This window comes from Arthrobacter sp. IK3, assembly GCF_051337705.1.
Taxonomy (GTDB): Bacteria; Actinomycetota; Actinomycetes; order Actinomycetales; family Micrococcaceae; genus Arthrobacter_B; species Arthrobacter_B koreensis.
Map to the genome: position 1 here is coordinate 1 of NZ_JBPPSW010000010.1, position 57,078 is coordinate 57,078.

At 66.7% G+C, this 57,078-nt stretch carries 49 protein-coding genes (1 of these 49 only partly in view); 29 read left to right on the forward strand and 20 right to left on the reverse strand.

The features are described from left to right. Positions 1-166 precede the first annotated feature (166 nt). From ACSLGO_RS13580 to ACSLGO_RS13600, 5 genes are all read right to left on the reverse strand, one after another. Positions 167-370 carry a cold-shock protein gene (locus ACSLGO_RS13580; protein ID WP_325787975.1) on the reverse strand — a complete coding sequence of 68 codons (204 nt, stop codon included), beginning with the start codon at positions 368-370 and terminating at the stop codon, positions 167-169. 216 nt (positions 371-586) lie between these two features. Further along, on the reverse strand, positions 587-1,153 hold the full coding sequence (locus tag ACSLGO_RS13585) for a DUF421 domain-containing protein (protein ID WP_091607067.1): 567 nt from the start codon (positions 1,151-1,153) through the stop codon (positions 587-589). Between the two features lie 94 nt (positions 1,154-1,247). Continuing rightward, positions 1,248-1,718 (reverse strand): acyl-CoA thioesterase, encoded by a 471-nt coding sequence (locus tag ACSLGO_RS13590; RefSeq protein ID WP_226802507.1) that lies wholly within the window; start codon positions 1,716-1,718, stop codon positions 1,248-1,250. Positions 1,719-1,858: 140 nt separating this feature from the next. Continuing rightward, positions 1,859-2,848, reverse strand: coding sequence for an LLM class flavin-dependent oxidoreductase (locus tag ACSLGO_RS13595; protein ID WP_091607073.1), 990 nt, complete (start codon positions 2,846-2,848; stop codon positions 1,859-1,861). A gap of 67 nt (positions 2,849-2,915) precedes the next feature. Further along, complete coding sequence (locus ACSLGO_RS13600; protein WP_386916956.1) at positions 2,916-3,422, reverse strand: SRPBCC family protein; 507 nt, start codon at positions 3,420-3,422, stop codon at positions 2,916-2,918. Between the two features lie 141 nt (positions 3,423-3,563). Here ACSLGO_RS13600 and ACSLGO_RS13605 point away from each other — a divergent pair, with 141 nt between their 5' ends. Beyond that, the gene (locus ACSLGO_RS13605) at positions 3,564-4,292 is read left to right on the forward strand and encodes a DUF72 domain-containing protein (RefSeq protein WP_386916955.1); all 729 of its coding nucleotides are present in this window, start codon (positions 3,564-3,566) and stop codon (positions 4,290-4,292) included. Between the two features lie 76 nt (positions 4,293-4,368). Here the strand turns inward: ACSLGO_RS13605 and ACSLGO_RS13610 are convergent, their stop codons facing one another. The 4 genes from ACSLGO_RS13610 to ACSLGO_RS13625 are packed head-to-tail and all read right to left on the reverse strand — an operon-like array spanning position 4,369 to position 8,472. After that, a complete protein-coding gene (locus ACSLGO_RS13610; protein WP_091607081.1) occupies positions 4,369-5,166 on the reverse strand; it encodes an ABC transporter permease in 798 nt (265 codons plus the stop codon). A 10-nt stretch (positions 5,167-5,176) separates the two neighbouring features. After that, on the reverse strand, positions 5,177-6,103 hold the full coding sequence (locus ACSLGO_RS13615) for an ABC transporter permease (RefSeq protein WP_091607084.1): 927 nt from the start codon (positions 6,101-6,103) through the stop codon (positions 5,177-5,179). Then, positions 6,103-7,254, reverse strand: coding sequence for an ABC transporter ATP-binding protein (locus ACSLGO_RS13620; RefSeq protein ID WP_263128489.1), 1,152 nt, complete (start codon positions 7,252-7,254; stop codon positions 6,103-6,105). The genes ACSLGO_RS13615 and ACSLGO_RS13620 overlap by 1 nt, the downstream gene beginning before the upstream one ends. Before the next feature lie 3 nt (positions 7,255-7,257). Beyond that, a complete protein-coding gene (locus ACSLGO_RS13625; protein ID WP_152274814.1) occupies positions 7,258-8,472 on the reverse strand; it encodes an ABC transporter substrate-binding protein in 1,215 nt (404 codons plus the stop codon). Positions 8,473-8,719: 247 nt separating this feature from the next. On the opposite strand from ACSLGO_RS13625, the gene ACSLGO_RS13630 reads away from it, so the two are divergent. From ACSLGO_RS13630 to ACSLGO_RS13640, 3 genes are read left to right on the forward strand one after another with little or no spacing between them, the layout of a single operon-like run. Further along, a complete protein-coding gene (locus tag ACSLGO_RS13630) occupies positions 8,720-9,184 on the forward strand; it encodes an Lrp/AsnC family transcriptional regulator (protein ID WP_091607092.1) in 465 nt (154 codons plus the stop codon). After that, complete coding sequence (locus ACSLGO_RS13635) at positions 9,181-10,584, forward strand: aspartate aminotransferase family protein (RefSeq protein WP_091607095.1); 1,404 nt, start codon at positions 9,181-9,183, stop codon at positions 10,582-10,584. The genes ACSLGO_RS13630 and ACSLGO_RS13635 overlap by 4 nt, the downstream gene beginning before the upstream one ends. Then, the gene (locus ACSLGO_RS13640; RefSeq protein ID WP_436401291.1) at positions 10,584-11,969 is read left to right on the forward strand and encodes an NAD(P)/FAD-dependent oxidoreductase; all 1,386 of its coding nucleotides are present in this window, start codon (positions 10,584-10,586) and stop codon (positions 11,967-11,969) included. Before ACSLGO_RS13635 ends, ACSLGO_RS13640 begins: the two co-directional genes overlap by 1 nt. An 827-nt stretch (positions 11,970-12,796) precedes the next feature. Here ACSLGO_RS13640 and ACSLGO_RS13645 read toward each other — a convergent pair. Beyond that, positions 12,797-13,114: a cupin domain-containing protein gene (locus ACSLGO_RS13645; RefSeq protein ID WP_091607101.1), complete on the reverse strand. Its 318-nt coding sequence runs from the start codon at positions 13,112-13,114 to the stop codon at positions 12,797-12,799. A 61-nt stretch (positions 13,115-13,175) separates the two neighbouring features. Then, positions 13,176-14,810: a PucR family transcriptional regulator gene (locus tag ACSLGO_RS13650; protein ID WP_436401292.1), complete on the reverse strand. Its 1,635-nt coding sequence runs from the start codon at positions 14,808-14,810 to the stop codon at positions 13,176-13,178. A gap of 147 nt (positions 14,811-14,957) precedes the next feature. On the opposite strand from ACSLGO_RS13650, the gene ACSLGO_RS13655 reads away from it, so the two are divergent. The 7 genes from ACSLGO_RS13655 to ACSLGO_RS13685 all read left to right on the forward strand — a co-directional run bounded on the left by ACSLGO_RS13655 (position 14,958) and on the right by ACSLGO_RS13685 (position 24,274). Further along, positions 14,958-16,448 carry a CoA-acylating methylmalonate-semialdehyde dehydrogenase gene (locus tag ACSLGO_RS13655; RefSeq protein ID WP_263128485.1) on the forward strand — a complete coding sequence of 497 codons (1,491 nt, stop codon included), beginning with the start codon at positions 14,958-14,960 and terminating at the stop codon, positions 16,446-16,448. 20 nt (positions 16,449-16,468) lie between these two features. Continuing rightward, complete coding sequence (locus tag ACSLGO_RS13660; RefSeq protein WP_436401293.1) at positions 16,469-17,839, forward strand: aspartate aminotransferase family protein; 1,371 nt, start codon at positions 16,469-16,471, stop codon at positions 17,837-17,839. Between the two features lie 283 nt (positions 17,840-18,122). Beyond that, positions 18,123-19,868: an amidohydrolase gene (locus ACSLGO_RS13665; protein WP_436401294.1), complete on the forward strand. Its 1,746-nt coding sequence runs from the start codon at positions 18,123-18,125 to the stop codon at positions 19,866-19,868. Then, entirely contained in the window at positions 19,865-21,304 is a 1,440-nt protein-coding gene (locus tag ACSLGO_RS13670; protein ID WP_377956105.1) for an NAD(P)/FAD-dependent oxidoreductase, read from the forward strand. The genes ACSLGO_RS13665 and ACSLGO_RS13670 overlap by 4 nt, the downstream gene beginning before the upstream one ends. After that, the gene (locus ACSLGO_RS13675; RefSeq protein ID WP_263128482.1) at positions 21,301-21,669 is read left to right on the forward strand and encodes a cupin domain-containing protein; all 369 of its coding nucleotides are present in this window, start codon (positions 21,301-21,303) and stop codon (positions 21,667-21,669) included. The genes ACSLGO_RS13670 and ACSLGO_RS13675 overlap by 4 nt, the downstream gene beginning before the upstream one ends. Positions 21,670-21,728: 59 nt before the next feature. Next, on the forward strand, positions 21,729-23,222 hold the full coding sequence (locus ACSLGO_RS13680) for a gamma-aminobutyraldehyde dehydrogenase (protein ID WP_263128481.1): 1,494 nt from the start codon (positions 21,729-21,731) through the stop codon (positions 23,220-23,222). 44 nt (positions 23,223-23,266) lie between these two features. Continuing rightward, complete coding sequence (locus ACSLGO_RS13685) at positions 23,267-24,274, forward strand: nitrilase-related carbon-nitrogen hydrolase (RefSeq protein WP_386886614.1); 1,008 nt, start codon at positions 23,267-23,269, stop codon at positions 24,272-24,274. Here the strand turns inward: ACSLGO_RS13685 and ACSLGO_RS13690 are convergent. The 3 genes from ACSLGO_RS13690 to ACSLGO_RS13700 form a co-directional block, all read right to left on the reverse strand. After that, entirely contained in the window at positions 24,271-25,233 is a 963-nt protein-coding gene (locus ACSLGO_RS13690; protein ID WP_152274822.1) for an L-lactate dehydrogenase, read from the reverse strand. The two genes, ACSLGO_RS13685 and ACSLGO_RS13690, sit on opposite strands and share 4 nt — an antisense overlap. A gap of 95 nt (positions 25,234-25,328) precedes the next feature. Next, positions 25,329-26,009 (reverse strand): GntR family transcriptional regulator, encoded by a 681-nt coding sequence (locus tag ACSLGO_RS13695; protein ID WP_436401295.1) that lies wholly within the window; start codon positions 26,007-26,009, stop codon positions 25,329-25,331. After that, the gene (locus ACSLGO_RS13700) at positions 25,993-27,807 is read right to left on the reverse strand and encodes a gamma-glutamyltransferase family protein (protein ID WP_091607122.1); all 1,815 of its coding nucleotides are present in this window, start codon (positions 27,805-27,807) and stop codon (positions 25,993-25,995) included. The genes ACSLGO_RS13695 and ACSLGO_RS13700 overlap by 17 nt, the downstream gene beginning before the upstream one ends. 125 nt (positions 27,808-27,932) lie before the next feature. Here ACSLGO_RS13700 and ACSLGO_RS13705 point away from each other — a divergent pair, with 125 nt between their 5' ends. From ACSLGO_RS13705 to ACSLGO_RS13715, 3 genes are all read left to right on the forward strand, one after another. After that, complete coding sequence (locus ACSLGO_RS13705; RefSeq protein ID WP_325786944.1) at positions 27,933-28,640, forward strand: YoaK family protein; 708 nt, start codon at positions 27,933-27,935, stop codon at positions 28,638-28,640. 99 nt (positions 28,641-28,739) lie between these two features. Beyond that, positions 28,740-29,279, forward strand: coding sequence for a GNAT family N-acetyltransferase (locus ACSLGO_RS13710; protein WP_263128476.1), 540 nt, complete (start codon positions 28,740-28,742; stop codon positions 29,277-29,279). Positions 29,280-29,383: 104 nt separating this feature from the next. Continuing rightward, entirely contained in the window at positions 29,384-31,120 is a 1,737-nt protein-coding gene (locus ACSLGO_RS13715; RefSeq protein WP_436401296.1) for an L-lactate permease, read from the forward strand. 93 nt (positions 31,121-31,213) lie between these two features. Here the strand turns inward: ACSLGO_RS13715 and ACSLGO_RS13720 are convergent, their stop codons facing one another. Together ACSLGO_RS13720 and hpaH are read right to left on the reverse strand one after the other, a co-directional pair. Next, a complete protein-coding gene (locus ACSLGO_RS13720; protein WP_263128474.1) occupies positions 31,214-32,032 on the reverse strand; it encodes an HpcH/HpaI aldolase family protein in 819 nt (272 codons plus the stop codon). Continuing rightward, positions 32,017-32,802, reverse strand: coding sequence for a 2-oxo-hept-4-ene-1,7-dioate hydratase (gene hpaH / locus ACSLGO_RS13725; protein WP_386886925.1), 786 nt, complete (start codon positions 32,800-32,802; stop codon positions 32,017-32,019). Before hpaH ends, ACSLGO_RS13720 begins: the two co-directional genes overlap by 16 nt. A 124-nt stretch (positions 32,803-32,926) precedes the next feature. Between hpaH and ACSLGO_RS13730 the strand changes: the two genes are divergently transcribed. From ACSLGO_RS13730 to ACSLGO_RS13740, 3 genes are all read left to right on the forward strand, one after another. Further along, positions 32,927-34,015, forward strand: a complete 1,089-nt coding sequence (locus tag ACSLGO_RS13730; RefSeq protein WP_436401297.1) for an alpha/beta hydrolase — start codon at positions 32,927-32,929, stop codon at positions 34,013-34,015. 38 nt (positions 34,016-34,053) lie between these two features. Continuing rightward, positions 34,054-35,520 carry a DUF5129 domain-containing protein gene (locus ACSLGO_RS13735; protein ID WP_436401298.1) on the forward strand — a complete coding sequence of 489 codons (1,467 nt, stop codon included), beginning with the start codon at positions 34,054-34,056 and terminating at the stop codon, positions 35,518-35,520. A gap of 75 nt (positions 35,521-35,595) precedes the next feature. After that, positions 35,596-36,444 carry a methylenetetrahydrofolate reductase gene (locus ACSLGO_RS13740; RefSeq protein ID WP_193313258.1) on the forward strand — a complete coding sequence of 283 codons (849 nt, stop codon included), beginning with the start codon at positions 35,596-35,598 and terminating at the stop codon, positions 36,442-36,444. Positions 36,445-36,550: 106 nt separating this feature from the next. On the opposite strand, the gene ACSLGO_RS13745 is transcribed toward ACSLGO_RS13740, so the two are convergent. Then, positions 36,551-37,534 (reverse strand): ABC transporter substrate-binding protein, encoded by a 984-nt coding sequence (locus tag ACSLGO_RS13745; protein WP_091607142.1) that lies wholly within the window; start codon positions 37,532-37,534, stop codon positions 36,551-36,553. A gap of 195 nt (positions 37,535-37,729) precedes the next feature. Between ACSLGO_RS13745 and ligM the strand changes: the two genes are divergently transcribed. Then, the gene (gene ligM, locus ACSLGO_RS13750) at positions 37,730-39,139 is read left to right on the forward strand and encodes a vanillate/3-O-methylgallate O-demethylase (RefSeq protein ID WP_152274828.1); all 1,410 of its coding nucleotides are present in this window, start codon (positions 37,730-37,732) and stop codon (positions 39,137-39,139) included. Between the two features lie 73 nt (positions 39,140-39,212). On the opposite strand, the gene ACSLGO_RS13755 is transcribed toward ligM, so the two are convergent. The 3 genes from ACSLGO_RS13755 to ACSLGO_RS13765 are packed head-to-tail and all read right to left on the reverse strand — an operon-like array spanning position 39,213 to position 42,156. After that, positions 39,213-39,848: a LutC/YkgG family protein gene (locus tag ACSLGO_RS13755; protein ID WP_325786933.1), complete on the reverse strand. Its 636-nt coding sequence runs from the start codon at positions 39,846-39,848 to the stop codon at positions 39,213-39,215. Further along, a complete protein-coding gene (locus ACSLGO_RS13760) occupies positions 39,845-41,359 on the reverse strand; it encodes a LutB/LldF family L-lactate oxidation iron-sulfur protein (protein WP_436401299.1) in 1,515 nt (504 codons plus the stop codon). The genes ACSLGO_RS13755 and ACSLGO_RS13760 overlap by 4 nt, the downstream gene beginning before the upstream one ends. After that, on the reverse strand, positions 41,356-42,156 hold the full coding sequence (locus ACSLGO_RS13765; protein WP_152274830.1) for a (Fe-S)-binding protein: 801 nt from the start codon (positions 42,154-42,156) through the stop codon (positions 41,356-41,358). The genes ACSLGO_RS13760 and ACSLGO_RS13765 overlap by 4 nt, the downstream gene beginning before the upstream one ends. A gap of 194 nt (positions 42,157-42,350) precedes the next feature. On the opposite strand from ACSLGO_RS13765, the gene ACSLGO_RS13770 reads away from it, so the two are divergent. The 11 genes from ACSLGO_RS13770 to ACSLGO_RS13820 form a co-directional block, all read left to right on the forward strand. Then, positions 42,351-44,069 carry an L-lactate permease gene (locus ACSLGO_RS13770; RefSeq protein WP_436401300.1) on the forward strand — a complete coding sequence of 573 codons (1,719 nt, stop codon included), beginning with the start codon at positions 42,351-42,353 and terminating at the stop codon, positions 44,067-44,069. 103 nt (positions 44,070-44,172) lie between these two features. Beyond that, positions 44,173-44,907, forward strand: coding sequence for a FadR/GntR family transcriptional regulator (locus ACSLGO_RS13775; RefSeq protein ID WP_386886632.1), 735 nt, complete (start codon positions 44,173-44,175; stop codon positions 44,905-44,907). A 69-nt stretch (positions 44,908-44,976) separates the two neighbouring features. Beyond that, entirely contained in the window at positions 44,977-46,317 is a 1,341-nt protein-coding gene (locus tag ACSLGO_RS13780) for a sensor histidine kinase (RefSeq protein ID WP_436401301.1), read from the forward strand. Between the two features lie 49 nt (positions 46,318-46,366). Beyond that, complete coding sequence (locus ACSLGO_RS13785) at positions 46,367-47,026, forward strand: response regulator transcription factor (protein WP_436401302.1); 660 nt, start codon at positions 46,367-46,369, stop codon at positions 47,024-47,026. 79 nt (positions 47,027-47,105) lie between these two features. Then, on the forward strand, positions 47,106-49,916 hold the full coding sequence (locus ACSLGO_RS13790; RefSeq protein ID WP_436401303.1) for an FAD-binding and (Fe-S)-binding domain-containing protein: 2,811 nt from the start codon (positions 47,106-47,108) through the stop codon (positions 49,914-49,916). Between the two features lie 222 nt (positions 49,917-50,138). Then, positions 50,139-51,275 (forward strand): ROK family transcriptional regulator, encoded by a 1,137-nt coding sequence (locus tag ACSLGO_RS13795; protein WP_436401304.1) that lies wholly within the window; start codon positions 50,139-50,141, stop codon positions 51,273-51,275. A 51-nt stretch (positions 51,276-51,326) separates the two neighbouring features. Beyond that, complete coding sequence (locus ACSLGO_RS13800; RefSeq protein ID WP_091607170.1) at positions 51,327-52,391, forward strand: extracellular solute-binding protein; 1,065 nt, start codon at positions 51,327-51,329, stop codon at positions 52,389-52,391. Positions 52,392-52,472: 81 nt separating this feature from the next. Beyond that, the gene (locus ACSLGO_RS13805; protein WP_152274838.1) at positions 52,473-53,561 is read left to right on the forward strand and encodes an ABC transporter ATP-binding protein; all 1,089 of its coding nucleotides are present in this window, start codon (positions 52,473-52,475) and stop codon (positions 53,559-53,561) included. After that, positions 53,558-55,372, forward strand: a complete 1,815-nt coding sequence (locus ACSLGO_RS13810) for an ABC transporter permease (RefSeq protein ID WP_436401305.1) — start codon at positions 53,558-53,560, stop codon at positions 55,370-55,372. The genes ACSLGO_RS13805 and ACSLGO_RS13810 overlap by 4 nt, the downstream gene beginning before the upstream one ends. 2 nt (positions 55,373-55,374) lie before the next feature. After that, the gene (locus tag ACSLGO_RS13815) at positions 55,375-56,865 is read left to right on the forward strand and encodes a lyase family protein (RefSeq protein ID WP_436401306.1); all 1,491 of its coding nucleotides are present in this window, start codon (positions 55,375-55,377) and stop codon (positions 56,863-56,865) included. Next, positions 56,862-57,078 carry the 5' end (the start) of a carbohydrate kinase family protein gene (locus ACSLGO_RS13820; protein WP_436401307.1) on the forward strand. The gene runs 725 nt beyond the window's last position, so only the first 217 of its 942 coding nucleotides appear in the window; the start codon lies at positions 56,862-56,864; its stop codon lies beyond the right edge, outside the window. The genes ACSLGO_RS13815 and ACSLGO_RS13820 overlap by 4 nt, the downstream gene beginning before the upstream one ends.

Sequence of the window (57,078 nt, forward strand, 5' to 3'; positions counted from 1 at the left end):
CTCCGGTAAAACCCACCGAGCGGCCTGTTACGCCTCGTCTGAGCGCTCAGACGAGCCGTAACTGGCCTCTCGATGGTGGAGGGGTTAAACAAGAAGAGCAGGACGGTTGCCCGTCCTGCTCTTCTTGTAGATGCCTGCCTCAGCGGCGGCGTCTAGGCTTCTGAAATTAGAGGCCCTGAATGTTCGTAGCCTGCGGACCCTTGGGGCCCTGCTCGGTGTCGAAGGAGACCTTCTGGTTCTCTTCGAGCGACTTGTAGCCGGTGGAGTTGATCGCGGAGTAGTGAGCGAAAACGTCGGCGCTGCCGTCGTCCGGCTCAATGAAGCCGAAGCCCTTTTCGGAGTTGAACCACTTCACGGTACCTGTAGCCATTTTAATATTCCTTCTGGATTGAAACACTTCCCGACTTTCGGGAGGTTTCAGTCGCGGTGTTCCTTTACCGCTTTTACAGAAAAGCGGCTAGCCCGATTGGGTTTCGCCGCTTGAAATACAAAATGCGCAACACAACAACTGGAAAAGACTCTACACGGGGTCGCCCCGAACTCCTAATCGCGTCCCCGTGCAGAACCGGCCACCATGAATCCCGGGCTAGGAACCGTCCTCCGGCAGCAGCAGCTCACGGGGGATCCGGTCTTTGTCAGCAACACGCCGCAGCAGCTCCCGTTCCACCGGCACTCCCCTGCGCAGCACGCTCACGTCCCCGGTGGGTTCAAGCAGCACTAGCGAGACCTCGGAAAAGTTGTGGATCCCGGCCTGGCGCAGTTTGAAGTAGAGCTCGTCATTCTGGATGCGGGCTCTCCTGAGGTTGTCCGCCAGGATTTCGCGGCCGGCCATCAGCAGTACCGGCCTGCTGCTCAGATAGACACCCCGTTTGGTGCGGCGGAGGTACTCTTCCAGCCGCATCATGGTGAACAGGGTCAGGAGTCCGATGATCCCGGCGGCCAGGGTGGGCGTATAGCCAAGGATGACCCGGCCTACGACGCCGCCGAGAGCAATGACGATCGCCTTGTCCAAGGTGGACCAGCTGGCCAGCGATCTCTGGCCGAAACTCCTGATCAGCAGGAAGAACACGGCATAGATGCCAATGGCCGAGACCACCACCCAGAGGGCTTCGACGGGGGTTATGCCAAGGCTGTACCACGGATCGTTGGACACGGCAGGGCCTCCTCCAGCAGTGAACGGTTCCCCGGTTCCTCAGGCAGGCAGCTGTCTTTTGATGGTAGACCGCCGGGGCTGCTCCCGGGACCCGTCAGGCGAAGACGGAGGGGCCCGTGTACCGTCCCAGCAGCTCCCGCTGCGCCGCAGAGACCCGCTGCAGCGCTCCGGAGGTGCCATCCACGAAGGCCAGAGTGGTTTCAGCCTTGACGCACGGCTTGTTCGTCACCGGGTCCAACACCAGGTACGAAATTGCCAGGCTGGCTCCCTTTACGGAGCTGAACCAGATGTCGACGTCGGCCGGTACGTTCCGGTATTCAAGCGGGGCAAGGTACTTGACCCTGTGCTCGGAGACGAGGGACTGCGTGTTGGGCGGAACTGTGTTGAAAAGCGGAACCGGAGGCTCCGTCCCGGGAGCGCCGGTCCCTCCGGGCGGGCCGAAAGCCAGGATCCTGGCTTCCTCGAGCATCCGGATGACTTCAACGTTGTTGATATGGCCGTAGGCGTCCATGTCGGACCAGCGCATGGGCACTCGTACCCGGATGACGTGGGCGGATGTTTCCATGCCTCGATTCTGGCACAGCGCGCACCCCGGCAGCCGCCGTCGCACTTTCCGTCGGGAACCGCTGCCTCCATAACGAGATGGCAGAAACTGCCCATTTGAAGCTTCAAACGGGCAGTTTCTGCCATCTCGATGAAGGTGAGTTAGGCGGGGATGAGCTCCGCCGCTTCCGCCAGCAGGGTGAACGAACGCAGGCGCTGCTCCAGGGTCTGCGCGTGCGTGGCCACGATGAGCTCGTCAGCGGAGGCATGCTCGGCGAACCAGTCCAGGTAGGAGCGGACCTCGGACGGGGTGCCGACGCCGGAGTAGTGGCCCATCATCTTGATGTGCTGGCCGGCCGGGGATTCAAGCACCAGGTCAGCTTCCTCATCCGTGTACGTGCGGTCCTTACCGAGCAGCTGGGTGACCCGGCGCCGCTGGGACTGCTTGAAGATCTCTTCCGCTTCTTCCGTGGTGGGCGCGGCGAGGGCGTTGACGCCAGCAATCACGTACGGCTCGGCAAGCTGTTCAGAGGGCTGGAACTCCCTCCGGTACAGCGCGACGGCGTCCTGCAGTGCCTGCGGAGCGAAGTGGGAGGCGAAGGAGTACGGCAGACCCAGCGCGGCGGCGAGGCGCGCGCCGAACAACGAGGAGCCGAGGATGTACAGCGGCACGTTGGTGCCCTTGCCCGGGATGGCATCGATGCCGGGAATCAGGCTGTTTCCGGTGAGGTAGCCCTGCAGCTCCTGGACGTCACGGGGGAAACTGTCCGCGGACATGGGATCCCGGCGGAGGGCGCGCATGGTTTTTTGGTCGCTGCCCGGGGCGCGGCCGAGGCCCAGATCGATCCGTCCCGGATAGAGCGACTCGAGGGTACCAAACTGCTCTGCGATGGTCAGCGGCGCATGGTTGGGCAGCATGATGCCGCCGGCGCCGAGCCGGATGGTGGAGGTATTGGCACCAATGAAGGAGATCAGCACGCTCGTTGCCGAGGAAGCAATGGTGGGCATGTTGTGGTGCTCGGCGTACCAGACGCGGCGATAGCCAAGCTTTTCGGCATGCCGGGCCAGGGCAAGGCTGTCCTGGAAGGATTCGGCTGCAGTCCCGCCCTCTTCAATGGAGGCGAAGTCGAGGATTGAAAGCGGGTACGTCATGGGACAGCTGGCCTTTCGTTGCACTTGATGGGCTTAGCAGTACAACCGAAGGACCCCCGCGGTTATTTCAGGACCGTCGGGCCAGGAACGCGGCCAGCCGGGAAAAGGATGAATTCCAGCCGGTTTCATGGCTGTCCCTCTCCTTCGCGGAGGGGAACGGCCCCTGCGCGAAAGACATCTGCGTGCCGCCGTCGTGCGGTTCCAGGTCGACGGTCATCAGCGTGGTGCTGCTGGCCGGAGAGCCGTCCGGCTGTTCCCACCGCTGGGTCATGGACAGGTGTTCGGGCGGATCAAGCCGTTCAAAAATGCCGCCCCACCACAACTCATCCCCGGTGATGGTATTCACCATGCAGGCCCGGTAGGTCCCGCCCTCCCTGTTCTCCATGTGCACGCGGTCGGCGGGGACAATAAATCCTTCCGGTCCCCACCAGTCCGTGACGTGGGTGAGGTCTGTCCAAGCGCCGTACACGGCGTCCGGCTGTGCCCGAAGATCGCGGACCATCTGCAGGTAGACCCCCCGTCTGGCGGGTCTTTCCGGCTGTTCCGGGTACTCCGGTTGTTTCGGCGAATTCATGGCGGATCCTTTCCCGGGCAGCGCGGTCCGTCTGGGGCTCCTCTTCCAGTCTGCCGTTCAGGCACTGCCGTGGGTACGCCGCCGGGAAGTTTTGGCCGGGTGTGGGAGTACCTTGGTTGCACCGGACAGGAGGGATCACCGATGGGGCAGGTGCAGATTGGAACCTCCGGCTGGACGTACGGGGACTGGCGCGGGGTGCTGTATCCCAGGGGCGTGCCGGCCGCCAAGTGGCTGGAGTACTACGCCGGGCAGTTCAGCACCGTGGAATTCAACGGCAGTTTCTACCGGTGGCCGCGTGAGGGAGCCTTTGCTCGCTACCGGGACCGGCTGCCCGAGGGATTCGAGTTTTCAGTCAAGGCACCGCGGGGGCTGACGCACGCCCGCAAACTGCGGGACCCGGAGGTCTGGATTGGCCGGATACACCGCTGCTGGGAGCAGCTGGGTTCCCAGGCCGGTGTGCTGCTGTTCCAGCTGCCGCCTGATTTTGAACGCGACGACGCCCGGTTGGACTCGGTTCTGACCGCCCTGCCGGAATCGATCCGAGTGTCCGTCGAGTTCCGGCATCCCAGCTGGAACAGCCCCGAGGTGTATGCGCTGCTGGCCCGGCACAACGCGGCATACTGCGTGATGAGCGGCGCACAGCTGCCGTGCATCCTCGAAGCCACCGCGGATTTTGTCTACGTGCGCCTGCACGGCCCGGACCAGCACACGCTCTATGCAGGTTCCTATCCGGAGCAGGACCTCCAGTGGTGGGCGGAGCGGATCCGTGACTGGCAGGCAGGCGGCCGGGATGTCTATGCCTACTTCAATAACGACGGCGGTGGCGCCGCGGTTGATAACGCGCGGCGCCTTCGGGAGCTGCTGGCCTAAGGGGCCGGCCGGCACGAACGAAAAGGCGCCGCGGTCTGTCCGCGGCGCCTTTCCAATGCTCCGTACGTACCGGACGCTAGCGGGCCGCCAGCATCTTGGCCCGGCGGTGTGCCAGGACCTGTCCGCCGATCACTACGAGCAGCGAAATAATGAACATAGCCGAGCCAATCACGTTGGCCTGCGCAGGGATGCCCCTGGTCGCGGCCACGTAAATGAACTTCGGGAACGTGTCCAGGTTTCCTGAGTTGAAGTTGGTGATGATGAAGTCATCGAAGCTCATTGCGAAGGCAAGCAGCGCGGCCGCCACGATGCCCGGCAGCAGCAGCGGGAAGGTAACCCGCCAGAACGCCTGGATCGGAGAGGCGTAGAGATCCCCGGCGGCTTCCTCCAGCTTCGGGTCGAGGCTCGCTACGCGGGCCTTGACTGTTACCACCACGAAGGAGATGCAGAAGATGGAGTGGGCGATGATTACGGTACCCATGCCGAGCTCAGCGCCGATGTTCAGGAACTGCGCCAGCAGCGAGGCTCCCAGCACCACCTCGGGAGTGGCCAGCGGCAGGAAGATCAGCATGTTCGCCGTCGCATTGAACTTGAAGCGGTAGCGGACAAGCCCGACGGCGATCGCCGTGCCCAGCGCCGTCGAAATCAGCGTTGCCGCCAGCCCCACCTGCAGGCTGTTGCCCAGAGCTTCGCAGACCCCGGGCGCACCGCAGGGGTTCTTCCAGTTGTCCAGCGTGAAGCCGCGCCAGGAAAGGTTGGTGCGTCCGGCGTCGTTAAAGGAGAAGGCGAAAACGTAAACGATCGGAACCAGGAGGAACAGGAAGGCCAGTCCCCCGAACACCGGCACGAGCCAGCGGCCTAGTTTTTGTTTCATGTTTGGTTCCTTACATCAGTTCTTTGGTGCCGAAGCGCCGGACGTACAGGATCACCAGGAACAGGATCGCCAGCATCAGCAGGAAGGAAAGCGCCGAAGCGCCCGGGTAGTCGACCACCCGGAAGAACCGGGAGTCGATGACCTGGCCGATCATGGTGGTGTTCTGGTTGTTGCCCAGCAGGGCCGCGTTCACGTAGTCGCCCGTGGCGGGGATGAACGTCAGCAGGGTCCCGGCCATGACGCCCGGAAGCGAAAGCGGGAACGTGATCTTGCGGAAGGTGGTGAAACCGTTCGCGTACAGGTCCCCGCCGGCCTCGATCAGCCGGGTGTCCAGACGTTCAAGGTTGGCGTAAATAGGCAGTGTCATGAACGGCAGGAAGTTGTACGTCAGGCCGCAGATCACGGCGAAGGCCGTGGCAGTAAGCCGGCCGTCCTCCGGCAGCAGGGACACCGCCCGCAGCACTGAGACCACCGGGCCCTCGTCCGCCAGGATCTGCTTCCAGGCCTGGGTACGCAGGATGAAGCTGGTAAAGAACGGGGCGATGATCAGAACCAAGAGGATGCCCTTGAGCAGCTTCCGGTCCCGCAGCCGCACCGCAACCAGGTAGGCCATGGGATAACCGATGGCCAGCGCGGCAACCGTGGCGATCAGCGCGAAACCGAAGGAACGGAGCACCGCAGGCCAGTAGTTCTGCAGCACCACCACGTAGTTGTTGAACTCAAGGGCCGGAACGAACTGCCCGACGTCGGCGCCTTCAGGCTTGATGTACAGCGAGGTCGCCAGCAGCGAGAGCACCGGCATGGCAAAGAAGAGCAGCAGGAAGATAAACCCGGGCAGGATCAGCAGGTAGCCAATCCGTCCGCGGCGCTTGCTGGCTTCCTCCTCCGCAGCACTGGGCCCGGTACCGGCGGCCTTGCCTGCAGTGAGGAGCGCCATTAGAGGCCGTCCTCTCCGGCGCCGGCCTCCCGGTCCTCGCTGCCGCTGAGGCCAAAGGCGTGTTCGGGGTCCCAGGCCAGGCGCACCCGGTCCCCGTCATTGAACAGGGCCCCGCCATGGTTCTGGGCGAAGACACCGACGGTGCCGATTCCCTCGGCGTCGACAAGGTACTCGGTGCTGGCACCCGTAAAGGAGGCATCGAGCACCACTCCGCGGATCGAGCCGGGTGCGGCGGCAGCGGTGTCTGCTTCCATCCGCAGTTTCTCGGGGCGGATGCCCACCAGGATCTTCCCGGCGTGGTCCGTGGCCCGCTCCTTGAGCAGGGTCAGGGAATTACCGGCGACGTCGATCTGGAGGTACTCCCCCGTGTTCCCGGTGACCGTGGCAGGCATGAGGTTGGACTTGCCCAGGAAGTTCGCGACAAAAGCTGTTCGCGGAAGTTCGTACAGTTCCTGCGGCGGGCCCATCTGCTCAACCTGGCCGTGGTTCATCACGGCCACGGTGTCCGCCATGGTCATGGCCTCTTCCTGGTCGTGGGTGACGTGGACGAAGGTCAGGCCGACTTCGGTCTGGATCTTCTTCAACTCAACCTGCATCTGGCGGCGAAGTTTCATGTCCAGCGCGCCGAGCGGCTCGTCAAGGAGCAGCACGGCGGGCCGGTTGACGACGGCGCGGGCCAGGGCCACGCGCTGCTGCTGCCCACCGGACAGCTGCGCCGGACGGCGCGAGCCAAGATGTGCCAGTTCCACCAGTTCAAGTGCAGCCTTGGCCTGGGCTTCGGCGTCGCGGATCTTGCGGCGCTTGAGCCCGAAGGCAACGTTGTCCAGCACGCTCATGTGCGGGAACAGTGCGTAGTTCTGGAACACGGTGTTGACCGGACGCTGGTACGGGCTGGTACCGGTGATGTCCTTGCCGCCGATGGAAATGGTTCCGGCCGTGGGCTGTTCCAGGCCGGCAATCATCCGCAGGGTGGTGGTCTTGCCGCAGCCGGAAGGTCCCAGCAGGGCGAAGAAGGAGCCGGACGGAATAACCAGGTCCAGGTTATCCACGGCGGTGAATTCGGTGAAGCGCTTGGTGACTCCGGAGAGGACCAGGTCTGCGCCTGTCCCGGTGGCTGCGCCGGGCTCCCGGGAAAGTTCGGTGGTGCTCATCTATCAGTTTCCGATCGCGGTCTGGAAGCGGTCGCTGAAGTCGGTCTCTTCGTCCGGCGTGAGGGTCCGCACCACGTGGGTGTTGGCGAGGAATTCATCGGTCGGGAAGATCAGCGGGTTCTCGACGAGTTCGGGATCGATGGCTTCCATCGCTTCCCGCGCCCCTTCAACGGGGCAGACGTAGTTCACGTAGGCGGCGACCGTGGCTGCATTCACGGGGTCGTAGTAGTAGTCCATGAGCTTCTCGGCGTTGGTCTTGTGGGTGGCGCCGATGGGTACCAGCAGGTTGTCGGACCAGAGGGTGCCGCCGGCGTCCGGGATGGCGAACTCCCACTTGTCCCCTTCCTCGAAGTTCAGCTGGGTGATGTCGCCGGACCAGCCGATGACGGCCAGGGCGTCGCCGGAGATGAGGTCCTCCTTGTAGGAGTTGCCCTTGACCTGGCGGATCTGTCCGTCGGCAATCTGCTTGGACAGGATGTCCAAGGCGTTTTCGAACTCGTCCTCGCCCCACTCGCCGGTGATGTCCACACCCTGGTCAAGCATGAGCAGGCCCATGGTGTCCCGCATTTCGTCCAGCACTTCCACGCGTCCCTTGAGTTCGGGCTGCCAGAGATCGGAAACGGTCTTGAGCCCCTGCGGGAACGCTTCCTTGTTCCAGGCGATTCCGGCGAAACCGGTCTGCCAGGTGAGGGAGTGCTTGCGCCCCGGGTCGAAGTCCACATTCTGGAGGGACTGGAGCAGGTTCTTGGAATTGGGAATATTGGCCAGGTCCAGTTCCTGGGTGTAGCCCAGGCGGATCAGGCGTGCCGCCATCCAGTCGGTCAGCGTGACGATGTCCTGTCCAATGTCCTGGCCGGAGGAAAGCTGGCCCTGGACCTTGCCGAAGTACGTGTCGTTGCCGTCCACATCCTCCGAGTAATTTGCCGTGATTCCGGTGGCTTCGGAGAACGCCTCCAGTGAGGGGTAGGTGCGGGTTGAGTCGTCGTAGTCCAGGTAAAGGGTCCAGTTGGCCCAGTTGACGATCTTGTCCGTGTCCGACACGTCGGTTGCGGGGCTGGGCTTGGAGGAAGCGCTGCCGCCGGTTCCGCCGCCAGTGCCGCAGGCTGCCAGCATGCCGGCCAGGGAAAGGCCTCCGGCTCCCATGAGCAGCTTCCGCCGGGAGAGCTGGGCGTTGACGATACTCCGTAGCATCGGATCGTTCACGGGGCGCTTCGACATAGGAACTCCTTGCTGGCACTACTGCACTGCGGACGGGTGTTGATGATTGATAGTGCCAGACCGAATTCCGTCGCGACAAGGTTTTCGTTGTAAAAGTTTTGTTACACGACGGTTTCCAAATCAATATGAGCAAAGTCAGTACGCTTTCGGTTCTCAAAAGCCTTGATTTCGCATGAAATAAAAGATTCAATTGCTACCACTCACGCAGTCTCAGCAATCGAATCCGCACCTGGAGGTGGCGCTAACCATGGATTCCGCGCCCGGAAACCACTCCGTCGACGACATCTCCAAGGCGATCATCGAACAGCTGCAGGAGGACGGACGCCGCTCCTACGCTGCGATCGGAAAGGCCGTTGGCCTCTCCGAAGCGGCTGTCCGGCAGCGCGTCCAGAAACTGACAGACAGCGGAATCGTCCAAATAGTCGCCGTAACCGATCCCCTGCAGCTGGGCTTCCCCCGGCAGGCAATGCTGGGGATCCGGGTCAACGACGACGTCCTGGCCGTGGCCGACCGTATCTCGGCAATTGACCAGGTGGACTATTGCGTCGTCACGGCCGGCTCGTTCGATCTGCTGGCCGAAGTGGTGTGCGAAAACGACCAGGACCTGATGCTCCTGGTCAACCGGTTCCGCAGCATTCCCGGAGTTTCGTCCACCGAAACCTTTATGTACCTCTCCCTGCGCAAGCAGGCCTACAACTGGGGCACCAGATGACCGAAACAACTGTCCAGCCTTCCTCAACCACCCCCCGCGGAACGGACCGCCAGCAGGCGGCACGCGACCACCTGTGGATGCACATGGCCCGCCACTCGGGACCGGTTGCCGGTGGAAATGTTCCGATTATTACGCGCGGCCAGGGCCACCACATCTACGACGACCGCGGCCACGAACTCATTGACGGCCTGGCCGGGCTCTTCACGGTGCAGGTTGGCCACGGCCGCGAAGAACTGGCCGAGGCCGCTGCCCGCCAGATGCGCGAACTGAGCTTCATGCCGCTGTGGTCCTACGCCCATCCGCCCGCCATCGACCTGGCCGAGCGCCTCGCCGCCGGAGCGCCGGGCGACCTGAACCGGGTGTTCTTCACTTCCGGCGGCGGTGACTCCGTCGAGTCGGCATGGAAGCTGGCGAAGCAGTACTTCAAGCTCACCGGCAGGCCCACCAAGCACAAGGTGATCTCCCGTGCCGTTGCCTACCACGGCACACCGCAGGGCGCCCTGTCCATCACCGGCATCCCGGACATGAAGTCCGCCTTCGAACCGCTCGTTCCCGGCGCCTTCCGCGTACCGAATACCAACCAGTACCGTGCGCCTGAGGGGCTGGAAGATCCGGAGGCCTTCGGCCGCTGGGCCGCAGACCGGATCGGCGAAGCGATCGAATTCGAAGGTCCGGACACGGTGGCGGCCGTATTCCTGGAACCGGTGCAGAACTCCGGCGGCTGCTTCCCGCCGCCTCCCGGCTACTTCAAGCGGGTGCGTGAAATCTGTGACCAGTACGACGTCCTGCTTGTTTCGGACGAAACCATCTGCGCCTTTGGCCGGGTCGGTTCGATGTTCGCCTCCACCGACTTCGACTACGTTCCGGACATCATCACCTGCGCCAAGGGCATCACCAGCGGCTACGCTCCCCTGGGCGCGATGATCGCCTCGGACCGCCTGTTCGAACCGTTCGCCAAGGGCGACACCACGTTCTACCACGGCTACACCTTCGGCGGGCACCCTGTCTCCGCCGCCGTCGCCATGGCCAACCTGGACATTTTCGATGCCGAGGACCTCAACAACCGGGTGAAGACCAACGCCCCGGCCTTCCGCGCCACGCTGGAGAAGCTGAAGGACCTGCCGATCGTGGGCGATGTCCGCGGCGAGGGTTACTTCTACGGAATCGAGCTGGTGAAGGACAAGGCCACCAAGGAGACCTTCTCCGCGGACGAGTCTGAGCGCCTGCTGCGCGGCTACGTTTCAACCGCACTGTACGACGCCGGCCTGTACTGCCGTGCCGACGACCGCGGCGACCCCGTCATCCAGCTCGCACCGCCGCTGACGATCGGCCAGCCCGAGTTCGACCAGATCGAGTCGATCCTCCGGTCCGTCCTCACGGAAGGACTCAACCACCTCTGATGAGCATCTCCACAGCCCCGGTAAACGGCAGCGTCTCCTTCTGGTACGCGGAATCCGGCCTTCCGGATCCGCGTCCCGGCCTGGACGGAAACCGCGAGGCGGACGTCGCCGTCGTCGGCGCCGGTTACACGGGGCTGTGGACTGCCTATTACCTGAAGAAGGCCTGCCCGGACCTGTCCGTTGTAGTGCTCGAATCCCGGTTCGCCGGGTTCGGCGCCTCCGGACGCAACGGCGGCTGGCTGACCAACTCGATCACCGGGGGCCGCAGCCAGTACGTGAAGTCCCACGGCCGCGCCGTTGTGGGACGGTTCCAGGAACTGCTCAACGAAACCGTGGACGAGGTCATTGCGGTTGCCGGTGCCGAGGGCATCGACGCCGCAGTGGCCAGGGGCGGAGAACTCAACGTTGCCCGCAATGAGGCGCAGCTGGGCCGGCTGCTGGCCTGGGCCGAGGACGAAGCTGCCTGGCCTGAGGCTGGAACCCGCCTGCTCGACGCCGCTGAAACGGCCGAGCGAATCCAGGTTGCCGGTGCGCTGGGCAGCGTCCACCACCCCCACTGTGCCCGCATCCACCCGGCGCGGCTGGTGCGCGGGCTGGCCGCCGCCGTCGAGCGCCTTGGCGTTCCCATTTACGAGGGCACTACCGTCACGGACATCCGGCCCGGCCGCGCCGTGACGGACCGCGGCACCGTAAGCGCGAAGTACGTCCTGCGCGCCACCGAGGGCTTCACCGCGAACCTGCGCGGCCATTCCCGCGAATGGCTGCCCATGAACTCCTCCATGATCGCCACGGAACCGCTCCCGGAATCCGTCTGGCAGCAGATCGGCTGGCATGGCCGGGAGACGGTCGCGGACATGGCCCACGCCTATATGTATGCGCAGCGCACCGCCGACGGACGCATTGCGCTGGGCGGACGCGGAGTGCCGTACCGGTTCGGCTCCCGCACGGATACCGACGGCGCCACGCAGCCGGAGACGATCGCCAGCCTTACGGCGTTGCTGCAGGACATGTTCCCGGCCGCTGCGGAAGCGCGGATCGAGCATGCCTGGGCCGGCGTCCTGGGGGTTCCGCGGGACTGGAAGGCCACCGTTGGCCTGGATCCGAAGACCGGACTGGGCTGGGCAGGCGGCTACGTGGGAACCGGGGTAACCGCCACCAACCTTGCCGCCCGTACCCTGCGCGACCTCATTCTGGACCCCGGCAGCGAACTCACCCGGATGCCTTGGGTGAACCGGAAGGTCCGGAGGTGGGAACCAGAGCCGCTGCGCTGGATTGCCGTCAAAGCCATGTATGCGGCGTACTACGCCGCCGACCGCGCCGAACGCAATGGCCGGAGCACGACGTCGCCCATCGCCAAGGCCGCGAACCTCGTGTCCGGGCGGTAGCTGGGCGGAGCTGGCGGGCGGCTGCCTGGGGCTGGGCTGGCGGGCGTGAGGCCGGCGGGGCTGGGTTGGCGGGCTGGTGGCCGGCTGGCGGGGCTGGGCTGGCGGGGCTGAGGCCGGCTGGGTTCCCACGCCCTGTGACATTTGCGCACGCCTGAGGTCCCATCCGTCACAGCCACAACAACGGCGGGGAAACCGCGCGTCCGGGCTGTCGCCGGGAGGGGGCCGCCGGCGGGATTCCCACGCGCTGTGACACTTGCGCACTCCTGGGGTCCCAGCCGTCACAGCGGCAACGACGGCTGGGAAACCGTGCGCCCGGGCCGACGCCGGGAGAGGGCCGCCGGCTGGATTCCCACGCACCGTGACACTTGCACACTCCTGGGGTCCCAACCGTCACAGCCGCAACGACGGCTGGGAAATCGTGCGCCCGGGCCGTCGCCGGGAGGGGGCCACCAGCGGGATTCCCACGCGCTGTGACACCTGTGCACTCCTGGGGTCCCATCCGTCACAGCCACAACAACGGCGGGGAAACCGTGCGCCCGGGACGCCGCCGGCAGGGGCCGCCGGGCCGGGCCGCCGGGCCGGGCCGCCGGCGGGATTCCCACGCACTGTGACACCTGTGCACTCCTGAGGTCCCAACCGTCACAGCCACAACAACGGCGGGGAAACCGTGCGCCCGGGACGCCGCCGGCAGGGGCCGCCGGGCCGGGCCGCCGGCTGGATTCCCAAGCACAGTAACACCTGTGCACTCCTGAGGTCCCAACCGTCACAGCCGCAACAACGGCTGGGAAACCGGGCCACCCGAAACCACAGCAGGCCCGGACGGAAGGCTACGAGTTCTGGGTGGTCTTGAGCTCGATCTCCACGAACGCGAACTCGGTGTCCGTCTTGTTGATGACGTTGTGCTCACTGCCGGCTTCCCGTGCGTAGGACTCCCCCACCACCAGGTCCAGGGTGGCCTGGCCGCCGTCGGCCGTCTCATAGCTCATGTGCCCGGCCGCGGTGGGAACCACCACGTAGTCCAGCTCGTGCCGGTGCCAGCCGGTCTGGGTGCCGGGAGGGAAACGCCATTCCGTGACCCGGACCCGGTCATTGTCGATCTGTACGGCTGCAACGGCCTGCCCGTAGTCAAGCGATGATGAGTTCATGGGTTGAACCTACCGTGGCATGATCGGCTCCCCGGACCAGGCGGGCGTTTGTTACCGTCCGTCAGCCCGCGGGTGAAAGCGACTGCAGCTGGCGCAGCAAAACCGCCACGTGCAGCGAGGTACGGGACTCCGGGTCGTCGAGGGATACCCCCAGCCTGGACTCGAGCTTCTGCAGCCGGGCGTACAGCGTTGGGCGGCTGAGGTAGCCGCTGCGTGCCAGCGCCGTCTTGTTGCCCCCACATTCAAGGAAGCGCTCCAGGAGCGCCAGGTCCGGGGCATCGATCCAGCGCAGCTCCGCCTCGGCGAAGGAAACAGCCCTTGGGTCTTCCCGCAGCAGTGCCAGGAGTCCGCGGAGCCGTACGTCGGTTGACCGGAAATACCGGTTGGCTCCGGCAGAGAGCGTACCTGCAGTCTGCGCCACGTGCGCTGCCTCGTCCAGGCCGGCAGCGGCGTCGGACAACCGGGACCTGGCCCTGCCCACGCCGGCGGTCCAGCGCAGTTCACCCGCGCCGGCGGAGGTTCGCGCCGCGAGGTCCCCGCAGATCCGCTCCAGCAGGCCGTCTTCCAGCATCCGGGCCGGAAGCGCCAGCAGCACCGCCACCTGACCGGTCTGCAGGGCAGCGGCGAGCGCACTGTTCCGTGTGGCCGCCAGCACGGCCTCCAGCATCTCCAGCAGTGCGCGTTCCTTGCGCTGCATCGACATGGGATCCTTGCCGGATCCGGAGTCGAGGTGCAGCACCAGCGGCAGGTAGGCCGGTGAAGGCTTCAGCCCCAGTGCCGAAGCGCGGGTGAGGGCCTCCTCCTCGTCCTGGGTCCGGGTGCCGCGCAGTTCGTGGATGAGTCCGGCCTGCGCCTGCTGGGCCAGCCCGGCCTGGTCCCGTTCGGCGAGGCGGTTGATGGACAGCGCCTGCCCCGCACGCTCAAGGACCATGGACGCCTCGGAGGCAGCTGCCGGTCCGTCCGGGACTCCGGGAAGGACCAGCCTGCCCCACTGCGAGCCGCCCAGCCCCACGGGCGTCTGCAGCCAGTGCTCGTCACCGGCCACCTCGGTTTCCGGATAGGCATGGACCGCCCGCGAGCGCCGCTGCCAGTCCCGCAGGAGTTCCTGGGCCGGCCGCCCGGCTGCGGCGAACGCCGCCACCAGGTGCGAACTGTCCTCCAGCACTACCGGCGCCCCCAGCAGCTCCGCGGTTCGGTCCACAATCTCCTGCACTCCGGCGCTTTCAAGGCTCAGCATGGTGAAGACTTCATGAACCTGCCGGGCCTTTTCAACCTGCTCAAGCTGCCCGGCAACGATCCTGCGGTGCACTACCTCGGTCACCTCCACGAACCGCACCGTCCGGCGCAGGCGGATCACCGGCAGGGCCTGCCGGCCTTCAGCCAGCACCCGCCGGGCACCGGAAGCCAGCGCCGCGGCAGCTTCCGGGCGGTCCGCGGGAATCTCGACGACGACGCCGGCAACCCCCGCGGCCTGCAACCCGGTCAGGTACTCGGCGGCCTGGTCCGCCGATTCCCCGAAGGCCAGGCCCGTGGTCAGCACCAGTTCCCCGCCCTCCAGGAGGTCCGCCAGACTCCGCAGTTCGGCAACATGCACCCAACGGACCGGCACGTCCAGGGCGTCCTGGCCGGCGAGGATTTCCGGCTCCCCGGCCCGGACGACGTCGAAGCCCAGGACCGTACTCAGCTGCAGGCTCATGCTGGGAGTCTAGGCACGCCACCCCCCACCGTGTCCGACAAAGCGTAAAGATTTCCGATTATTTCCTGACACCTTGGCAATGTCCGCCACCGCAGAGCTCGGCTTAGATGGTGTCCAGCCCCACTTTCTACGCCTCAAGGAGCAAACGTGCAGACCACGCAGCACTGGATCAACGGCGCCTTCACGGCACCTGCAGACACCCGCCTCGCCGACGTAACCAACCCGGCCACCGGCAAGACCACTTCCCAAGTTGCCCTGGCCAGCGAGGAAACCGTCAACGAAGCCGTTGCCGCGGCTGCCGCCGCCTTCCCCGCCTGGCGCGACACCTCCCTTGCCCGCCGGGTGCAGATCCTCTTCAACTTCCGCGAGCTGCTCAACGCCCGCAAGCCTGAGCTGGCCGCCATCATCACCGCCGAACACGGCAAGGTCCTCGATGACGCGCTCGGTGAAATCAGCCGCGGCCAGGAGGTCGTCGAATTCGCCTGCGGCATCCCCCACCTGCTCAAGGGCGGCTTCACCGAGAACGCTTCCACCAAGGTTGACGTCCACTCCATCCGCCAGCCGGTTGGCCCCGCCGCCATCATCAGCCCATTCAACTTCCCGGCCATGGTTCCCATGTGGTTCTTCCCGGTCGCCATCGCCACCGGCAACACCGTAGTGGTCAAGCCCAGCGAGAAGGACCCGACGGCGGTCAACTGGATCGCCGAACTGTGGAAGGAAGCCGGCCTGCCGGACGGCGTCTTCAACGTGGTGCACGGCGACAAGGTTGCCGTGGATACACTCCTGCACCACCCGGACATCAAGTCCGTCTCCTTCGTGGGCTCCACCCCGATCGCCCAGTATGTCTACCGCGAGGGCACTGCCAGCGGCAAGCGCGTCCAGGCCCTCGGCGGCGCCAAGAACCACATGATCGTCCTGCCGGATGCTGACCTGGACCTGGCAGCCGACGCCGCCGTCAACGCCGGCTTCGGTTCCGCCGGCGAGCGCTGCATGGCCATCTCCGCCCTCGTTGCCGTCGGACCCGTCGGTGACGAGCTCGTTGCCAAGATCGCCGAGCGCACCCGTACCCTGCGCATCGGCGACGGCCTGCGCGGCACCGACATGGGCCCGCTGGTCACCTCCGCCCACCGGGACAAGGTTGCAGGCTACATCGACGCGGGAGAAGCCGCCGGAGCCACCGTTGTGCTGGACGGACGCAAGGTGGAAGCCGATGCCGAGGGCGAAGGCTTCTTCCTCGGCCCGACCCTGTTCGACCACGTCACCCCCGAGATGTCCATCTACACCGATGAGATCTTCGGCCCCGTGCTCTCCGTGGTCCGCGCGGAAAGCTACGACGAGGCGCTCGCCCTGATCAACGCCAACCAGTACGGCAACGGCACCGCGATCTTCACCAACGACGGCGGCGCCGCCCGCCGCTTCCAGAACGAAGTCCAGGTGGGTATGGTCGGCATCAACGTGCCGATCCCGGTTCCCATGGCCTACTACTCGTTTGGCGGCTGGAAGAACTCGCTCTTCGGTGATTCCCACGCACATGGCACCGAGGGCGTGCACTTCTTCACCCGCGGCAAGGTTGTCACCACCCGCTGGCTCGACCCGAGCCACGGCGGCCTGAACCTCGGCTTCCCCCAGAACGCCTAGGCACACGGAAGGATTCGCGAATGAGCACTACCGCCGAGACGGCAGTTACCGAAGAGGAACTGGCCGCAGGACGACGCGCCTACGAGCTGGACCGCAGACACGTGTTCCACTCCTGGTCCGCCCAGAAGCAGATCACCCCGATGACCATCACCCGGGCCGAGGGGTCCTACGTCTGGGACGGAGAAGGCCGGAAACTACTGGACTTCTCCTCCCAGCTGGTCAACACCAACATTGGCCACCAGCACCCCAAGGTGGTGGCCGCCATCCAGGAGCAGGCAGGCAAGCTCTGCACCATTGCTCCGCAGTACGTCAACGACGCACGGTCCGAAGCAGCGCGCCTGGTCTCCGAACTGACCCCGGGGAACCTGGACACGGTGTTCTTCACCAACGGCGGCGCCGACGCCATTGAGCACGCCATCCGCATGGCCCGCCTGCACACCGGACGCTACAAGGTTCTCTCCGCATACCGCTCCTACCATGGCGGTACGGCACTGGCCGTGAACGTCACGGGCGACCCGCGCCGAATCCCCAACGACTATGGCACGTCCGGAACCGTCCACTTCCACATTCCCTTCCTGTACCGCAGCCAGTTCCACGCCGCCACGCAGGAAGAGGAAGTCCAGCGGGCACTGGAGCACCTGGAGCAGCTCATTCTCCTGGAAGGTCCCGGTGCCTTCGCCGCCCTGGTCCTTGAGTCCATCCCGGGAACCGCCGGCATCATGGTTCCCCCGCCCGGCTACCTCGCCGGCGTCCGGGAACTGACCCGCAAGTACGGAATGGTGTTCATTGCCGACGAGGTCATGGCCGGCTTCGGACGGTCCGGCAAGTGGTTCGCGGTTGAACATGCCGACGGCGTGGAACCGGATCTGCTCACCTTCGCCAAGGGCGTCAACTCCGGTTACGTCCCGCTGGGCGGCGTCGCGATCTCCGACGAGATCGCCGGCACCTTCGCCAACTCGCCCTACCCCGGCGGCCTGACCTACTCCGGCCACCCGCTCGCCTGTGCAGCGGCGGTAGCCACCATCAACGCGATGCGCGACGAAGGCATGGTGGAGAGTGCTGCGAACCTCGGCGAAACGGTCTTCGGGCCGGGCCTGGCGGAACTCGCCCGTAAGCACGTTTCCGTGGGCGAAGTCCGCGGAACGGGCGCGTTCTGGGCCATCGAGTTCGTAAAGAACCGCGAAACCCGTGAACCGCTGGCACCGTACGGCGGCTCCAGCCCCGCAATGAACGAACTCATTGCCGCCTGCAAGGAACGGGGGCTCCTGCCGTTCGCGAACTTTAACCGCATCCATGTGGTGCCGCCGCTGAACATCACCGAGGAGGACGCCCGCACCGGCCTGGGCATCCTCGATGAGGTCATGGCGATTGCGGACGGTTACACCGAGTAATCCAACGGTACGCGGCATTCGTCCAGCGGCGGGATCCTTCCGGGTCCCGCCGCTGGACGAGCGCAGGTGCGCCCGGGACGTCCGCTGGGATGCAGAATTCACGCGCAGCGGCGGACTGCGCAGGCGCGGTGTTTCACGCCCGTAAACAGTTTCGCCAACTTCATTCCCACCGTTGACAAGCCTGCAGGGCTCCCGTTTTATAAGAGCAGCCGTTCCACCTGAATGGCATTCATTTAAATGCCGGAGGCCGGAATAGTGCTGGGCTGGACCGAATAACGACTAAATGACGGCCGAAGTGAATAACGAGGTTTTTGTGCCACAGTTCGAATGGATTTTCCATTCCGGAGCGGTCTTCGACGGCCATCGCCTGGTCCCCGGGGCCAGTGCCGTGGCCGTATCCGGAGGAATCGTCTCGGCAGTCGGAACGGACGCAGAGCTCCGGGCCCTGGCCGGGCCTTCCACCCGAACGGTGGATCTGGCCGGGAGGCTGATCACCCCGGGGTTCACGGATGCCCACGTCCACGCCGCCTACGCGGGCGTGGAACGCCTGGGCTGCGACCTCGCTGAACTGAGCGGCGCACAGGCCTGCCTGGATCGCATCGCCGAGCACGCGGGACAGCCGGCCGGACCGGAGAACCCCGCGGGCTGGGTCACCGGCGGCGGCTGGTACAAAGGCGATTTCCCCGGCGGTTATCCGGACCGGCACACTCTCGACGCCGTCGCGCCCCACCGCCCGGTCTATCTGATCAACCGGGACCACCACAGCGCCTGGGTGAACACCCGTGCCCTGGAGCTGGCCGGCATTGACGCGTCCACCCCGGACCCCGCGGACGGGCGCATTGAACGGGACTCGAACGGATTCCCCTCCGGCACCCTGCACGAGGGCGCCATGGACCTGGTGGCCCGGGTGCTGCCGCCGGTGACGGACCAGGTGCTCGCGGCCGGAATCCGCCATGCCCAGGAACATCTCTTCTCGGTGGGCGTGACCGGCTGGCAGGAAGCGATCCTCGGCAGCTACGGCGGCTACCCGGATGCCTCAGCCGCGTACCGTTCCCTCGCGGCGGACGGAGCGCTGAAGGGCCGTGCCGCCGGGGCGCTGTGGGTGCCCCGGGACACCACCGTGGAGTCAGTTCCGGCCCTGTTGGAGTCTTTCCTGGAACGCCGGGAGGCAAATGCCGCAGCCGGTTTCCGGACCACCAGCGCGAAAATCATGGTGGACGGAGTGCCGGAAAACTACACCGCAGCCATGCTGGACCCCTATCTGCGCCCCTGTGCCTGCGCCGGCGACGCCCCGGCGGATGAACGGGGCCTGCTTTACCTCTCCCCCGAGGTCCTCACCGCCGTGTCCATCGCCCTGGACGGTGCCGGGTTTGACCTGCATCTGCACGTGATCGGGGACCGTGCGGTCCGTACCGGGCTCGACGCCGTCGCTGCCGCCCGCGCGGCCAACCCTGGTTCGGCCGGCCGGCACCACATGGCTCACCTGCAGGTCATCCATCCCCAGGACATTGGCCGGTTCGCCGAGCTGGACGTCACCGTTAATGCCCAGGCGCTGTGGGCCTGCAACGATGACCAGATGACGGAGCTGACCGTCCCCCTTCTCGGCGGAGAGCGCTCCGGCTGGCAGTACCCGTTCGCCGGCCTCGAAGCTGCCGGTGCCAGGCTGGCCATGGGCTCCGACTGGCCCGTGTCCAGCCCCGATCCCTGGCAGGCAATCCATGTGGCCGTCAATCGCGCCCACCCGGATTATCCCGATGCACCGCCGCTGGTCCCGGATCAGGCGCTGGCCCTCACCAGTGCCCTGGCTGCCTACACATCCGGCTCGGCCTGGCTCAACCGCGCCCCCGGCGGGACCCTGGTCCCGGGTGCACCGGCGGACCTCGCCGTGCACTCCGCCAACCCCTTCGACCTGGACCCGGCAGGCTTGTCCTCACTGCAGAGCGACATGGTCCTGGTGGGCGGCGAACCCGTCTTTATCCGTTCCACCGCCGATTCCGGCGACGCATTACTCCAAAGGACCGCACCATGATGACCGTCTACGACCTCGCCGAGAACCAGTACGGCAGGCCGCGCGCAGCTAAGGCCCTCGCCGGAGCGGCCCGCGAGCCCTACTGGCTGGATGACCCGGAACGGCCGGATGCCCTGCCCGCCCTGGACACAGACGCGGAGACGGATCTTGCCGTCGTCGGCGGCGGGTACACGGGCCTGTGGACCGCGCTGATGGCCAAGGAGCGCAATCCCGGCCGCCGCGTGATGCTGCTGGAGGCGTCCCGCATTGCCTGGGCGGCTTCGGGCCGGAACGGCGGTTTCTGTGAGGCATCGCTGACCCACGGTGAGTCCAACGGCTTGAAGCACCTCCCGGACGAAGCTGAGCAGCTGGACCGGCTGGGCCGGGAAAACCTGCGCGAAATGGCCGAAACCATTCAGCGCTACGGAATCGACTGCGGCTTTGAGCTCACCGGAAGCCTGTCCGTGGCCACCGAAGCCCATCAGGTCCAGTGGCTGGAGGAAGAAGCAGACGCGGACAACCCGGACCTGGTGTTCCTGGACCGGGACGAGGTGCGGAAGGAAGTCGATTCGCCGTTGTACCTCGCCGGGCTGTGGGACCGTACCAGCACGGCGCTGCTCAACCCGGCCCGGCTCGCCTGGGGGCTGCAGCGGGCGGCGTTGGAAGCCGGCGTCGAAATCTACGAGAACACCCCGGTGCGCAATATCCGGAACGCGGGCGCGAAGGTCCGGCTGCTGACCGACAGCGGGACCGTCACCGCAGACCGCGTTGCCCTCGCCACGAATGTGTTCCCGTCCCTGCTCAAGCGCACCCGGCTCTTCACCGTCCCCGTCTATGACTATGCGCTGATGACCGAGCCGCTCTCCGCCGACCAGCTGGCGGCCATTGGCTGGCACAACCGGCAGGGCCTGAGCGACCTCAACAACCGGTTCCACTACTACCGGCTCACCACGGACCGCGACGGCGCGGCACGCATCCTGTTCGGCGGCTACGACGCCGTGTACAACTACGGCCGGAGCATGAAGCCCGAGTACGAGCACCGGGAGGAAACCTACGAACGGCTGGCGTCCCACTTCGCTGCCACCTTCCCCCAGCTCGCCGATGTGAGCTTCAGCCATGCCTGGGGCGGGGCGATTGATACCTGCAGCCGGTTCTTCGCCTTCTTCACCACCGCCTTCGGCGGCAAAGTCGCCTTCTCCGCCGGCTACACCGGCCTCGGAGTGGGTGCGACGCGCTTCGGCGCCAACGTCATGCTGGACCTGCTCTCCGGTAAGGAAACCGAACGAACGGAGCTGCAGATGGTCAAGCGCAAACCGCTCCCCTTCCCGCCCGAACCGGTGGCCTGGCTGGGCGTGAAGATCACCACCGCGGCTATGGTCCGGGCCGACCGCCGGCAGGGCCGCCGCGGCCCGTGGCTGAAGGCCATGGACGCAGTAGGGATGGGGTTCGACTCATGAGTACCCTCACCTCTCTGCCCGCTGGCGTTCCCGTACAGCCCGAAGCCCTGGAACTCGTCCGTGAGCCGGTCCCCGCCGAGGCCATCGCATCCGGCGCCCCGGCCACCGGCGTGCACCCGCTGGGGAGCTTCGGCGGAGTTGGCCTGGGCGTCTGGGAGATGACCGAAGGCGGCATGTTCGACACCGAAGCCGACGAAATCTTCCTGGTCCTCTCCGGCGCCGCAACCGTCGATTTCCTCGCCGAAGACGGCACCGTCACCGGAACCGCCGCGCTGGGCCCGCACACCCTAATGCGCCTGGCGGCCGGAACCCGGACCCGGTGGACCGTCACCAAAACCCTTCGCAAGGTCTACCTGACCACCTAGCGTCCGGCGGGGATCCCCCGGCCGCGACCAGCACCCACACCAGATTCACGGAGTAAGACATGCACCAGTTTTCCGAGGGACACCTCTTTATTAACGGCAGCTACCGGCAGGGCCGGGGCGAGGAAGCCAAGCGGATCAATCCTGCCACCGGCAACGCAGACGAGACGGTGCGTTACGCGGACGACGCAGACGTGGACGACGCCGTTGCTGCCGCCAAGGCGGCGTTTGCGGGCTGGTCCCGCCGCACGCCGGGCGAGCGGTCCGAGGCCATGCTGGCGCTGGCCGCGGAGCTGGACAAGCGCTCCGCCGAACTCGCGGAACTGGAGACGGCGCAGACCGGTAAGTCCATCCGCATGTCCACCGAATTCGATGTACCCGGAACCGTGGACAACGTGTCCTTCTTCGCCGGCGCTGCCCGCCAGCTGCATGGCCTCGCGGCGGGCGAGTACGGCGCCGGGGGGACGTCCATGATCCGCCGTGAACCGATCGGAGTGATCGGGTCCATCTCTCCGTGGAACTACCCGCTGCAGATGGCCGGATGGAAGATCCTGCCCGCCATCGCCGCCGGCAACACCATTGTGCTCAAGCCATCCGAGCTCACCCCCGGCACGTCCCTCATTTTCGCCGAGGCCGCTGCCGCGGCGGGCATTCCCGACGGCGTCATTAACGTCGTCACCGGTTCGGGTCCGGTGGCAGGTGAGGCCCTGGTGACCCACCCGGATGTGGTGATGACCTCCTTTACCGGTTCCACCGCCGTCGGCCGCAAAATCATGGCCATGGCGGCGCAGACCGCCAAGCGGGTGCACCTGGAGCTCGGCGGCAAGGCACCGTTCCTGGTGTTCGACGACGCCGACGTCGAGGCAGCGGCCCACGGTGCCGTGGCCGGAGCGATCATCAACGGCGGGCAGGACTGCACCGCCGCCACCCGCGCCTACGTGCAGGCCCCGCTGTTCGAAGCGTTTACGGCACGGGTTGCCGAACTGATGGACGCCGTCGTGGTGGGTGACCCCACGGATCCGGACACGGACCTGGGCTCCCTGATCAGCCACGCACACCGGGACAAGGTGGCCGGTTTCGTGGACCGTGCCCGCGAGGCCGGTGCCCGGATCCTGGCCGGCGGCGCCGCCCCCGGCGGCGACCTCGCTGCGGGGGCGTTCTACCGCCCCACGCTGGTGACCGGTGCCGCGCAGGACTCCGAAATTGTGCAGGACGAGATCTTCGGTCCGGTGCTCACCGTCCTGCCGTTCGACTCCGATGACGAGGGCATTGCCCTGGCCAATGACACCCCCTACGGGCTGGCGGCCTCCGCCTGGACCCGGGACCTGAACCGGTCCCTGCGGGCCAGCGAGGAAATCGCCGCAGGCTGCGTCTGGGTGAACGACCACATTCCGATCGTGTCCGAGATGCCGCACGGAGGCTACAAGGCGTCCGGATTCGGTAAGGACATGTCCGTGTACTCCTTCGAGGAGTACACGAACGTCAAGCACGTGATGATGAGCCGCGACGCTGCCGCCCACAAGGAATGGCAGGACACGGTCTTCAAGGAGCGCTAAACCCCAAAGCGCCGCCACCCGCACCCCATTTCCGGAGGTTTCCCATGATTGAAATCACCCGTACCGGTGCATTGCGCTCACCGGCCGCCGCCGTGCCGGACCAGCCCCGGCCCTCGCTGAGGGTGGGGGTGGTCCAGCACCGCTGGCAGCCGGACCCGGCGGCGCTGCGGGCCGAACTCAACGACGGGATTGCCCGGGCAGCGGACCAGGGGGCCGGAGCCGTGTTCCTGCCCGAGCTGACGCTGTCCCGCTACCCGGCGGACACCCACCCCGACGGGCTGCCGGGGGAACTCGCGGAGGACCTGCTCGACGGGCCAACCTTCGCCTTCGCCGCCGAGGCCGCCCGCCGGCACGATGTGTGCGTCCACGCTTCGCTCTTTGAACGCGCCGACGGCCCGGACGGACTCGGACTGAACACCGCCATCCTGGTCTCCCCCGAAGGGAAGCTGCTGGGCAGGACCAGGAAGCTGCACATCCCGTCTTCCGAGGGCTACCACGAAGACCGGTATTTTCGGCCCGGTCCGGCCACCGGGGATCCTTATCCGGTCCATGCCGTGGCTGAGCTCGACGGCGCCCGGCTGGGCCTGCCCACGTGCTGGGACCAGTGGTTTCCGGAACTCGCCCGGCTGTACTCCCTGCGCGGGACCGAGGTGCTGGTGTATCCCACCGCGATTGGATCGGAACCCGATTTCCCGGACTTCGACACCCAGCCGCTGTGGGAGAAGGTGATTGTAGGCAACGCGATCGCCAACGGCCTGTTCATGGTGGTGCCGAACCGGTGGGGCAACGAGGGAAACCTGACGTTTTACGGGTCTTCCTTCATCTGCGACCCGTACGGCCGGATCCTGGTGCAGGCCCCGCGGGACGAATCAGCCGTCCTTGTAGCGGATCTTGAACTGGACCAGCGTTCGCATTGGCTCGAACTCTTTCCGTTCCTTGAATCCCGCCGCCCGGACACCTACGGCGCGCTGGCCGAAGTACCGACGCCGGACTCCGCTGGTGAGGACGCCCGTCCGCAGCTCCAGGCGGCCCGGGGCGGAGCGGGCTACTAGATCCCCAGCGAGGCGAGGTTCTGCTTGAGGGTCTCCGCGGAGTCCTGCAGCTGCTGCTGTTCACGCTCGTCCAGGGGCATTTCCAGCATCTTGTACACCCCGCCCGAGCCCACGATCGAGGGCAGGGACAGGGCGACGCCGGAAATTCCGTGGACGCCGCGCAGCAGCGCTGAAACTGGCAGGACGGCGTTCTCCGCCTGGAAGACCGCTTCGACGATCCGCACTCCCGCCAGGCCGATCGCGTAGTTCGTGGCACCCTTGCCTTCGATCACCTTGTAGGCCGCGTTGACGACGTCGTCCGTAATGGATGCCAGCACCTCATCAGTGAAGACCTGGCGCCCGCTGATGGTCCATTCGCGGATGGGGACGGGGCCAATGGTGGCGCTGGACCAGACCGGGAATTCGCTGTCCCCGTGCTCGCCGATGATGGTGGCATGCACGCTGGTCATCAGCACGTGCGCCTGCCGGGCCACCAGCAGGCGCAGCCGCGAGGTGTCCAGCACCGTCCCGGAGGAGAAGATCCGGTTCGGCGGCAGGCCGGTGATCTTCTGGGCCGCGACGGTGAGGACGTCGCACGGATTGGTCACCAGGATGTAGACGGCCTCCGGGGCCTGCTCCATCAGGGCAGGCATCAGGGTCTCCATTATCCGGACGTTGGCGGCCGCGAGGTCCAGCCTGCTCTGCCCGGGCTTCTGCCGCGCTCCGGCGGTCACGACGATGACGTCCGACCCGGCCAATGCTTCGATCCTGCCGCCCCCGGCTACGGTGTTTGCCCCGGTGAACTGCGTTCCGTGGGACAGGTCCAGTGCCTCCGCCTCGGCACGGGTGGCATCGATGTCATAGATGACGATTTCCCTCGCCGCCTCACGGATCAGGGACGCGTACGCCAGCGCGGTGCCTACGCTTCCCGCCCCGACTATTCCAAGCTTGGTAACTGGTCTGGTGGTGATGTTGGCCATCGCTTTGTGCCCCGCTCACGGTAGGAGGATCCCCCTACATGGCACTATAGGTTCGCTTCTCCAGCGGCGGAACGGATTCCGGCGCGGAGACTTCCTCAGGCCGCGAAACGGCTCAGGAAGGACTGCTTTGACCGCTGGATGTGGGCACGCATTCGTGCCTCCGCTTCGACGGCACCGCCGGCGTCCACCGCCGCCAGGATGGGACGGTGTTCGGACCAGGAATCCCGCCCGCGGAACCCGACATCGGAGGCGTAGAGCCACTCGATCTTCCCGGCCAGCTGGGCCAGTAACGCCTGCAGGGACGCGCTGCCCGCCAGTTCGGCGATGCCGCGGTGGAATCCAAGGTTCAGCTCCGGCAGCACCTCCAGCCGGCCCTCGGCTGCGGCGGCGTCCCCGGCAGCCAGGGTTTCCCCGAGCCGGCGCCGGGCTTCCCACCAGTCCGGATCCGGGATGCCCGCAGCTGCCTGCCGGGCCGCACGCTCCGCGGCCCGCCGCGCCGTCGCGCTTTCCACTGCTTCCCGGACGTCGAACAGGTCCCCGGCTTCGCCCGGGTCCAGCCGGGCGACCCGGGACCCGGCGTACGGGCGGGATTCAACGAATCCTTCGGCGGCGAGCGTCCGCAGCGCTTCGCGAACCGGAACGCGGGAGGATCCATAGCGGGCGGCCAGGGCTGCCTCGGTGATCTTGGCCCCCGGTGCCAGTTCTCCGCGGATGATGTCCTGCCGGATTCGATCCCGTATCCCCGATTCCCCGGGGAGCTCAGCGGCCTGCGGCATAACCCTGCGCCCCGCGCGGATTAGCGGCTGCCATGAGCACGCCGGTCCGCGGATCACGAACGACGGCGGAAAGCCGTCCCAGTGCCCAGTCCCCGGCCCGGGTGATAACGTGTCCGCGCTCTGCCAGGGCCTCGATGATCCCGTCGCCCAACCGGTCTTCCACCACGGCGCCGCCCGGGGTCCAGGTCCGAGGCCAGAACGATCCGGGCAGGGACGTGGTGTGGAAGGCCGGGGCGTCGATGGCCTGCTGCGGCGTGTAGCCGCCCACAATCGTGCGCAGCAGGTACAGCAGCTGCCACTGGTCCTGCTGGTCCCCGCCGGGCGAGCCGAGGGCGGCGACCGGTTGCCCGTCTTTCAGGACAAGAGTGGGCGTCAGGGTGGTCCGCGGACGCTTTCCCGCCTGCAGGGTGGAAGGCGCTCCGTCTTCCAGCCAGGTCATCTGCAGGCGCGTGCCCAGGCAAAAACCGAGTTCCGGGATGGTGGGCGAAGACTGCAGCCACCCGCCGGACGGGGTGACCGAGACCATGTTGCCCCAGCGGTCCACAACATCCACATGGCACGTGTCGCCACGGGTTTCGCCGGTGGGCGAGACGGTTGGCTCTCCGGTTCCGTCACCGCCCGCGGAGTCCTCACCGGCCAGCGCCGGCGGCACGTACTCCGTGCGCAGCGGCGGCACGAACGGCGAGTGGCCGGGCACCTGCCCGGGCCGGAATTCATGCGAGGCCAGCGGAGTGATGGCTTCGCGGCGCCGAGCTGCGTACTCTTCGCTGAGCAGGTAATCCAGCGGAACGTGGCTGTCTCCGTAATAGGCTTCCCGGTCCGCGATGGCGAGTTTCTGCGCCTCCAGGATGGTGTGGACGCCCAGCTCGGTGGAGGGGTCAAGGTACTCGTCGGGGAACCCGTCCAGAATCGCCAGCGTCTGCAGCAGCGCCGGCCCCTGGCCCCAGGCGCCGGTCTTTGCGATGGTGTAGCCGCGGAAGTCGAACGTGACCGCCGGCTCGTAGCCGGCCTCGGAAGCAGCGAAGTCCGACTCCGCGATCACCCCGGCGTGGTCCGTTCCGGAGGAGTGCCGGTGCGGTTTGGCGGCAAAGTCTGCGGCCGCCGTCGCCACGAACCCCGTGCTCCACTCGCGGCGGGCGGCTTCGATGCGTTCCTCGCGCGTGCCTGCGCCCTCCCCGGCTTCGGCGAGCCGCCGAAGGACGTCCGCGTAGGCCGGGTTTTTAATGAGCTCACCTTCTGCCGGTGGCCGGCCCTGGGGCATCCACAGCTGGGCGGAGGTGGGCCAGTGTTCCTGGAACAGCCGGGACACCTGCCCGATGGTCCGTCCCACCTGGGCCAGCACCGGATGCCCGTCGCGGGCGTAGCCGGCAGCGTAGTCCAGCACGTCTGCCAGCTCCCAGCTTCCGTGGTCCCGCAGCAGCAGCAGCCAGGCGTCGACGGCGGCGGGAACAGCAGCAGCGAGCGCCCCGGACCCGGGAACCAGTTCAAGGCCTTCTGCCAGGAAGTGCTCACGCGTGGCTGCTGCCGGAGCCCTTCCCTGCCCCATCAGGACCACGGGCTCGGACGGGTTACCTGCGGTGGCAAAGACACCGGTGAGGTCGCCGCCGGGACCGTTCAGGTGCGGCTCCACGACGTGCAGGACGAACCCGGCTGCCGCGGCGGCGTCGAACGCATTTCCGCCGCGCTCAAGGACGGACTGCGCGGCAGCGGTGGCAAGCCAGTGGGTGGATGCGCTCATGCCGAACGTTCCCTGCAGGGTGGGCCGGGTGGTGAAGGTGCCGGGTTCGGTGAAGGGCATGGTTTCGCTTTCGTAGGTTACGGCGGCGGCTGGAGTGCGGCAGATTCACGGAAGATTGAATACAAAACCCACATGTCAGTCGGTTTCGTATACATTAGGCGGCATTACTGCCGAAAGGGAAGCCCATGAAACGCCTCAATGCCGTGCCGACCGAGCGGGTACACCTGTGGTTGATGCTGGCGCTGACATTTTCCACCGGGGTGATCGACGCCGTCGGCTATCTCGGCCTGGACAACGTCTTCACCGGGAACATGACCGGCAACGTAGTGCTCCTCGGCATGGCTTTTGCCGGTGGCGCGGACCTGCCGGTCCTCCGGCCCGCCCTCGCACTGGTGTTCTTCATGCTCGGAGCCGCGCTGGCCGGGCGGATGCTGCGGAAGGGGCCGGAAGGATGGTCCGGGCGCATCTCAGGTGCACTGGTGACCGTGGCCGCCGGAATTACTGCCCTTGCCGTCTTCACCGCGGTGGTGGACGTGCAGGCGAACGATGCTCTCGGCAGCATCACCACTTCCTCCATGGCCACGCTGATGGGCATCCAGGCAGCCACCGCCAAGCGGCTGAAGGTTGCGGAGGTGACCACCGTCGTCGTCACCTCCACGATCACCGGGCTTGCGTCGGAATCGAAGCTGGCGGGCGGGGACGGTAAGTTCTGGGCGCGCCGGGCCCTGGCGATCGCCCTGATCCTGGCCGGCGCCGTAGCCGGCGCGGCCGCCCTGAACGTGGGGCTGTGGCTGGGCCTGGCCCTTTCGGCCCTAATCTCGACGGCGGTGGCAGTCTTCGGCTACGTTCGCCACCACCGCGAGACCCGCGCCGTCCCTTCCCCGCCGAGATGACAGAAACTGCACGAAAGCGCGGGCTATCGTGCAGTTTCTGTCATCTCGAGGTGGGGATACAGCCGGACAGCCGGCGCAGGCGGGTTTACAGTAGTGGCCATGCTGGAGCAGAACCCCGGGGACTGGACCCCCATCCGCACACCCAGGCTGCTGCTGTGCAGGCCGGAGGCCCGGGACGAGGCAGCGGCGGTGGAACTGCACACCGATCCGCGGACCAATGTGCACCACCCGGTGCCCGCCAGCGTCACCCGCGCTTCCTCTTCCCGGACTTTCCACGAAATTCGGCAGCACTGGTACCGGCACGGTTTCGGGGTGTGGTCGGTCTTTGCCGCAGCGGAACCCGGTACGCTGATCGGCTTCACCGGAGTGTCCCACCGGATCATCCGCGGCAGGCCTGCCCTCAACCTCTACTACCGCTACTCACCCGCGGTGTGGGGCCAGGGACTGGCGACTGAGGGCGCGCTGGAGGCGGTCCGGCTGGCGGAGGAGCTGCTGCCGGGCCTGCCCGTGGTTGCCTATACCTCCGTGGACAACATCGGCTCGCAGCGTACGGCCCTCGCGGCCGGACTCGAACGGCGCGAAGACCTGGACGAGGACCGCGGCACATATCTGGACCTCTATCTCGCCAAGGGCTGGTAGCACTCCTACTCTGGAGACAGTGCTTTTTCCGCCACTCCCCACGCCAGTCTCCGGTCCCGCTGCCTGCAGCACGGACCCCAGCGGCGCCAGGCACGGAGGGTCCCATGGAGAGCTTCACCCCCACTACCGATGCGGTTGGTTCAAGTGTTGCGCTCTCTGCGCTGCTAGCACTCGTGCCGCTGCTGGTTTTCTTCCTGCTGCTCGCCTTCGCCAAGACGCGGGCGTACATCGCCGGAGCGTGGGCGCTGCTCGCTGCCCTGGTCATCGCCGTCGCAGGCTTCGGCATGCCCGCAGGGCTGGCCGTGCTCTCCGCAACCCAGGGGGCGGCCTTCGGCCTCTTCCCCGTGGTGTGGATCATCGTCATGGCCGTCTGGCTCTACCAGGTGACCGTGCGCAGCGGCCGGTTCGAGGACCTTCGGCGGGTCTTCGACCGTGTGGGCGGCGGAGACCTGAGGGTGCAGGCGATACTGGTGGCCTTCTGCTTCGGCGGGCTGCTGGAAGCCCTGGCCGGGTTCGGTGCGCCCGTTGCCATCACGGTGACCATGCTGCTGGCCCTGGGAATCGCGCCGGTGCGGGCCGCGACGGCGGTGCTGGTCGCCAACACGGCACCGGTCGCCTTCGGCGCACTCGCCATCCCCATTACGACGGCGGCGAACCTCACCAGTTACACCGGGGACAAGATCGGCGCCGTCGTTGGCCGGCAGACTCCGCTCCTGGCGTTCGTGGTCCCGGTGATCCTGCTTTTTATCCTGGACGGCCGGCGCGGTGTCCGCGAGTGCTGGCCGGTGGCCCTGTTCACCGGCGTCGTGTTCTCCGTCTTCCAATTCCTGTGCTCCAACTACTTCTCCTACGAGCTGACGGACATCGTCGCTTCACTGGTAGCCATGGCCGCCGCCGTCGGCTTCCTGCGTTTTTGGCACCCCCGCGGCGGAGAGCCGGCGGCCGAACGTATGCGGGGCGAGCTGGCTGCCGCGAAGGCCTCGGGCTGGACGGCGGCGGGCAGCGGAGAAGCGGAGGTTGGCAGCGCAGTGACGGACACCGCGGAGGATGAGCTGACGCCGGCGCGGGCGTGGATGGCGCTCTTCCCGTATGCGCTGGTGATTGTGGTGTTCGGAATCGTGAACCTCTGGACGCTGGGCATCAACATCCCCGAGGCCCTGGCCAAAACCACCATCGAGATCCCCTGGCCCTGGCTGCACGATGCGCTGCTGGACGCGGACGGCGAGCGCCTGTCCTCCACGGTCTACCACTTCGAGTGGCTGATCAGCCCCGGAACCCTGCTGCTGATCAGCGGCCTCATTGTTGCCGCCGTCTATTCGCGCTTCGATGACAGGGGCCGGTACCCGCTGAGCATGGGCACGGCGGTGCGGGAGATCTGGGCGACGGCCCGGCGGATGACCGCCGCGGCGCTGACCATCCTGGCGGTGCTGGCCCTGGCCTACGTCATGAACAACTCCGGGCAGACCGTCTCGATCGGCACCTGGCTGGCGGGAACGGGGGCGTTCTTCGCATTCCTCTCCCCGGTGCTGGGCTGGATTGGCACCGCGGTCACCGGATCGGACACCTCAGCCAACGCCCTGTTCGCACGGCTGCAGGAAACCGCCGGAGCTGCTGCCGGGCTGGATCCCAAGCTGCTGATCGCCGCCAACACCGGAGGCGGCGTCATGGGCAAGCTGATTTCACCGCAGAACCTGGCCATCGCCGCAGCGGCAGTGAACATGAGCGGGCAGGAGTCCGTCCTGCTGCGGAAGGTCTTCGGCTGGAGCGTGGCCCTGCTGCTGGCGCTGTGCGTGATTGTTTTCCTGCAGTCCACTCCGGTGCTGGGCTGGATGCTCCCCTAGCGTCCCTGGGCCTCCCCGCCGAGAGGCCAGTTACGGCTCCTTTGAGCGCTGAAACGAGCCGTAACTGGCCTCTCGGCGGGGTGGGGTGCGGGGCTAGTAGCTGGCGGGAGCGGAACCGGATCCGGAAGGATCCTGCGGCACATATTTTGCCGCGAGCGCTTCGGAGGCACGGGCCAGGAGAGCCACGTCCGCGCCCACGGCGATGAAGTCCGCTCCGGCGTCAAGGTAGCGGCGGGCGGTTGACTCCACGAAGGCGTTCACCCCCACGGCGACGCCGAGTTCCACCGCGGTGCGGATGCACTGCTCGACGGCGGCAACGACGTCCGGATGGTCCTGCTGCCCCAGGTGTCCCATGGACGCCGCGAGGTCCGAGGGCCCGATGAAGATGCCGTCCACGCCGTCGGTCCCGGCAATCTGCGCAACATTGGCAACGGCCTCGGCAGTCTCCACCTGCACCAGCAGCGTAATGGTCTCCTCGGCCCGGTCCAGGTAGCCCTCGATCCGGTTCCAGCGCGATCCGCGGGCAAGCGCGCTTCCCACGCCGCGGACACCGCGGGGCGGGTACCGGACGGCGGCAACAGCCTGTTCGGCCTGCCCGGCGTTGTCCACCATGGGAACGATCAGGTTCTGGACACCCAGGTCCAGGTACTGCTTGATGAGCACCGTGTCATTGGAGGGGACCCGCACCACGGGGAAAACCGGGTAACCGGCCATCACCTGCAGCTGGACGCTGATGGACTCCAGCGAATTGATGCTGTGCTCGCCGTCAATCAGCACCCAGTCGAAGCCTGACCCGGCACAGATTTCCGCCAGCAGCGGGTTGCCGGTGCAGGCCCACATGCCGGCGCGGGGGCGCCCGCCGTTGCCCAGGACGGACTTGAACGACGGCGCGGGCTCTACTCGAAACGGCATGTCACTGATCCCAGCTGTCCGTAGTCTGCGTGCACGGTGTCACCCTTGTGGACCCACATGGGGCGGGTAAAGGAGCCGGCCAGGATGATCTCTCCGGCGCCGAGGCTCGCTCCGTGGGCTGCGATCTTGTTCGCCAGCCAGTAGACACCGGCGGCGGGGTGGTTCAGCACACCGGCTGCCACGCCGGTTTCTTCAATGGTCTGGTTCTTGTACAGCAGGGCGGAGATCCAGCGGAGGTCGACGTCGTCCACCTTCACCGGGCGTCCACCGACCACCATGGCCCCCATCGCCGCGTTGTCCGCGATGGTGTCCACAATGGTGCGGCCTTCCATCTCGATCCGCGAATCAAGGATTTCCAGGGCCGGGACCACGTATTCGGTGGCATCCAGGACGTCAAAGATGGTGCAGTTCGGCCCGGAGAGCGGCTTGCCCAGCACGAAAGCCAGTTCCACTTCAATGCGCGGATGCGTGTACGCGTCCCACTGCACCGTGCAGCCGTTCTCAAGGACCATGTTGTCGAAGATGACGCCGTAATCCGGTTCGGTGATGCCCGTGGCGTCCTGCATGGCCTTCGACGTCAGGCCGATCTTGCGGCCCGCCAGCTTCCGCCCCTGCTCCTGCATCCGGCGGCTCCAGAGTTCCTGGACGGCGTAGGAATCCTCCACCGTCATCTCCGGGTAGCGCGCCGTGAGCCGGGGCACCGGCGTACGGCTGGCGCCCGCGGCTACGAGCTCATCGGCAATCTTTTCTATGGTCTGTTTCTCGAGCACGCTCACTGCACCACTTTCGAAGGAACACTGGTCCGATCCATACGGCTGAAATGGATTGTATATGATCCATGACACATTCCAGCTGAAACCAGCCCCCACCGGAGCGCTACATTACGCTGAAGGTGTGCCTGCCACCCGCTTCCCCAACCTGCTTCCCGTCACCGCGGCAGCAGCCGCCGCGGGTGCCGGAGCCGCTGTCCTCCTCACTCCGTGGCCTGCGGCGCTGCTGATCCGGGCCGTGTTTGCCCGCGGGGCGCAGCAGCTGGTCCGCCAGATGCGACCGTATGCCCCTGCCGTGAGTGAGCACCGCGGCCTGGCTTACCTGGGCGGGACCCGCCGTCTGGACCTTTTCCTCCCACCGGAACACTCGGCCCGCACCGGCGGGAAGTTGCCGGTCATTCTCTGGGTGCATGGCGGCGCGTGGATCTCCGGTTCACGGCATGATGTTGCCCCGTACCTGCGGATGCTGGCAGCCCGCGGATACGCCGCCGTCGGAGTGGACTATTCGGTGGCTCCGGGCAGCAGGTATCCCCAGGCCCTGGGGGAAGTGGATGCAGCGGCGTCCTTCCTGCAGGAGGCGGCGCCCCGCTACGGGCTGGACATGGAGCAGGTGGTCCTGGCCGGAGACTCCGCCGGCGCCCAGCTGGCCGCGCAGTTCGCCGCCGCCGTGACTTCGCCCGGTTATGCCGCTGACCTGGGCCTCTCGCCGGCCCTGTCTCCGGAACAGCTGCGCGCGGCCGTCCTGCACTGCGGCGTGTACGACCTGCAGGCCATGGGCCGGCTCACCGGTGTCCTGGGCTGGGGCTTCCGGACCGCACTGTGGGCCTACACCGGCAAACGGCGGTTCAGCGGCAGCGCGGCAGCGGAACAGATGTCCGTCCTCTACCACGCTTCGCCTGCGTTCCCGCCTACCTACATCAGCGGCGGCAACGGCGACGGCCTAACCCGGCAGCAGTCGATGCCCTTTGCGGACCGGCTGCAGGACCTTGGTGTGCCCGTCACCAGGCAGTTCTGGCCGGAGATGTCTCCCACGCTGCCGCACGAAGCCCAGTTCCAGTTTTCCCGGCCGGAGGCGCGGTCCGCGCTCGATGAGACGGATGCCTTCCTGACCGCAGTCCTTTCCGGCCCGGATGCCGCCGCCACACGGCACAGCCTGGACTCGCCGAAAGCCGTTCCCGGCAGTACCCGTCCCGTCCCACGGCCTCCGGCCTGACCGAACCTGACCAAACCGAACCGAACGAGGAAACGCCCATGCGCCGAGTTCTGCTGATCATCCTGACCGCCCTGCTGGCCGTAGCCGCACCTGCCGTGCCAGCCACCGCCGTCGAGCCCGTAGACATCATCGTGGAGGACACCGCCGGCGTCCTGGACCAGAACACGCTGCTGCCCGCACTGGAGCAGGTCCAGTTCCGCGACCCCACCACCGTGGCCGTCTACACCTACCGCGGAGACCCCGACGCCGAATACAAGGACGGGGACACGGTCATGAACGAGGAAGTGCTGCGCTTCGCCCGGGAGGAACACCCGGAGTGGATCAGCGCCGATGGGCAGAAATGGGCGGACGGACTGTTCATCTTCTCGCTGGACCCGGACGGACGCTGGATGGGCACCTACTTTGGCGAGGACCGGAAACTGGACAGCGGCCAGGCGCAGCCGATCCGGGACGCAGCGGGGGAACTATTCGCAGAAGCGCAATGGACGGACGGCACCATCGCCGGAGTCCAGGAAGCGGCCAAGCTGATCAACCGGCCCTGGTACCAGGACCCGTTCGCCTGGTTCCTGGGCGGCGCCGCCCTGCTGCTGGCAGCCGGCACCTGGATAACGGCCATCCTGGTGCGCCGCAAACGCTTGAAGACCAACCGTGCGCTCATCGCTGCGGGTGAGAAGTCCTACGCCAGTGTGAGCATGGACCTGGAAGCCACGGAGCTGAACGCCCACACCATCCCGGACACCTCCCGTTACGGCGCCAAGGTCCTGGAAGAGCACCGGACCTTCCGCACCCGCTATAACCTGGCGACTGAACTGGGGAACAGGGTGCGGTCCTTCACCGACAAAGACCTCAAACGTGCCAGCTCACGCAAGCCGGTGGAGGAGTTTGCCGAACTTTCGGCGACGCTGGACGGCATTGACGACGTCATTGCGGACACCAACACACTGCTAAACATGGGACCTGGCTGGGAGGCGGCCTGGGACCGCCAGGCCGGGCCGCTGCTAGAGGAGCTGGACAAGCTGGAAGACCTGTTCGCGCAGGACAAGACCGCCGGTTCGGCCACGGCGGCCGCGCTGCTCGCCTTCCGCACGGAATGCCGGCGCCGCCTGCAGGGGGCTGCCGCAGCGCTGTCGGACGGCTCGATGACGCCGGAGGAAGCCCTGGATATCCTCCGGGACTCCGGCGGCGAGCTCGCCGGTCTGCTGAAGAACCATTCGGAGACCGTGATCGAGAAGGCCGCGAAGGACAGTTCGGAGAAGAAGCTGATGCGTGAGGCGCTGGAAGAAGAGCGCACCCGGACCCGCCGCTACCGGAACGGCTACCGTCCGGGGATCCTGGACACCGCTTACCCCAACTACGTCTGGTCCGTGGCGTCCTTCAACGCGGGAGTGCAGGCAGGCTCCAGCAAAATTGAGTCCGCCCGCAGCTCCGCCTCCAGCGGCTCCTCCACCGGGTACGGTGCAAGCGGCGGCAGCTTCAGCGGTGCGGGCAGCTCCTCCCGGTTCTAGGTCCGGGCCCGGCAACCGGCCCTGTCGGCAAACCGACCGTGGACACCGCACGGCGCGCTGGCTAGGGTGTTCGGCATGAACCCCGTGGACCCCGCCTCTTCGCTGCTGGATGACTTCTCGCTGGAAATGACCGGAAAGGACGTCCCCGCCCTCACCGAAGCGCAGGACGTCCTGCCCGCCGGAACGCGCATTAATGTGACGTTCTTGGGCAATGAGGACCTGCCCATGCGCCTAGCCGCCGCCTCGGCGGTCAAGGCCGGCGGGCATGTCCCGGTACCGCACATCTCCGCCCGGCGGCTGGGCTCAGCGGCAGAGCTGGAGAAATTCCTCGGCGCCCTGTCCGAGGCCGGCGTCGTGGAGAACGTCTTTGTGGTGGCCGGAGATCCCGCGGAACCGATGGGACCGTACGAGGATTCGCTGGCCGTCATCGCCTCCGGGCTGCCTGCGGCGCACGGCGCCCGGCACATCAGCATTTCCGGCTACCCGGAAGGCCACCCGGACATTGATGGCCAAACCCTGTGGTCCGCCCTGGAACAGAAGCTCGCCGCCGTCCGGGACCAGGGACTGGAGGCATCAATCATCACTCAGTTCGGCTTCGACACCACCCCCGTGCTGGCGTGGCTGGAGGAACTGCGCAGCCGGGGCATCGACGTCCCGGTGCGCATTGGCGTCCCGGGACCTGCCGGCGTCAAGCGGCTGCTGGGCTACGCCCGCCGGTTCGGCGTCGGGACCTCCGCGTCCATCGCGCACAAGTACGGTTTCTCGCTGACGAACCTGCTCGGCACCGCGGGCCCGGACCGTTTCCTGAACCAGCTCGCTGCCGAGCATGATCCTGCCCGGCACGGGGTGGTGAAGCTGCACTTCTACACCTTTGGCGGCCTGCGCCCCACCGCCGAGTGGGTGCGCAGCTTCCGCGGCTACTAGGGACGCGAAAACGCTCCGCTTTGTGCTGTTCGCTCCGCCGCGCGGCGGAGCATCAGGCACAAAGCGGAGCGTTTCTGCGTGAAGCCGTGCGAAACTGGCGCCGGGGCTACTCCTGAGGCAGGAGTTCGTCCATGTTGGGCAGCTCCTCCACCAGGCCGCGGTCCTGGGATATCCGGGCCACTTCCTCGACCGACGCCCGGTTCACCTCGGTGCTGTACCGGGGCAGCGTCAGCTGCTCAATGACCGCAGGCTCAAGTGAGGTGTACGTGGGCAGCACGGCACGCACCTTGTCCGGGTTCTGCTCGGCGAACTCCTGCGAGGCATTCATCGCCCGGGCGAACTTCTCCACAATCTCCGGGTTCTCCTGGACGTACTGGTCCGAGGTGAAGTAGACGGCCACCGTTAGGTCATCCACCGGCTCGGCGTAGTTGGAGAACACCGGCACGGCGCCGTCGGCCCCGGCAATGGTGACGAAGGGTTCGACGGCGGCAATCGCGTCCACGGTACCGGCCGCCAGCTGCCCGGAAAGCTCCGGGAACGGAATCTCGACGAACTCGATGCTCTCGTAGTCTCCGCCGGCCTGCTTTACTGCTTCCGAGATGGTCGAGTCGGAGATGTTGTTCAGCGTATTCACGCCGACTTTCTTGCCGGCCAGGTCCGTGACCGTCTCGATGCCGGAATCCGGCAGCGTCATGACGGACGCGAAGTCCGCGTCGGTGTCGCCCGTGGAGCTGCCTCCGGGGGCGACCATCTTCACCGGCAGGCCCTTGGACCGGCCCACGATCATGGACGTGATGTTCGAAAAACCGAAGTCCATCTGTCCCGCTGTCACGGCCGGAACAATAGCGGCGCCGCCCTGGGCCAGGGTGAGCGTGACGTCCAGGCCTTCCTCTTCGAAGAGCCCTTCCTGTACGCCAAGGTAAATGGGAGCGACGTCCACGATGGGGATGACTCCCACCTCGATGGGAGTGAGACCCTCCGCTCCCCCGGATGACGAGGCCGATTCCTCGCCCGAGGTCAGTGACCCGGACCCGCAGGCCGTCAGGCCGAGCAGCGCCGCCGTTGCCGCTGCCGCCAGCAGTTTCCTCATGATGTGCCTCCTCGTTGGGGTACGGCCGAGCCGCACCGCAGGTGTGATGCAGCCCACACTATCTATCCGGATAGGCATTCACCAGACATTTCTTCGCGTCTCCCGCAGACCCTCGACTTACCTATGTCGATAGATATAAAGTCGGCGGCACCGGCTTGAGGCCGGCTCCCCGTCCGACAGAAACAGAGGTTCACCGTGGCACCAAAGAATCTGCAGGAAGTCCTGGATGCGTCCGGGTCAGTCGTCGATCTGCTCCGCAACTCGCAGATCGGCGCGTACATCTACCCCGTCGTCGCCCCCGAATTCACCAACTGGCGCAGCGAGCAGCGAGCCTGGCGGGAAACCGCCGTGCTCTTCGACCAGTCGCACCATATGGACAATGTGTTCATCAAGGGACCCGATGCCCTGAAACTCATTTCCGACACCGCCATCAACTCCGTGGCCAGCTTCCCGGTGAACAAGGCGAAGCAGTACGTGCCGACGACGCCGTCCGGCCACGTGATCGGCGACGGCATCCTCTTCCACCAGGACGAGGACGAATATGTCTACGTGGGCCGCGCCCCGGCCGCCAACTGGCTGCTGTTCAACGCGGAGACCGGCGGCTACAACCTGGAGATCGAGGTGGACCGCCGCTCGCCGTCGCGCCCCATGGGCAAGCCCGTGAGCCGGCGCTACTGGCGGTTCCAGGTCCAGGGACCCAGCGCCTGGGACATCATCGAGAAGGCCAACGGCGGTCCCCTGGAACAGCTGAAGTTCTTCAACATGGACACCATGAACATTGCCGGCGAGCAGGTGCGGACGCTGCGGCACGGCATGGCCGGCGCGCCCGGCCTGGAGATCTGGGGTGACTACGCCTCCTACGACAAGGTCCGCGATGCCCTGATGGAAGCCGGCGCCGAGTTCGGCATGGCCGCCGTGGGTGCCCGCGCCTATCCCTCCAACACGCTCGAATCCGGCTGGATTCCGTCGCCGCTGCCGGCTATCTACACCGATGAGCGCCTGCGCCCGTACCGTGAATGGCTGGGCGCGGACAGCTATGAAGCGACCAACGCCGTCGCCGGCAGTTTCGTCTCCGACAACATCGAGGACTACTACCTCACTCCCTGGGAGCTCGGCTACGGATCCTTCGTGAAGTTCGACCATGACTTCATTGGCCGCGAGGCGCTCGAGTCCATGGACCCGGCTGCGCAGCGGCGCAAGGTTACCCTCGCGTGGAACCCGGAGGACCTGGGCCGGATCTTCACCTCGCAGCTGGACACGGAACAGACCCCGTACAAGTACTTCGACCTGCCGCTGGCCAACTACGGCTCCTCCAACTACGACTCGGTGATCGACGCCGACGGCAACGTGGTGGGTGTGTCGATGTTTACCGGCTACTCGGCCAACGAACGCCGCGGGCTCTCGCTGGCAACGGTGAACCCGGACGTCCCCGAGGGCAGCGAGCTCCGCGTGGTGTGGGGCGAGCCCGACGGCGGCACCGCCAAGACCACCGTTGAACCGCACCGCCAGCTTCAGGTGCGCGCGGTGGTCAGCCCGGTTCCGTACTCCGAGACCGTGCGCAAGGACTACAAAGGCGGCTGGCGGACCGGCTACACGGACGCGTAGGACTTCGAAGGAGGCCGGTCCCCCAGCGGGTCCGGCCTCCTTCGGTTCTGCAGTGCAGGTTCCGCTGAACCGGTCAGCTGCGGACGATGAGAACGTCCAGCGTCCGGGGACCGTGCACGCCCTCGACGCGTTCAAGCTCGATGTCGCTCGTGGCGCTCGGGCCGCTGATCCAGGTCAGCGGCCGGGTGCCGTCCAGGCGCCGCAGCGCTTCCGGAAGGATCATGGTGATATCCGAGGCCCTGACCACGCACACGTGATGGTCAGGGATCAGGGAGATGGCTCGCCGGCCCATGCCTTCGCTGCCGTCCAGGATGATGGTTCCGGTTTCGGCCACCGAGACGGCACTGCCGGTCACCACGGCGGATGTGCTGTCCAGTTCGGTGACGGTCAGCGGTTCGGTGCGGGAGTCAGTGCGGCGCCGGCCCGGCCTGGCAGCATCAGCATCAGCCAGCCAGGCTTCCTCGATTCCTGCAGGGACCACGTAGCTGGCAGCGCCGTCGAGCAGTTCCGCAATGCGGGGTCCGACGCCGGACTCCTCCACCACGGTGACGCCCGCCTTGTAGTCTTCCAGCCGGTCCACCAGCACACGAATCCGTTCGGCTTCCGGGGCGTCGACGGCGGTGCGGTAGGTGCGGGGCACCTCGGGGACAGCCGGGGCGTCCTTCAGGGCACCGCGCAGCCGTTCCAGGATCTCTTCGCGTGCACTCATGCCGTCTTCTCCCCCCGGGCCGAATCCGCGGCCGGCCTGCCGCCCTCATGTTCCTTGGCCCACCAGTCCCGGAAGGACTGGGCGGGCGGCGCCGGAATGTCCCGGCTCTGGGTCCAGCCGGCGGCGATGCCGGGCAGCTTGGTGATCTTGCGCTTCCGTCCGGCTGCCAGCCTGCCCAGCGGCAGGCCCTTTTCCAGGAGGCCGAGGTTCCGGCCGCGGGAGAACGCCCAGGAGGCGCCCTTCATCATCAGGTCCATCTGTGTGGGGACCTTCTTGGCACGCTTGCTCTCCACATCCACGGAGCGCAGGTGGACCAGGATTTCCGGGATGTTGATCTTTACCGGGCAGGCGTCATAGCAGGCCCCGCAGAGGGAGGATGCATAGGGCAGCGAGCTGTTTTCCTCGCTCTGGATGCCGGTCATCAGCGGGGACAAAATGGCGCCGATGGGGCCCGGATAGGTGGAGCCGTAGGCGTGGCCGCCGGTGCGCTCGTAGACCGGACACACGTTCATGCAGGCGCTGCAGCGGATGCAGTGCAGGGCCGAACGGCCCATTTCATCCGCCAGCGCGGCGCTGCGGCCGTTGTCCACCAGGACCAGGTGCACGTTCTGCGGACCGTCCCCTTCGGTGACACCGGTCCACAGCGAGGTGTACGGATTCATTCGTTCACCGGTGGAAGACCGCGGCAGCAGCTGCATAAAGACTTCCAGATCACTCCAGGCCGGCAGCAGCTTTTCCACGCCCATGACCGTAATGAGGGTTTCCGGCAGGGTCAGGCACATGCGCCCGTTGCCCTCGGATTCAACCACGGCGAGCGTTCCGGACTCGGCAATCGCAAAGTTGGCGCCGGAAATGGCCACCTTGGAAGACAGGAATTTGCGCCGCAGGTGGGAGCGGGCCGCCTCGGCCAGTTTCGCCGGCTCGTTGGTGAGGTCAGGGTCCACGCCCGGCATTTCGCGCAGGAAGATGTCCCGTACCTGGGTGCGGTTCTTGTGGATCGCCGGCACCAGGATGTGGCTGGGCTTGTCATGGTCCAGCTGGACGATCAGTTCCGCGAGGTCCGTTTCGAAGGCCGCGATGCCCTGCTCTTCGAGGTACTCGTTCAGCCCGATTTCCTGGGTGGCCATGGACTTAACCTTGACCACCTCGTCCACGCCCTCGGCACGGATCAGGTCGCGGACAATCGCGTTGGCTTCGTCCGCGTCGCGGGCCCAGTGGATGATGCCGCCGCGGGCGGTGAAGTTCTTCTCGAACTCCTCCAGCAGTTCGGGCAGCCGTGCCATGACGGATTCCTTCACGGCACTGCCGGCGCTGCGCAGGTCCTCCCAGTCCGGCAGTTCCCCCACTACACGAAGGCGCTTGTCGCGGATGGTGTGCGTGGCGTGTTCAAGGTTGGCGCGCAGCTGGGTATTGCCCAGTTCCCGGTGGGCCGCCGCAGGGAAGGAGTCGACGGCGTTGAGGTTGCCCTTGCCGTAGACCGGCAGGGTTGGCATGCCTAGGTAGGTGCTCATCGGACGGCCTTTCCACTGACCATGACATCCCCCGTGATGGAAACGGGGTTCTCCCGGGTGCTGGCCAGGATCTCTGCAAAGTGCAGGGTGGTGACCTCGCTGCCCTCGCGGGAGAGCCCACCGCCAATGTGCAGCAGGCAGGATGCGTCGCCGCCGGAGCAGAGCGAAGCACCGGTTGCCTTGATGTTCGCCGCCTTGTCCTCGAGCATCGCGGAGGAAACGTCCGCGTTCTTCATGGAGAAGGTACCGCCGAAGCCGCAGCACTGGTCTGCCTGGGGCAGCTCGGCAACCTCGATGCCGCCCACGCTCTGCAGGAGGTTCAGCTGCCGGTCGCCAAGGCGCAGCAGGCGCATGCCGTGGCAGCTGGGGTGATAGGTGATCTTGTGCGGGAACCAGGAGCCGAGCTGTTCAGCGGCGTTGGTAATGCCCAGGACGTCCGTCAGCAGTTCGGAGAGCTCATAGGTGCGGGCACCCACGGCTTCGGCCCGTGCTTCCAGGTCCTTGTCTCCGGCAGAGCGGGCAACCATGGGGTGCTGGTGCTTGACTGAGCCGACGCAGGAGCCCGACGGCGCAACGGCGACGTCGTAGTCAGCGGCGGTGAATGCCTCAACGTGGTTGCGGACTACGGGGACTGCCTCGGGCAGGTAGCCGGAATTGACGTGCATCTGGCCGCAGCAGGCCTGGCCGGAGGGGAACACCACTTCGTGTCCCAGCCGCTCCAGGATCTCTACGGTGGCGCGTGCCGTCCGCGGATACATCGCATCCACGATGCAGGTGGCAAATAGTGCAATTCTCATGGGTGCCTCTCAACGGGGATGCCCCGAAGCTCGTGTGGTCAGACCATAGTAGGCACGTTGCCTGCAACACACCAAAGCATCCCGAACTGGTGGCCATGATCACACGCACCGGCGGAGTGCGCTAGAGTTCCTTGGTCTGACCATTGTGGTCTGACCATCTCCCAACCAGTTCTCCACTCCCCCGGAGGTCCCCCGTGGATCACTTCACCGCCACCACTGACCCGGTGTTCGGCAGCGTCGCCGCATCCGCCATCGTGGCGCTCATCCCCCTGCTCACGTTCTTTGTCCTGCTGGCCTTCGTGAAGGTCAAAGCCCACGTGGCAGGCGGACTCTCCCTGCTGGTGGCAATCGCCGTCGCCATCTGGGCCTTTAAGATGCCCGCCGGCCTGGCACTGCTCTCAGCGTCCCAGGGCGCGGTCTTCGGCGCGTTCCCCGTGGTGTGGATCGTCATCATGGCCATCTGGCTCTACCAGGTCACCGTGGTGAGCGGCCGGTTCGAGGACCTGCGCCGCGTCTTTGACGTCATTGGCGGCGGCGATGTCCGCATCCAGGCCATCCTGGTGGCGTTCTGCTTCGGCGGCCTGCTGGAAGCACTGGCCGGATTCGGTGCCCCCGTGGCTATCACCGCCACCATGCTGGTGGCGCTGGGACTGAAGCCGATGAAGGCCGCAGCCGCCGTCCTGGTGGCCAACACGGCACCGGTCGCCTTCGGCGCCATGGCCATCCCGATCACCACTGCCGCCAACCTCACCGGCCTTGATGCGGACCACATCGGTGCCGTTGTGGGCCGCCAGGCACCGCTGCTCGCCGTCGTTGTTCCGCTGATCCTGGTCTTCATCCTGGACGGGTTCCGGGGTATCAAGGAAACCTGGCCCGCCGCCGTCGTTACCGGCGTTGCCTTCTCCGCTGCGCAGGTGCTGTGCTCCACGTTCTTCTCCTACGAACTCACGGATATCGTTGCCGCGCTGGCAGGCCTTGGTGCCGCCGTCGTGTTCCTGCGCTTCTGGCAGCCGCGGGGCGTCGAGGGCGCACGGGTACGCATGGGCCTTTCCGAAATGGCAGTTGCCGGTGCCGGCACGTCCGGATCCGCCGGCGGTTCAGTGGCCGTCCGCGACGGGAACTCCCTGACCGCCTCCCGCACCTGGCTGGCACTGTTCCCCTACTTCCTGGTGATTATCATCTTCGGCATCGCCAAACTCTGGAAGATCGGCGCGGACATCCCCGCCTTCCTCGCCTCCACGGACATCAAGGTTCCGTGGCCGATCCTGCACGAACGCCTGGTCGATGCTGCCGGCGAGCCCGTTTCCTCCACCATCTACACGTTCAACTGGCTCTCCACTCCCGGCACGCTGCTGCTGATCACCGGCCTGATTGTCTCCTTCGTCTACGCCAGGTTCGACGACGGCGGCCGCTACAGGATGTCCGTCGGTGCCGGTGTGGCCGAGATCGGCCGGACCGTCTGGAACATGCGCTGGGCGGGCCTGACCATCCTGTCCGTCCTGTCCCTGGCCTACGTCATGAACTTCTCCGGCCAGACCGTTGCGATTGGCACCTGGCTGGCCGGAACAGGTGCGTTCTTCGCCTTCCTCTCCCCCGTGCTCGGCTGGGTTGGCACGGCCGTCACCGGTTCGGACACCTCCGCCAACGCACTGTTCGCCCGCCTGCAGCAGACCGCCGGCCTGGAAGCCGGGATCGATCCCAACCTGCTGGTCGCCGCGAACACCACCGGCGGCGTCGTAGGCAAGCTGATCAGCCCGCAGAACCTGGCCATTGCCGTGACCGCGGTGAAGCTGGACGGCCAGGAATCGGTGCTGCTGCGGAAGGTGGTGGGCTGGAGCGTTGCCCTGCTGCTGGTCCTCTGCACCGTTGTATTCCTGCAGTCCACGCCTGTCCTCGGCTGGATGCTTCCGTAACTGCGCGAACGGCGGCCCGGGCGAACCTTGCCCGGGCCGCCGTTTTGTACCCGTGTGACCATCCGGGCCCGCCCGCGCGCCGCGACCGTGCAAGGATATTGCAGTGACCTCACCCGCTTCCCTCCCGCCCCGCCGCAGCTATGACCTGCTGCTGGAGAACATCGAAGCCGACCTGCGCTCCGGTGCCATCAAACTCGGCGACCAGCTCCCGGGTGAGCGGACGCTGGCGGAAACCTACGGCATTTCACGGGCATCCGTGCGGGAAGGCATCCGGATCCTGGACGCCATGGGGGTGCTCCGCTCCTCCGCCGGTTCCGGTCCGAAGTCCGGCGCGATCATCGTTTCCGAGCCCTCCGCCGGCCTCTCCTCTGCGCTGCGGCTGCACATGGCCAGCAGCAGGCTCTCTGTGGAAGACATCGTGGAGACCCGCGTGCTGCTGGAAACCTGGGCCGCGCAGGCTGCCGCCGGTGCCCCGGACAGTCCGGAGAAGCAGGCCGCGCTGAACCGGGCGGGAGACCTGCTCGACGCCATGGACCGGCCGGACCTTGACCGGGATACCTTCCACACCCTGGATGCCCGCTTCCATGTGGAGCTCAGCTCCCTGGCCGGGAACTCCGTCATCGAGACCATGATGGACTCCCTCAGCGGCGCGATCCGCGGGTACGTCAAGGAAGCCATGGACAACTTCGATGACTGGCCGCGCATCCTCACCTCGCTGCGGGAGCAGCACCACGGGATTTACGACGCCGTTGCTGCCCGCGACGGCGCGCTGGCAGCCGACCGCCTGCGCGAGCACATCACCTGGTTCTACGCCCAGATTCCTGCCGCGGAGCAGTAGGAGCCGCCCAGGCGCAATACGGGGGAAGACCCCATGGTGGCAGCTGCCGCCGCAGAGGAAGCTTGAGTCATGACCAACACCTACGCCCCCGAACCTGCCGCGGCACCGGGAACACGCCCGGCAACAGTGACGCATACACAGCCGCACCGTCCGGCCTTCTTCCGCAGTGCCACGTGGCGGACCTTCGGGTACCACGGCGTGAGCGTCCTCCTCGCTCCGCTGGGCTTCACATACGCCGTGACCGCGGTTTCCCTCGGCGCATCCCTGCTGGTGACCGTAGTGGGGCTGGTCATTACCGCCGCCATGATCGTGGCCGCCAGGTACTGGGGCACCATCAACCGGAATCTCACTGCCTCCCTGCTGGGCCGGAACATCCCGGCACCGGTGCCCTTCACGTCCCGACCCGGTTTCTTCGGGTTCCTGCGGTCCGGCCTGGCTGACAGTGCCGGCTGGCGGGCAGTCGCCCACATGGGCGTCAGCTTCGTAACCTCGGTGCTGTCCTTTGTGCTGAGCTTTACGTTCCTCGCCACGGGCCTGGGTTGCATGAGCCACTGGTACTGGTACCAGTGGCTTCCCGAAATGCAGGCGGCCGACGGTTCCTGGCACCGGGGCAGCATGATCGCACCGGACGTATTTGTCGAAGGGTTCTGGTGGCAGGCCGCCTATGTGGCCGTCGGTATCCTCTTCACCTTCGTCCTGTGGCCGGCCGTCAACAACGGCTTGGGCAAACTGCAGGCTCGCGTGGCTGCCGGTCTCCTCGGGCCGACGGCGGCCCAGCTGCGGGTAAGGGACCTGGAGACCAGCCGCAGCGCCTCCGTCAATACCGCCGATGCCCGGCTGTCCCGGATAGAACGAGACCTGCATGACGGCACCCAGGCCCAGCTCGTCGCGATCGCCATGAAACTCGGGGACGCCCGCGAACGCCTGTCCGCCGCCGAGTCCAGCCCGGAGCTGCAGCATCTGCTGGACAGCGCCCACGGCACCGCCAAAGATGCGCTGACGGACCTGCGCTCCATTGCCCGGGGCATCCGCCCGGCTGTGCTTAACGACGGGCTGGACGCTGCCCTTGAATCCCTGGCCGCCGGCGCGGCGCTGCCTGTGGAACTGGACTACCGGCTCCCGATCCGGCCCGCACCGGCCGTCGAGGCGATCGCGTACTACTGTGCAGCGGAGCTCGTGACGAACGCGGTGAAGCACTCCCGGGGAACGGGCATCTGGATCGCCGTCATTGAGCAGGAGAACCGACTGTTCCTCAGCGTCACCGACAACGGCACCGGCGGCGCCAACCCGGCAGCAGGCACCGGACTGGCCGGCCTGGCCGAACGGGTCCGCACCGTGGACGGCGCCCTGCACGTTTCCTCCCCCGCCGGTGGCCCCACGGCGGCGACCGTCAGCCTTCCGCTGCCGTAATGGCGTCCGGCATTTCCGAACCGACGCTTTTGTGGGGCAGGCTTCAGGCATGAGGATTGCGATCGCCGAGGATTCGGCCCTGCTGCGCGCCGGCCTGGTGGAACTCCTGGCCGGCCGCGGCCATGACGTGGTGGCCGCGGCGGGTACCGCGGACGAACTGTTCCTGGCGCTTGAAACTGCGCAGCCCGACGTCGTCATCCTGGACAACCGGATGCCGCCCACCCACACCAGCGAAGGCATCCGGGCGGCCCTCACCCTGCGCGCAACCCGCCCGGAAATCGGTGTGCTGCTGCTGTCCCAGTACGTTGAGACCCGCTACGCCACGCAGCTCTTCGCAGGACAGCCCCGTGGAACCGGTTACCTGCTCAAGGACAGGGTGGCCGACGTGCGCAGTTTCCTGGACACCCTGGAGCGCATCCGGGCCGGTGAAACCGTGCTGGACCCCGAGGTAGTGCGGCAGCTCATGGGCGTATCCAAGGCGGCCGGGCTGGGCTCGCTGACACCGCGCGAACATGACGTCCTGGACCTGATGGCGCAGGGACGGACAAACGCAGGTATTTGTGCTGAACTGTTCCTCTCCGCCGGCGCGGTGGAAAAACACATCACTTCCATATTCAGCAAGCTTGACCTGGCACCGGCGGCCGGGGACCATCGACGGGTCCTGGCCGTACTGCAGTACCTCCAGGCCGCCTCACCCGGTGTGGCCTGACCATTTCCTGGAAACCGTCCTGGCGGAATAGATTTGATCCGGGAGATAAGTCCCCGTCTATGCCATGAATCAGGATCGTATGTCAGCCACAGCGCAGGAAACCGCCACCGCAATCTCCGAACTCGGGAGCGGGGGAATCAGCACCCGGGAGATCGACCGCCGGAAAATGGCGCACGATGCTTCGCACTATCTCCTGATCCCGGAGGCGGTTGCCACGCCTTCCACCACCGGAGAAGTGGCGGATCTGATGCGCCGCAGCCGCGAACTGGGCATCCCCGCGACATTCCGTTCCGGCGGCACCTCGCTCTCCGGCCAGGCTGTGAGCAGCAGCCTCCTGATCGACACCCGCCACCACTTCCGGGACATTGAAGTGCTCGACGGCGGCGCCCGCGTCCGCGTGGCTCCCGGCGCCACCGTGCGCTCGGTCAACTCCCGCCTGGCGGCCTTCGGCCGGAAGCTGGGCCCCGATCCCGCCAGCGAAATCGCCTGCACCATTGGCGGCGTCGTGGCCAACAACTCTTCCGGCATGGCCTGCGGCACCGAGTTCAACACCTACCGGACCCTTGAATCAATGGTCCTGGTGCTGGCCAGCGGCACGGTCCTGGACACTGGTGCGCCCGACGCCGAAGAAAAGCTGCGCGCCCTGGAACCGGAACTCTTCGAAGGGCTGCTCCGCCTGCGCGGCCGGATCGTGGCGAACCCCGACTCCGTTGCCACCATCACCCGGCTGTTCTCCATGAAGAACACCATGGGGTACGGGCTCAATTCATTCCTCGACTTCGAGAACCCGGCGGAGATCCTGGCGCACCTGATGATCGGCAGCGAGGGCACCCTGGGCTTCGTGGCGCAGGCAACCTTCCGCACCATCCCGGCGCTGCCGAAGGTGGCCACCGGCCTGATGTTCTTCGAAACCCTCGACGCCGCCGCCACCGCCCTGCCGGACCTTACCGCCACCGGCCTGGCCACCGTTGAGCTCATGGACGCCACCTCGCTGCTTGTGGCCCAGCAGGCAGCGGACGCCCCGCTGGAACTGCGGGACCTGGAGCTCAAGGCCCATGCCGCCCTCCTGGTGGAACACCAGGCGGCCACCGCCGAAGAGCTCGAAGCAAAACAGAACGCTTCCCTGCCGCTCTTCGAGTCTCTGCACCTGGCCGCGCCGTTCGCGATGACCACCAACGCGAAGGACCGTGCCGGTATGTGGCACATGCGCAAGGGCCTCTACACCACGGTGGCCGGTGCACGTCCTTCCGGCACCAACGCCCTCCTGGAGGACATCGTGGTGCCGGTGCCGTCGCTGGCACGGACCTGCGCCGAGCTGGCCACCTTGTTCACGGCGCACCATTACCGGGACTCCGTGATCTTTGGCCATGCCAAGGACGGCAACATCCACTTCATGCTCAATGAGAACTTCAGCGATCCGGCCGAACTGGCCCGCTACGAGGCCTTCACCGAGGAGATGGTGGACCTGGTCCTCGGCGAAGGCGGCTCGCTGAAGGCCGAGCACGGCACCGGCCGGATCATGGCGCCCTACGTCCGCCGCCAGTACGGCGACGAGCTGTACAGCATCATGGTTGAGCTCAAGCGCCTGATCGACCCCGCCAACCTGCTCAACCCCGGAGTGCTGATCAACGAGGACCCGCGCTCCTACGTGCAGAACCTCAAGGTAGCTCCCACGGTCGAGAAGGAAGTGGACCGCTGCGTGGAGTGCGGCTACTGCGAACCGGTGTGCCCCAGCAAGGACCTCACCACCACTCCGCGCCAGCGCATTGTGCTGCGCCGCGAAATCGCCGACGCCGAAGCCCGCGGGGACACGGTCCTCGCTGCCACCCTGCGCGCGGACTACGACTACGACGGCGTGCAGACCTGCGCCGTGGACGGGATGTGCGGCACCGCCTGCCCGGTGCTGATCAACACCGGCGACCTGGTTCGCCGCCTCCGCGCCGAGAACACCAACAAGGCGGCCGGCGCCGGCTGGAAGGCCGCCGCCGGACGATGGGGCACCATGACCTCAGTAGGCGGGAAGGCCCTGACCCTGGCCAAGGCCGTGCCTTCCCCCCTGCCCAAGCTGGCCACCGCCGTCGGGCGCGCCGTACTCGGCGCAGACAACGTGCAGTCCTATGAGACCGTGCTTCCGGCGGGCGGCACCCGCCGTACCCCGCACGAGGACGCCGATCCGGTGGCTGTGTTCTTCCCGGCCTGCATCGGCACCATGTTCGGTCCGGCCGAAGGCGGAGAAGGGTCCGCTCCCGCGTTCATGGAACTCTGCGACCGCGCCGGCGTGGGCGTGCGCATCCCCAAGGGAATCGAAAACCTGTGCTGCGGCACCCCCTGGAAGTCCAAGGGTTTCACCTCCGGGTATTCGGTCATGACGGAAAAGGTTCTGGCCAACCTGTGGGTGGCCACCGGCGGCGGAAACCTCCCGGTGGTGTGCGACGCCGCGTCCTGCACCGAAGGACTGGACACCATGAAGCGCCTGGCCGGGGAAAGCCCGGTCTACCCCGGCCTGCGCTTCGTCGATTCAGTTGACTTTGTCCGTGAGAGCATCCTTCCCCGGCTGGAAGTGACCCATAAGCTGGGCTCCCTGGCGCTGCATCCCACCTGCTCCTCCACCCAGCTGGGCGCCAACGACGCACTCAGCGAGATTGCAGCAGCAGTCAGCTCCGAGGTTTTCGTGCCGCCGAGCTGGGGCTGCTGCGCCTTCGCGGGAGACCGCGGCCTGCTCCACCCTGAACTGACTGCCTCGGCAACCCGGAAGCAGGCCGAGGAAATCAATTCCCGTGCCTTCGACGGGTACGCCTCCGTGAACCGCACGTGCGAAATCGGCATGAGCAAGGCAACCGGACACAGCTACCGGCACATCCTGGAGTACCTGGCGAAAGCCACGCGCTAGGAACCGGGGGTACCTTCCCCGGACAGGGTCCGCACTGGCCGCCAGCAAATTAGCCGGCGGCCAGTGCTGTTTTCATCCGTCCCCGCGCCGCCCAGCCGGGCGGCACCACGCGGCGTGCAGCGCTTTCTCCGCAGGGAATGGACCTTCCCTCACCGGCACAGCGGCGTTGTCACCTTGAAAAAACTGCTTGCAATCTTACTTTCTTCACCGTATAAAGTAAGAATGTCGTCCACCTCACATGCACCAACGGGCCGCCGGGAACTCCGGCGAATCCGGGTGGAAGCCGTAGTGGGAGCCCTGCTCTCGCACGGCCCCATCTCCCGCACCGACCTGGCCGCGGCCACCGGGTACAGCCCCTCCACCGTCACCGGAATCGTGCATGAGCTGCAGGAACTGGGCTACCTGCAGGAAGTGGGCCAGCGCGAATCCACCGGCGGACGCCGGCGCACCCTGATGGAAATCGACCGCTCCGCCGTCGTCCTGGTGGTGGCGGAGGTGTCCCGCGGGTCCGTCCGCGCCAGCCTGGTTGACCTCAACGCCGCAGTGCTGGAAAGCCGGGAGTCAGTGTTCGACGCCGGGGATCCGGTGTCCTCCACGGCACGCGCCGTCTCCGAGCTGGCTGCCGCCGCACCCCGCAGGCCGGCCCGCCTGGTCCTCGCCCTCCCCGGCGTGGTGGGCACTGACGGCACGGTCAGCCTGGCTCCTGACTTTGCTGCGGCGAATGGCTCGGAACTTGCCGGCGAGCTGCAGCGCCGCACCGGGCTGCAGGTCACGCTGGAAAACGACGTCAACCTTGTGGCGCTCGGCGAGCGCAGCGCCGGTGCCGCCGCAGGCGTCGATGACCTGGTGCTGATCCATGTGGCCGAGGGCATCGGCGCCACCATCCTCAGCGGCGGCAAGCTCCTCCACGGAGCGACGCGTTCCGCAGGGGAGGTCGGCTTCCTGCCCGTAGCACCCCGCCCGCTCCCCCACGGCAACCGGGGACCCTTCGAGGCCGCCTGGAGTACGCCGGCCATTTCCGCCGCTGCCTCTGCTGCAGGGCTCGACGCCGACGGGCCGGTCATCGCACGGATCTGCGCCGACGAACGCACCCAGGCACTGCGTGACGATGTCCTGGATGCCTGGGCCTGGGCCGCCGTCGTCTGCGCCTGCGTCCTGAACCCGGCCCTCGTCGTCTTTTCCGGAGACGCCGTTGACCTTGACGGTCCCGCCCGAGACGCCCTCGCCGGCCGCATTCACGCCGCAGCGCCGTCGGCACCGGACGTCACCTTCGCCTCGCTGGGCGCCGCCGGCATCCTGCACGGTGCCGTAGCCCGCGTCCTGGAAGACCCCTCAGCCCTGCTCACGCCCGGCAGCTAAGCCCGCCGGCATCCACTAACCACCCGCACCACCACACCCAAGGAGAAGTACATGATCCGCACTGTCCGCAAGCCGCTCGGCGCCGTTGCCGGCGGCCTCGCGCTGATGCTCGCTCTCTCGTCCTGCGGCCTGGACGATTCGTCCTCCGGCGCCGAAGGCTCCGACGGCGGCACCCTCACCATTTACACCGCCCGGGACAAGGGCCTGGCCGAAGCAGTCGTCGCCGACTTCGAGGCGGCCAACCCGGACTACGCCGGCAAGGTGGAAATCCTGACCCTCGGAGCGCAGGAAGCACTCGAGCGCATCCGCGCCGAGAAGGCCAACCCCCAGGGTGACATCTGGTGGGGCGGCACCGGCCAGCAGATGAAGCAGGCCGCCGGGGACGATGTCCTGGCGCCCGCTCCGGAAGCAGTGATCGACGCCGTTCCCGAAGACCTGCGCGATCCCGCGGGTCTCTGGGTAGGCGAAATGCAGCTCGCCGAGGTCATCTTCTACAACCACGACATGCTCAGCGAAGCAGAAGCGCCCAAGGACTGGGATGACCTGGTCGCTCCGGAAATGGCGGACAAGCTCGCCATCCGCGACGTCGAGGCCTCCGGCACCATGCGCAGCATCTACTCCGCCATGATCGACCGCCAGTATGACGCCGCGGGCTCGCCCGAAGCGGGCTACGACTGGCTGCGCAAGCTCGATGCCAACACCAAGGTCTACGCAGCGAACCCCACGGACCTCTACCTGCGCGTGACCCGCCAGGAAGCCGCCGCCAGCGCCTGGAACCTGCAGGACGTGATGCTGCAGATCGAGAGCCAGAACGCCCCGTACACCCCGGTGATCCCCGAGTCCGGTGCGCCGATGCTGGTGGACGGTGTCGCCAAGATCAAGAACGGGCCGTCTTCCGACGCCGCTGACGCCTTCCTCGAGTTCCTCTTCAGCGAAGAAACCCAGAAGGACCTCTCCGAGACCTACTACCAGATCCCCTCGATCGAAATGACCGAGACCCCGGCCTGGCTGGCCGACCTGGACCTGGTTGAAATGGACGTCGACTGGGACCGCATCGGCCAGAACGAATCCGAATGGATCGGTTACTGGGCCGAAAACATCAAGGGCAAGGGCTAACCCAGCCCGGACAGGCAGCCGGCGCCCCGGCGCCGGCTGCCTCCCCCACCTTCCACCCCCCTACCCCTGCGGAGAGCAGCCATGACACGAGTCCTCCTCGAATCGATTGAAAAACGGTACCCGGGTGCCGCGCCTTCAGTGGCAGACCTCAACCTCACCATCGAAGACGGCGAGTTCTTCACCCTCCTGGGACCGTCCGGGTGCGGCAAGTCCACCACCCTGCGCATGGTTGCGGGCTTCATCCAGCCCTCCCGCGGGCGGATCCTCTTCAACGACCGGGATGTCACGAACACCGCACCCAACCGGCGCGACACCGGCATGGTTTTCCAGAACTACGCCCTGTTCCCGCACATGACCGTGCGCGCCAACGTCGGTTACGGCCTCAGCGTCCGCCGCACCGCCCGTGCGGAAAAGAACAAGCGCGTGGACCGCGCCCTCCAGCAGGTTGGCCTCGAAGGCTACGCAGACCGCCGCATCGACATGCTCTCCGGCGGACAGCAACAGCGTGTGGCGCTGGCCCGGGCCCTGGTCATCCAGCCCTCGGTCCTGCTCCTGGACGAGCCGCTGTCCAACCTGGACGCCAAGCTGCGCGAAGAAACCCGCGCCGAAATCCGCGGCACCCAGAAGGCCGCCGGCATCACCAGCATCTACGTCACCCATGACCAGGCCGAAGCCATGGCCATGAGCGACCGCGTCGCCATCCTCGAATCCGGGCGGCTGCACCAGGTGGCTCCGCCGCGCGAGGTCTACCACCGCCCGGCCACCTCCTTCGTGGCACGGTTCATCGGCCGCTCCAACGTACTTGAGTGCACCGTCCTGGAAACCGGCACCGACTCCGTGCAGCTCAAGCTGGCAGACGGTTCAATCCTGCGCGCCCCGCGGGTCACCGGCACCGCCTCCGGCAACGCCGCCGCAGGCGACACCGCCGCGGTGAGCCTGCGCCCCGAATCCTTCACCATGCACACGGACGCCGGCGGCGAAAGCCGCCCGGGCACCCTCCGCGGCACGGTCAAAACGGCCGAGTTCACCGGAGCCGTCAACGTGTACGAAGTGGACTGGAACGGCCAGGACCTGGTGGTCTCCGTCCCCGATTCCGAGGACCGGGCACAGCCCGGGGACCGGGTCACCCTGTTCCCGCATCCGGACCGGGTCTGGCTGGTGGCTCCGTGACCGGGCTCGCCGCAAGACTGCGGAACCGCAGCGGAACCACGTCCTCGGACCGGTTCATCTACTGGCTGGCCATTCCGCTGGTCCTGATCCTCCTGCTGTATATCGTGATTCCGATGTTCGCCACGGCACGCACCAGCGTCGACGGCGGAATGGGCAACTACAGCGGCTTCTTCGGCGGAAACTCCGGCCGGGCGCTGGGCCTCTCCGTGGGAATCTCCGTGGTCTCCGTGATCACCACCGGCGTGATCGGCACGGCGCTGGCCGTCCTGCTGACCCGCTTCGACTTCCCGGGCCGGAATGTGCTGCGGCTGTTCGCGATGCTGCCCATGGCGCTGCCGCCGCTGATCGGCGCGGTCTCCTTCTACTTCCTGTACGCCGAAAGCGGGATCCTGCCGCGCTTCCTGGCCCAGTACTTCGGTGCCGATCCCGGAGCAGTCTCCGCCAACGGCGTCCTGGGCGTGCTCCTGGTCCACACCATGACCATGTACCCGTACTTCTATTTGGCGGTCTCCTCCGGCCTGGCCGGTTCCGACGCGTCCATGGAAGAAGCCGCCCTGAACCTTGGCGCCAGCCGCTTCACCATGTGGCGCACCGTGCTGCTGCCCATGCTGACCCCGGCCCTGGTATCCGGTGCCCTGCTGACCTTCATGGTCTCCATGGCATCCTTTACCGCACCGCAGTTCTACAACGTCCAGACCCTGACCATGCAGATTGTGGCCTCACGGACCTCCGGAGCCTACGAACTCGCCGCGGCCCAGTCCACGGTCCTGTCCGTCGTCTCCATCCTGTTCCTGCTCGCCATGCGCTGGTACCAGAACCGCCGCGTGCACCGCAGCGCTTCCAAGGGAACCCCGCAGGCCGTGAAGGTCATCCACGGAACGCTCCCCCGGCTCGGCGCCGGCCTGGGCTCCACGCTCCTGGTGCTGATCCTGATGGCACCGGCCGCAGTCATCGTGCTGCTGGCCTTCACCGTGGACGGCTCCTGGACCGTGCAGATCCTGCCCAGCCAGTACACCCTGGGGAACTTCTCCCGGATCTTCACCGATCCGTCTACCCTGCGCCCCATCCTGGTGAGCAGCCAGATGGCCTTCATCGCCATGATCGCGTGCACCGTGGTCGGTGTCATCGCCTCCTGGGTCGTCACCCGCTGGAAAGGCCCGGGCAAGGGACTGCTGGACGTGATGGTCATGATTCCCTGGGCGCTGCCCGGCACCGTCGTCGGCGTCAACCTGGTGACCGCCTTCGCCAGCCCCTCCCCGTTCAACCTGGGACAGGTCCTCATCGGCTCATTGTTGATCCTTCCGGTCGCCTATTTTGTCCGGTTCCTTCCGCTGGTTTTCCGGTCCGCCAACGCGGCGCTGGCCCAGATCGATCCCTCCGTGGAAGAAGCTGCCCGCAACCTCGGCGCCGGCCACTGGCGGGTGCTGCGCACCGTGACGGTTCCGCTGATGTACCGCGGCATCCTGGCAGGCGCCCTGATGGCGTTCATCCAGGGCTTCGGCGAGTACGTGGCTTCCGTGGTGATCTACCCGGCGCGCTTTGCACCGCTGTCCGTGGAGATCTACAACCGGATCTACTCCAACGAGTTCGGCACCGCCGCAGCGTACGGCACCCTGCAGATGGGCCTGATCCTGATTGTCCTGATCATCTCGCAGCGGCTTGAAAACCCGGGCAGCGGCGGCATCGCCAAGATGCTGAAGCGCCGCCGCCGTCCCACCGTGGAGACCCCGCTGGTTGGCCCCATGCCTCCCACGGCCACCCCGCTGCCGATTCCCTCTTCCGCCGCCCCCGACCTGAAGCCGGTGAAATAAGCATGACTACCCCCTCCCGTCCGCTCCTGACCGACCGCCCGGACCTGTCCGTCTACTGGGACAACCACCTGCGCGACGCCTTCGAGGAGGCCGCCGCCAACATCTATCCGCCCATGGTGGAAGCCTCCCTGGCGCACGTCTGGATGCTCGACGACGAAGGCATCCTCCCGCGCGTACGCTCCGCCAGGCTGGAGAAGGGCCTGCTGGAACTGTGGGAACGGATCACGGACGGCCGGCAGGAATACGCCTTCGACGGCTCCGTGGAAGACCCGTATTACTTCATGGAACAGCAGCTCGCCGCTGCCTGCGGCATCTCCACTTCGGAGCTGGACGTCCAGCTCGCCCGCAGCCGGAACGACCTCGATGCCGGCGCGTTCAGGATGGTGCTCCGGCGCCAGATCCTCGACCAGGCGGACCTGGTGCTCCAGGCCGCCGCCGATGCCGCTGAGCTGGCCCGCCGGCACTCCGACGCGCTCATCATCGGCTTCACCCACCGCCGTCCCGCCCAGCCCACAACTATCGGCCACGTTATGGGGGGCTTGGCCGAAGCCCTGCTGAGCCAGGGACGGGAACTGCTGGACATCTACGCGGAGATGAATGTGTCCCCGCTGGGTTCCGCGGCGTTCACCGGATCCGACGTGCCGATCAACCCGCAGACGGTCGCGGACCTGCTGGGCTTCGATTCGACGTTCACGTCCAGCTACGAGGCGGTGGCGGGGGCGGAGCACTTTATGCGCCTGGCCGCCGCGCAGGCACGGATCTGCGCCACCGGTGCGCGCTTCTCCCGGGTGCTGCTGGAATGGATGACATTCGGCTGGGTGGCCACCCCGGATGCGTACACCCAGGGCTCCTCGATCATGCCGCAGAAGAAGAACCCGGTAGTGCTGGAGCACATGGTCTCCATGGCCGGTGCCGCCGCCGCGGACATGTCCGCCACCTACGCGAACATCAACTCCGGCTGGTACGAAGATTCAAACAACGCGACCACCGATGTGCAGAAGCACCTGTGGCGTGCCTCGGACCGGGTGATCCGGTTCGTGCGGATGCTGGACGGACTGCTCGGCGAATTCACCGTGCTGCGGCTTCCGGACAAGGCGGAGATTGTCCGCTCCGGCGCCACCACCACGTCAGTGGCGGAAGCGCTGGCAGTGGCCGGGGTGCCCTGGCGCGGAGCGCACGACGTCGTCGGGCGGCTGTTCAAGTCCGCTGACCCCACAGCGTGGTCACGGGAGCAGGTGACCGAGGCCCTCGCCGCCGGGAACATCAGCGCGGACCTGGCCGACCTGGTGCTCGCCGCAGGAACCGACCCGGGACGCATCCTGGACCGGCCGCAGGCCGGCAGCCCCGGTATCAAGGCCGTCACCGCCACCGCGGACCTCGCCACGGAAACCGCCCGTGCCCTCGCCGTACGTGCCGCGGAACTCCGTGCCGGCATTGATGCGGCGCGCGCCGCCCTGCTGGAACGCGCCCAGGCGCTGGCGGCCGCGGCATGAGCGGTGCGCAGGCCGGCATCACCGTTGTAGGGAACACCAACCTGGACATCATGGTGTCCGGAGCAGCCGAACTCCCGGAGCCCGGAACCGAAGCGATCGTGCCGGGCATCGACATCCGGCTGGGCGGATCCGCGGGGAACCTCGCCGTCCGCTGCGCAGGGCTGGGACAGGAAACCGTCCTGGTCAGCAAGGTAGGAGACGACGCTTCCACCC

Excerpts from the sequence above, each read along its gene's own strand:
- ACSLGO_RS13580 (WP_325787975.1), bottom strand. The coding sequence starts at position 370 with ATGGCTACAGGTACCGTGAAGTGGTTCAACTCCGAAAAGGGCTTCGGC.
- ACSLGO_RS13590 (WP_226802507.1), bottom strand. The coding sequence starts at position 1,718 with ATGGAAACATCCGCCCACGTCATCCGGGTACGAGTGCCCATGCGCTGG.
- ACSLGO_RS13595 (WP_091607073.1), bottom strand. The coding sequence starts at position 2,848 with ATGACGTACCCGCTTTCAATCCTCGACTTCGCCTCCATTGAAGAGGGC.
- ACSLGO_RS13600 (WP_386916956.1), bottom strand. The coding sequence starts at position 3,422 with ATGAATTCGCCGAAACAACCGGAGTACCCGGAACAGCCGGAAAGACCC.
- ACSLGO_RS13605 (WP_386916955.1), top strand. The coding sequence starts at position 3,564 with ATGGGGCAGGTGCAGATTGGAACCTCCGGCTGGACGTACGGGGACTGG.
- ACSLGO_RS13610 (WP_091607081.1), bottom strand. The coding sequence starts at position 5,166 with ATGAAACAAAAACTAGGCCGCTGGCTCGTGCCGGTGTTCGGGGGACTG.
- ACSLGO_RS13615 (WP_091607084.1), bottom strand. The coding sequence starts at position 6,103 with ATGGCGCTCCTCACTGCAGGCAAGGCCGCCGGTACCGGGCCCAGTGCT.
- ACSLGO_RS13620 (WP_263128489.1), bottom strand. The coding sequence starts at position 7,254 with ATGAGCACCACCGAACTTTCCCGGGAGCCCGGCGCAGCCACCGGGACA.
- ACSLGO_RS13625 (WP_152274814.1), bottom strand. The coding sequence starts at position 8,472 with ATGTCGAAGCGCCCCGTGAACGATCCGATGCTACGGAGTATCGTCAAC.
- ACSLGO_RS13630 (WP_091607092.1), top strand. The coding sequence starts at position 8,720 with ATGGATTCCGCGCCCGGAAACCACTCCGTCGACGACATCTCCAAGGCG.
- ACSLGO_RS13635 (WP_091607095.1), top strand. The coding sequence starts at position 9,181 with ATGACCGAAACAACTGTCCAGCCTTCCTCAACCACCCCCCGCGGAACG.
- ACSLGO_RS13640 (WP_436401291.1), top strand. The coding sequence starts at position 10,584 with ATGAGCATCTCCACAGCCCCGGTAAACGGCAGCGTCTCCTTCTGGTAC.
- ACSLGO_RS13645 (WP_091607101.1), bottom strand. The coding sequence starts at position 13,114 with ATGAACTCATCATCGCTTGACTACGGGCAGGCCGTTGCAGCCGTACAG.
- ACSLGO_RS13650 (WP_436401292.1), bottom strand. The coding sequence starts at position 14,810 with ATGAGCCTGCAGCTGAGTACGGTCCTGGGCTTCGACGTCGTCCGGGCC.
- ACSLGO_RS13660 (WP_436401293.1), top strand. The coding sequence starts at position 16,469 with ATGAGCACTACCGCCGAGACGGCAGTTACCGAAGAGGAACTGGCCGCA.
- ACSLGO_RS13665 (WP_436401294.1), top strand. The coding sequence starts at position 18,123 with ATGACGGCCGAAGTGAATAACGAGGTTTTTGTGCCACAGTTCGAATGG.
- ACSLGO_RS13670 (WP_377956105.1), top strand. The coding sequence starts at position 19,865 with ATGATGACCGTCTACGACCTCGCCGAGAACCAGTACGGCAGGCCGCGC.
- ACSLGO_RS13675 (WP_263128482.1), top strand. The coding sequence starts at position 21,301 with ATGAGTACCCTCACCTCTCTGCCCGCTGGCGTTCCCGTACAGCCCGAA.
- ACSLGO_RS13680 (WP_263128481.1), top strand. The coding sequence starts at position 21,729 with ATGCACCAGTTTTCCGAGGGACACCTCTTTATTAACGGCAGCTACCGG.
- ACSLGO_RS13685 (WP_386886614.1), top strand. The coding sequence starts at position 23,267 with ATGATTGAAATCACCCGTACCGGTGCATTGCGCTCACCGGCCGCCGCC.
- ACSLGO_RS13690 (WP_152274822.1), bottom strand. The coding sequence starts at position 25,233 with ATGGCCAACATCACCACCAGACCAGTTACCAAGCTTGGAATAGTCGGG.
- ACSLGO_RS13695 (WP_436401295.1), bottom strand. The coding sequence starts at position 26,009 with ATGCCGCAGGCCGCTGAGCTCCCCGGGGAATCGGGGATACGGGATCGA.
- ACSLGO_RS13700 (WP_091607122.1), bottom strand. The coding sequence starts at position 27,807 with ATGCCCTTCACCGAACCCGGCACCTTCACCACCCGGCCCACCCTGCAG.
- ACSLGO_RS13705 (WP_325786944.1), top strand. The coding sequence starts at position 27,933 with ATGAAACGCCTCAATGCCGTGCCGACCGAGCGGGTACACCTGTGGTTG.
- ACSLGO_RS13710 (WP_263128476.1), top strand. The coding sequence starts at position 28,740 with ATGCTGGAGCAGAACCCCGGGGACTGGACCCCCATCCGCACACCCAGG.
- ACSLGO_RS13715 (WP_436401296.1), top strand. The coding sequence starts at position 29,384 with ATGGAGAGCTTCACCCCCACTACCGATGCGGTTGGTTCAAGTGTTGCG.
- ACSLGO_RS13720 (WP_263128474.1), bottom strand. The coding sequence starts at position 32,032 with ATGCCGTTTCGAGTAGAGCCCGCGCCGTCGTTCAAGTCCGTCCTGGGC.
- ACSLGO_RS13735 (WP_436401298.1), top strand. The coding sequence starts at position 34,054 with ATGCGCCGAGTTCTGCTGATCATCCTGACCGCCCTGCTGGCCGTAGCC.
- ACSLGO_RS13740 (WP_193313258.1), top strand. The coding sequence starts at position 35,596 with ATGAACCCCGTGGACCCCGCCTCTTCGCTGCTGGATGACTTCTCGCTG.
- ACSLGO_RS13745 (WP_091607142.1), bottom strand. The coding sequence starts at position 37,534 with ATGAGGAAACTGCTGGCGGCAGCGGCAACGGCGGCGCTGCTCGGCCTG.
- ACSLGO_RS13755 (WP_325786933.1), bottom strand. The coding sequence starts at position 39,848 with ATGAGTGCACGCGAAGAGATCCTGGAACGGCTGCGCGGTGCCCTGAAG.
- ACSLGO_RS13760 (WP_436401299.1), bottom strand. The coding sequence starts at position 41,359 with ATGAGCACCTACCTAGGCATGCCAACCCTGCCGGTCTACGGCAAGGGC.
- ACSLGO_RS13765 (WP_152274830.1), bottom strand. The coding sequence starts at position 42,156 with ATGAGAATTGCACTATTTGCCACCTGCATCGTGGATGCGATGTATCCG.
- ACSLGO_RS13780 (WP_436401301.1), top strand. The coding sequence starts at position 44,977 with ATGACCAACACCTACGCCCCCGAACCTGCCGCGGCACCGGGAACACGC.
- ACSLGO_RS13785 (WP_436401302.1), top strand. The coding sequence starts at position 46,367 with ATGAGGATTGCGATCGCCGAGGATTCGGCCCTGCTGCGCGCCGGCCTG.
- ACSLGO_RS13790 (WP_436401303.1), top strand. The coding sequence starts at position 47,106 with ATGTCAGCCACAGCGCAGGAAACCGCCACCGCAATCTCCGAACTCGGG.
- ACSLGO_RS13795 (WP_436401304.1), top strand. The coding sequence starts at position 50,139 with ATGTCGTCCACCTCACATGCACCAACGGGCCGCCGGGAACTCCGGCGA.
- ACSLGO_RS13800 (WP_091607170.1), top strand. The coding sequence starts at position 51,327 with ATGATCCGCACTGTCCGCAAGCCGCTCGGCGCCGTTGCCGGCGGCCTC.
- ACSLGO_RS13805 (WP_152274838.1), top strand. The coding sequence starts at position 52,473 with ATGACACGAGTCCTCCTCGAATCGATTGAAAAACGGTACCCGGGTGCC.
- ACSLGO_RS13815 (WP_436401306.1), top strand. The coding sequence starts at position 55,375 with ATGACTACCCCCTCCCGTCCGCTCCTGACCGACCGCCCGGACCTGTCC.